At 60.1% G+C, this 56,742-nt stretch carries 48 protein-coding genes, 4 tRNA genes and 1 riboswitch (2 of these 53 running past the window's edge); of the genes, 22 read left to right on the top strand and 30 right to left on the bottom strand.

The window, feature by feature from the left end; translation table 11 throughout:
• Window positions 1–882: the 3' portion of a hypothetical protein gene (locus E5E96_RS07205; RefSeq protein WP_216368108.1), read on the top strand. The gene continues 363 nt to the left of window position 1, outside the view; the window shows 882 of its 1,245 coding nt (coding positions 364–1,245); its start codon lies beyond the left edge, outside the window; the stop codon is at window positions 880–882.
• Window positions 883–930: 48 nt separating this feature from the next.
• On the opposite strand, the gene E5E96_RS07200 is transcribed toward E5E96_RS07205, so the two are convergent.
• From E5E96_RS07200 to E5E96_RS07175, 6 genes are all read right to left on the bottom strand, one after another.
• Window positions 931–1,920: a DUF4917 family protein gene (locus E5E96_RS07200; RefSeq protein ID WP_171281831.1), complete on the bottom strand. Its 990-nt coding sequence runs from the start codon at window positions 1,918–1,920 to the stop codon at window positions 931–933.
• 297 nt (window positions 1,921–2,217) lie between these two features.
• A complete protein-coding gene (gene gorA / locus E5E96_RS07195) occupies window positions 2,218–3,570 on the bottom strand; it encodes a glutathione-disulfide reductase (protein ID WP_171281830.1) in 1,353 nt (450 codons plus the stop codon).
• 76 nt (window positions 3,571–3,646) lie between these two features.
• Complete coding sequence (locus tag E5E96_RS07190) at window positions 3,647–5,614, bottom strand: ATP-binding protein (protein WP_171279904.1); 1,968 nt, start codon at window positions 5,612–5,614, stop codon at window positions 3,647–3,649.
• Between the two features lie 122 nt (window positions 5,615–5,736).
• On the bottom strand, window positions 5,737–8,817 hold the full coding sequence (locus E5E96_RS07185; protein WP_016348885.1) for a multidrug efflux RND transporter permease subunit: 3,081 nt from the start codon (window positions 8,815–8,817) through the stop codon (window positions 5,737–5,739).
• 15 nt (window positions 8,818–8,832) lie between these two features.
• Window positions 8,833–9,939, bottom strand: a complete 1,107-nt coding sequence (locus tag E5E96_RS07180) for an efflux RND transporter periplasmic adaptor subunit (RefSeq protein WP_011704066.1) — start codon at window positions 9,937–9,939, stop codon at window positions 8,833–8,835.
• A gap of 32 nt (window positions 9,940–9,971) precedes the next feature.
• Window positions 9,972–10,535: a TetR/AcrR family transcriptional regulator gene (locus E5E96_RS07175; RefSeq protein WP_016348886.1), complete on the bottom strand. Its 564-nt coding sequence runs from the start codon at window positions 10,533–10,535 to the stop codon at window positions 9,972–9,974.
• A 260-nt stretch (window positions 10,536–10,795) separates the two neighbouring features.
• On the opposite strand from E5E96_RS07175, the gene E5E96_RS07170 reads away from it, so the two are divergent.
• From E5E96_RS07170 to E5E96_RS07150, 5 genes are all read left to right on the top strand, one after another.
• Window positions 10,796–10,872 (top strand) — tRNA-Arg (locus tag E5E96_RS07170).
• Window positions 10,873–10,922: 50 nt separating this feature from the next.
• Window positions 10,923–10,998 (top strand) — tRNA-His (locus E5E96_RS07165).
• A gap of 20 nt (window positions 10,999–11,018) precedes the next feature.
• Window positions 11,019–11,104: transfer RNA gene (locus tag E5E96_RS07160), tRNA-Leu, on the top strand.
• Window positions 11,105–11,177: 73 nt separating this feature from the next.
• Window positions 11,178–11,254 (top strand) — tRNA-Pro (locus E5E96_RS07155).
• 185 nt (window positions 11,255–11,439) lie between these two features.
• Window positions 11,440–11,949, top strand: coding sequence for an RICIN domain-containing protein (locus E5E96_RS07150; RefSeq protein WP_101150428.1), 510 nt, complete (start codon window positions 11,440–11,442; stop codon window positions 11,947–11,949).
• Window positions 11,950–12,032: 83 nt separating this feature from the next.
• On the opposite strand, the gene E5E96_RS07145 is transcribed toward E5E96_RS07150, so the two are convergent.
• The 7 genes from E5E96_RS07145 to E5E96_RS07115 form a co-directional block, all read right to left on the bottom strand.
• Window positions 12,033–12,845, bottom strand: coding sequence for a Cof-type HAD-IIB family hydrolase (locus E5E96_RS07145; protein WP_029305093.1), 813 nt, complete (start codon window positions 12,843–12,845; stop codon window positions 12,033–12,035).
• A gap of 93 nt (window positions 12,846–12,938) precedes the next feature.
• Window positions 12,939–13,979 carry an alpha/beta fold hydrolase gene (locus E5E96_RS07140; protein ID WP_171281829.1) on the bottom strand — a complete coding sequence of 347 codons (1,041 nt, stop codon included), beginning with the start codon at window positions 13,977–13,979 and terminating at the stop codon, window positions 12,939–12,941.
• Entirely contained in the window at window positions 13,969–14,712 is a 744-nt protein-coding gene (gene trmH / locus E5E96_RS07135; protein WP_171281828.1) for a tRNA (guanosine(18)-2'-O)-methyltransferase TrmH, read from the bottom strand. Before trmH ends, E5E96_RS07140 begins: the two co-directional genes overlap by 11 nt.
• 224 nt (window positions 14,713–14,936) lie before the next feature.
• Window positions 14,937–17,054, bottom strand: coding sequence for a bifunctional GTP diphosphokinase/guanosine-3',5'-bis pyrophosphate 3'-pyrophosphohydrolase (spoT, locus tag E5E96_RS07130; RefSeq protein ID WP_011704079.1), 2,118 nt, complete (start codon window positions 17,052–17,054; stop codon window positions 14,937–14,939).
• A 137-nt stretch (window positions 17,055–17,191) separates the two neighbouring features.
• The gene (gene rpoZ, locus E5E96_RS07125; protein ID WP_005307060.1) at window positions 17,192–17,467 is read right to left on the bottom strand and encodes a DNA-directed RNA polymerase subunit omega; all 276 of its coding nucleotides are present in this window, start codon (window positions 17,465–17,467) and stop codon (window positions 17,192–17,194) included.
• Between the two features lie 79 nt (window positions 17,468–17,546).
• Window positions 17,547–18,173 carry a guanylate kinase gene (gmk, locus tag E5E96_RS07120; protein WP_016348898.1) on the bottom strand — a complete coding sequence of 209 codons (627 nt, stop codon included), beginning with the start codon at window positions 18,171–18,173 and terminating at the stop codon, window positions 17,547–17,549.
• 271 nt (window positions 18,174–18,444) lie between these two features.
• Window positions 18,445–19,527 carry a glycosyltransferase family 9 protein gene (locus E5E96_RS07115; protein WP_171281827.1) on the bottom strand — a complete coding sequence of 361 codons (1,083 nt, stop codon included), beginning with the start codon at window positions 19,525–19,527 and terminating at the stop codon, window positions 18,445–18,447.
• A gap of 164 nt (window positions 19,528–19,691) precedes the next feature.
• On the opposite strand from E5E96_RS07115, the gene E5E96_RS07110 reads away from it, so the two are divergent.
• Both E5E96_RS07110 and E5E96_RS07105 read left to right on the top strand, forming a co-directional pair.
• Window positions 19,692–20,405 (top strand): 3-deoxy-D-manno-octulosonic acid kinase, encoded by a 714-nt coding sequence (locus E5E96_RS07110; protein WP_171281826.1) that lies wholly within the window; start codon window positions 19,692–19,694, stop codon window positions 20,403–20,405.
• Window positions 20,406–20,475: 70 nt separating this feature from the next.
• On the top strand, window positions 20,476–21,339 hold the full coding sequence (locus E5E96_RS07105) for a sensor domain-containing diguanylate cyclase (RefSeq protein WP_043126152.1): 864 nt from the start codon (window positions 20,476–20,478) through the stop codon (window positions 21,337–21,339).
• A gap of 7 nt (window positions 21,340–21,346) precedes the next feature.
• Here E5E96_RS07105 and E5E96_RS07100 read toward each other — a convergent pair whose 3' ends face one another.
• On the bottom strand, window positions 21,347–22,201 hold the full coding sequence (locus E5E96_RS07100) for a carboxylate/amino acid/amine transporter (RefSeq protein WP_011704084.1): 855 nt from the start codon (window positions 22,199–22,201) through the stop codon (window positions 21,347–21,349).
• Between the two features lie 43 nt (window positions 22,202–22,244).
• On the opposite strand from E5E96_RS07100, the gene E5E96_RS07095 reads away from it, so the two are divergent.
• Window positions 22,245–22,703, top strand: coding sequence for a DUF6314 family protein (locus E5E96_RS07095; protein ID WP_171281825.1), 459 nt, complete (start codon window positions 22,245–22,247; stop codon window positions 22,701–22,703).
• Between the two features lie 154 nt (window positions 22,704–22,857).
• Here the strand turns inward: E5E96_RS07095 and E5E96_RS07090 are convergent, their stop codons facing one another.
• Both E5E96_RS07090 and E5E96_RS07085 read right to left on the bottom strand, forming a co-directional pair.
• Window positions 22,858–23,019: a hypothetical protein gene (locus tag E5E96_RS07090; protein WP_016348904.1), complete on the bottom strand. Its 162-nt coding sequence runs from the start codon at window positions 23,017–23,019 to the stop codon at window positions 22,858–22,860.
• The gene (locus E5E96_RS07085; protein WP_171281824.1) at window positions 23,004–23,903 is read right to left on the bottom strand and encodes a DMT family transporter; all 900 of its coding nucleotides are present in this window, start codon (window positions 23,901–23,903) and stop codon (window positions 23,004–23,006) included. Before E5E96_RS07085 ends, E5E96_RS07090 begins: the two co-directional genes overlap by 16 nt.
• 91 nt (window positions 23,904–23,994) lie before the next feature.
• On the opposite strand from E5E96_RS07085, the gene E5E96_RS07080 reads away from it, so the two are divergent.
• A complete protein-coding gene (locus E5E96_RS07080; RefSeq protein WP_171281823.1) occupies window positions 23,995–24,969 on the top strand; it encodes a LysR family transcriptional regulator in 975 nt (324 codons plus the stop codon).
• Here E5E96_RS07080 and trpS read toward each other — a convergent pair.
• Both trpS and E5E96_RS07070 read right to left on the bottom strand, forming a co-directional pair.
• Entirely contained in the window at window positions 24,948–25,961 is a 1,014-nt protein-coding gene (gene trpS / locus E5E96_RS07075; protein ID WP_171281822.1) for a tryptophan--tRNA ligase, read from the bottom strand. The two genes, E5E96_RS07080 and trpS, sit on opposite strands and share 22 nt — an antisense overlap.
• A 191-nt stretch (window positions 25,962–26,152) precedes the next feature.
• On the bottom strand, window positions 26,153–26,587 hold the full coding sequence (locus tag E5E96_RS07070; protein ID WP_010635648.1) for a universal stress protein: 435 nt from the start codon (window positions 26,585–26,587) through the stop codon (window positions 26,153–26,155).
• Window positions 26,588–27,052: 465 nt separating this feature from the next.
• On the opposite strand from E5E96_RS07070, the gene fabV reads away from it, so the two are divergent.
• Window positions 27,053–28,240, top strand: coding sequence for an enoyl-ACP reductase FabV (fabV, locus tag E5E96_RS07065; protein ID WP_171281821.1), 1,188 nt, complete (start codon window positions 27,053–27,055; stop codon window positions 28,238–28,240).
• Window positions 28,241–28,255: 15 nt separating this feature from the next.
• Here the strand turns inward: fabV and E5E96_RS07060 are convergent, their stop codons facing one another.
• Window positions 28,256–30,046, bottom strand: a complete 1,791-nt coding sequence (locus tag E5E96_RS07060) for a GGDEF domain-containing protein (RefSeq protein WP_171283212.1) — start codon at window positions 30,044–30,046, stop codon at window positions 28,256–28,258.
• A 209-nt stretch (window positions 30,047–30,255) separates the two neighbouring features.
• Here E5E96_RS07060 and ftnA point away from each other — a divergent pair, with 209 nt between their 5' ends.
• Both ftnA and E5E96_RS07050 read left to right on the top strand, forming a co-directional pair.
• Entirely contained in the window at window positions 30,256–30,780 is a 525-nt protein-coding gene (gene ftnA / locus E5E96_RS07055; protein WP_016348910.1) for a non-heme ferritin, read from the top strand.
• A 160-nt stretch (window positions 30,781–30,940) separates the two neighbouring features.
• On the top strand, window positions 30,941–32,125 hold the full coding sequence (locus E5E96_RS07050) for an NAD(P)/FAD-dependent oxidoreductase (RefSeq protein WP_171283211.1): 1,185 nt from the start codon (window positions 30,941–30,943) through the stop codon (window positions 32,123–32,125).
• A gap of 187 nt (window positions 32,126–32,312) precedes the next feature.
• On the opposite strand, the gene E5E96_RS07045 is transcribed toward E5E96_RS07050, so the two are convergent.
• Window positions 32,313–33,533, bottom strand: a complete 1,221-nt coding sequence (locus E5E96_RS07045; protein WP_011704094.1) for an MFS transporter — start codon at window positions 33,531–33,533, stop codon at window positions 32,313–32,315.
• Between the two features lie 187 nt (window positions 33,534–33,720).
• Between E5E96_RS07045 and leuE the strand changes: the two genes are divergently transcribed.
• A complete protein-coding gene (gene leuE, locus E5E96_RS07040; protein ID WP_011704095.1) occupies window positions 33,721–34,359 on the top strand; it encodes a leucine efflux protein LeuE in 639 nt (212 codons plus the stop codon).
• A gap of 43 nt (window positions 34,360–34,402) precedes the next feature.
• Here leuE and E5E96_RS07035 read toward each other — a convergent pair whose 3' ends face one another.
• The 5 genes from E5E96_RS07035 to E5E96_RS07015 all read right to left on the bottom strand — a co-directional run bounded on the left by E5E96_RS07035 (window position 34,403) and on the right by E5E96_RS07015 (window position 40,537).
• Window positions 34,403–35,089 (bottom strand): molecular chaperone, encoded by a 687-nt coding sequence (locus E5E96_RS07035; RefSeq protein WP_164927500.1) that lies wholly within the window; start codon window positions 35,087–35,089, stop codon window positions 34,403–34,405.
• Window positions 35,090–35,091: 2 nt separating this feature from the next.
• Window positions 35,092–36,708 (bottom strand): hypothetical protein, encoded by a 1,617-nt coding sequence (locus E5E96_RS07030; RefSeq protein WP_168756304.1) that lies wholly within the window; start codon window positions 36,706–36,708, stop codon window positions 35,092–35,094.
• A gap of 2 nt (window positions 36,709–36,710) precedes the next feature.
• Window positions 36,711–39,158, bottom strand: a complete 2,448-nt coding sequence (locus E5E96_RS07025; RefSeq protein WP_253264707.1) for a fimbrial biogenesis outer membrane usher protein — start codon at window positions 39,156–39,158, stop codon at window positions 36,711–36,713.
• An 81-nt stretch (window positions 39,159–39,239) separates the two neighbouring features.
• Window positions 39,240–39,905, bottom strand: a complete 666-nt coding sequence (locus E5E96_RS07020; protein ID WP_171281819.1) for a hypothetical protein — start codon at window positions 39,903–39,905, stop codon at window positions 39,240–39,242.
• 59 nt (window positions 39,906–39,964) lie between these two features.
• Window positions 39,965–40,537, bottom strand: coding sequence for a common pilus major fimbrillin subunit EcpA (locus E5E96_RS07015; protein ID WP_017410527.1), 573 nt, complete (start codon window positions 40,535–40,537; stop codon window positions 39,965–39,967).
• A 599-nt stretch (window positions 40,538–41,136) separates the two neighbouring features.
• Between E5E96_RS07015 and E5E96_RS07010 the strand changes: the two genes are divergently transcribed.
• Both E5E96_RS07010 and E5E96_RS07005 read left to right on the top strand, forming a co-directional pair.
• Window positions 41,137–41,760 carry a response regulator transcription factor gene (locus E5E96_RS07010; RefSeq protein WP_024945884.1) on the top strand — a complete coding sequence of 208 codons (624 nt, stop codon included), beginning with the start codon at window positions 41,137–41,139 and terminating at the stop codon, window positions 41,758–41,760.
• A 2-nt stretch (window positions 41,761–41,762) separates the two neighbouring features.
• On the top strand, window positions 41,763–45,350 hold the full coding sequence (locus E5E96_RS07005) for a transporter substrate-binding domain-containing protein (RefSeq protein ID WP_171281818.1): 3,588 nt from the start codon (window positions 41,763–41,765) through the stop codon (window positions 45,348–45,350).
• Between the two features lie 35 nt (window positions 45,351–45,385).
• Here E5E96_RS07005 and E5E96_RS07000 read toward each other — a convergent pair whose 3' ends face one another.
• Window positions 45,386–45,826 (bottom strand): hypothetical protein, encoded by a 441-nt coding sequence (locus tag E5E96_RS07000; protein WP_024945882.1) that lies wholly within the window; start codon window positions 45,824–45,826, stop codon window positions 45,386–45,388.
• A gap of 172 nt (window positions 45,827–45,998) precedes the next feature.
• Here E5E96_RS07000 and E5E96_RS06995 point away from each other — a divergent pair, with 172 nt between their 5' ends.
• From E5E96_RS06995 to E5E96_RS06985, 3 genes are all read left to right on the top strand, one after another.
• On the top strand, window positions 45,999–47,672 hold the full coding sequence (locus E5E96_RS06995) for a sensor histidine kinase (RefSeq protein ID WP_171281817.1): 1,674 nt from the start codon (window positions 45,999–46,001) through the stop codon (window positions 47,670–47,672).
• Window positions 47,673–47,718: 46 nt separating this feature from the next.
• The gene (locus tag E5E96_RS06990) at window positions 47,719–48,450 is read left to right on the top strand and encodes a LytTR family DNA-binding domain-containing protein (RefSeq protein WP_171281816.1); all 732 of its coding nucleotides are present in this window, start codon (window positions 47,719–47,721) and stop codon (window positions 48,448–48,450) included.
• A 109-nt stretch (window positions 48,451–48,559) separates the two neighbouring features.
• Window positions 48,560–49,750: an MFS transporter gene (locus E5E96_RS06985; protein WP_171281815.1), complete on the top strand. Its 1,191-nt coding sequence runs from the start codon at window positions 48,560–48,562 to the stop codon at window positions 49,748–49,750.
• Between the two features lie 73 nt (window positions 49,751–49,823).
• On the opposite strand, the gene E5E96_RS06980 is transcribed toward E5E96_RS06985, so the two are convergent.
• From E5E96_RS06980 to E5E96_RS06965, 4 genes are all read right to left on the bottom strand, one after another.
• A complete protein-coding gene (locus E5E96_RS06980; RefSeq protein WP_171281814.1) occupies window positions 49,824–50,948 on the bottom strand; it encodes a 5-(carboxyamino)imidazole ribonucleotide synthase in 1,125 nt (374 codons plus the stop codon).
• Window positions 50,945–51,454, bottom strand: a complete 510-nt coding sequence (gene purE, locus E5E96_RS06975; RefSeq protein ID WP_011704108.1) for a 5-(carboxyamino)imidazole ribonucleotide mutase — start codon at window positions 51,452–51,454, stop codon at window positions 50,945–50,947. The genes E5E96_RS06980 and purE overlap by 4 nt, the downstream gene beginning before the upstream one ends.
• Window positions 51,455–51,517: 63 nt before the next feature.
• A complete protein-coding gene (locus E5E96_RS06970; RefSeq protein ID WP_005306985.1) occupies window positions 51,518–51,820 on the bottom strand; it encodes a hypothetical protein in 303 nt (100 codons plus the stop codon).
• A 4-nt stretch (window positions 51,821–51,824) separates the two neighbouring features.
• Complete coding sequence (locus tag E5E96_RS06965) at window positions 51,825–52,751, bottom strand: sodium-dependent bicarbonate transport family permease (protein WP_005306982.1); 927 nt, start codon at window positions 52,749–52,751, stop codon at window positions 51,825–51,827.
• Between the two features lie 111 nt (window positions 52,752–52,862).
• Between E5E96_RS06965 and E5E96_RS06960 the strand changes: the two genes are divergently transcribed.
• The 3 genes from E5E96_RS06960 to murI form a co-directional block, all read left to right on the top strand.
• Complete coding sequence (locus E5E96_RS06960) at window positions 52,863–53,765, top strand: LysR family transcriptional regulator (protein WP_171281813.1); 903 nt, start codon at window positions 52,863–52,865, stop codon at window positions 53,763–53,765.
• A 35-nt stretch (window positions 53,766–53,800) separates the two neighbouring features.
• Window positions 53,801–53,978: riboswitch (cobalamin riboswitch) on the top strand.
• Between the two features lie 51 nt (window positions 53,979–54,029).
• Window positions 54,030–55,895, top strand: coding sequence for a TonB-dependent receptor (locus tag E5E96_RS06955; protein ID WP_171281812.1), 1,866 nt, complete (start codon window positions 54,030–54,032; stop codon window positions 55,893–55,895).
• A 105-nt stretch (window positions 55,896–56,000) separates the two neighbouring features.
• Window positions 56,001–56,742, top strand: the 5' portion of a protein-coding gene (gene murI, locus E5E96_RS06950) for a glutamate racemase (RefSeq protein WP_060390985.1). Its footprint extends 53 nt past the window's final position; the window shows 742 of its 795 coding nt (coding positions 1–742); it begins with the start codon at window positions 56,001–56,003; its stop codon lies off the right edge, out of view.

Here is a 56,742-nt window from a genome sequence, read left to right as displayed (position 1 = left end):
GGTCTCATTCCAGTCTTAATAATGCCCTTGGATGTTGGAAAGGACAGCTCTTTCCGTATGAGCTTCGATTATGTAGTTCAGCGAATACAGTACCTTGATATTGTTGAAGGAAATAGCTTTCTGATTCTGGGCTGTTCTTATGATTACTCTGATATTGAGGTTATCGATTCAGATAAGGTAATCCGTAGAACTATCACATTTGAACCTCACCAGATACAGGCTGGCGTTGGGCTACTTTCTTACTTTAGTGAAGTGCTTAAACAGAGGTGCTCGGAAGCGAATAGCAAAGTTTCCATTGAGCAAGATGGTGAGAAAGTTAGGCTTAGGATTAAGTCTGCTGCAGGTACTGAGCACAAGGTTGAAGCTTTACTTAATGAGTATGGTGAAGTCCTCAATGGTACTCGCCAGCCAGAGCAACTTATGACAGACCAGGTTCAGTTACTGTCACTTCAAAATAAGCTAGATATGGCAGCTATGGAAGTGAAGCACCAACAGAGTATTCTGGCACTAACCAAGTCTAATTATGACCAACGAATCTTTAGCCTAGAAGAACAGGTTGCAGACCTTAAACACATGATATCTGAGAGCATAACTTCACACCGTATTGCTCAAGATCAGGTGTCTAAGCTGATAGATAAATATGGTAGCAATAGTGATGTTGAATTGGAGTTGTTAGGTTTAGCAAAAAAGCTCGATGAGCGTGCGGCGGATGTTCAAAAAGAAGAACTAGAGCGAATAGTTAAGCGGCTCCATATGGGTAATCCCAAACTGGCAACTGAGTTCCTATCGCTGCTAAAGGGACCACTTGAAGGGGTTGCAGGCAATATCATCTATTCTTGGTTGCCACAGTTGGGCAGTATCATTGGAATGGTTATTCGCTAACAAGAAACAATTTACCTCTCTGTTCAGCGTTCAGAGGCACTAGTTTATTTACTGCTGCCAAATAGGTGCTGTTGCTGCATCATAGAATTCTATGTCTATATCACGGACAAGAAATCTATCTGCATTCACCATTGCCTCTCGGTTCCACTCTTGATTTTCATCACCAAAGATACTGATGAGAACCTTGTTAACTCTACTTCTATTAATTTGATCGAATATATGTCGGTCATTCTCTGCAATTGAATGACCATGAATGTAAAGTGTACCTCGCAGCTCACCTAATGCTTGATAGCAAGCATTTAGATATGGGCTATGTTTAATTTTCTCGAGCTTCCTTTGATAAGTGGGCTCAGATACAAAAAGGGGAAATTCGCCTGCATCTAGCCATCGTCTTACTTGGTCAACGATCGCATCCCAATCCTCTTGGTCGTAGACTCGTTTATAAATACCTTTCTCGTTATTATAGAGATGTAGACCACCATGCAGAAAATGTAAGTTTTGCGTGCGCTGTTGCCATTCATTTCCATTAAAACCATCTTTCATACCACACCATCTATGTGGCCTAAATGGAGGTAGATTCGACTTATTTATAGCCCAATACAAAAGCAGGTCGTAATTGAGAGAGAAGATATTAGAAAAGCAGGTAAGGAATCTTCTGGTAGATGTGAATCTATCATCAGTAATCAAGCCAGGCCGATGAGGGTGAGTATTAGCTATCACCTCTATTAGCGAGTCTTTTAACTGTTCTTGATCATCTTGAATCTGTTGGATGATGTTCCTGTTTACGCCATAAGTTTCGCAGACTTGCTCTGCTGATTGCAGCGCATGCATCACCTTTTCAAAATCAAAAGTCTCGAAACGGTCAAACACTTCTCTCAGCTCATGGTTGCTATCTCTAAAGTTGGCTTCATCGAACAAATTTTCATAGTTAAACGTTCTATTGTTCCATGCCCTAGAAAAACCATTTGCGAGTAGTATTGATGGCTGTTCCCCTGCTTCTAGCTGTTCTAGGGTGTCTTCAAAAGTTTGTAGTGGCACTGACGTATCTCTTTGTGTGTTTTATACAACTCTATTCTTTTAAAACAATCCGGTCTACACAATCAACCACACACAAAACGATCTGTAACGTTTTCTGACAGAGTTAAGCATTAACTAATGCTACAACGACTCATCTAACAATCGATGTAGATGTGTGTAATTCAGATAACTTTTTGTAGGGCAAATACGTGTTAGAAGAGGCAGTGTATCGATGAGTTGATAAATGAAGGCCAGAGAACGATGCTCTGGCCTCTCAGTTTTTCTACAGTACAAATGTATGTAGATGGGGTTTCGGCATTAACCCCTCATAGTAACAAACTCTTCCGCGCTGGTCGGATGGATGGCGACGCAGTTGTCGAAGTCTGCCTTGGTAGCGCCCATCTTCATGGCGACGCCGAAGCCTTGCAGGATCTCGTCCATGGCGAAGCCGATGCCGTGCAGGCCGACCACCTTCTCTTCCGGCCCGACGCAGACCAGCTTCATCCGGGTGGGCTGGCGATGCTGGGTCAGCGCCGAGTACATGGCGGTGAACTGGCTGCGGTAGACCTTGACCTGATCTTCACCGTATTCGGCGATGGCTTCCGGCTCGGTCAGGCCGATGGTGCCGATGGGCGGGTGGCTGAACACCACGGTTGGCACCAGATCGTAGTTGAGGTGCTCGTTTGGCTTGTTGTTGAACAGCCGCTCGGAGAGACGACGGCCCGCCGCAACAGCCACCGGGGTGAGCTGGATGCGGCCGGTGTTGTCACCGACGGCATAGACGTTGGCGACGGCAGTGTTCTGGAACTTGTCGGTCGGGATAAAGCCCTGCTCGTCAAGCGTGATACCGGCGGCGGCCAGATTGAGGTTGTCGGTGGCCGGAACGCGGCCGATGGCCCAGATCAGGCAGTCGACGGTGAGGTGGCGACCATCTTCCAGCTGCAGGGTCAGGCTCTCATCGGCGTTCTTGACCACGGCTTTCGGAATGGCGTGGGTGTGCAGCTTGGGCCCTTCCTGCGCCATGATCTCCACCAGAGTCTCGTGGATCATGGGGTCGAAGTTGCGCAGCGGCGCGTGTTTGCGCACCACCAGATGGGTCTCTGAGCCGAGCGCCTGCATCACGCCGGCGATCTCCACCGCGATATAGCCGGCACCAACCACGGCAACCCGCTTGGGCTGGCTCTGCAGCTCGAAGAAGCCGTCGGAATCGATACCCAGCTCGGCACCCGGGATGGCCGGCACTTCAGGGCGGCCACCGGTGGCGATCAGGATGTGATCGGCGCTGTACTGCTCGCCATTCACTTCGATGGTGTTGCTGCTGACGAAGCGGGCGAAGCCCTTGATGACAGTGATCTGGTTCTTGCCCAGCACGTTCTGGTAGGACTGATGAATGCGGCCGATGTAGGCCTGGCGGGACTCGACCAGCTTGGCCCAGTTGAAGTGGTTGAGGGTGGTGTCGAAGCCGTAGTCGGCGCCATATTTCAGGGCATCGGCGATCTGGCCGGCATACCACATGGCCTTCTTCGGCACGCAGCCGACGTTGACGCAGGTTCCACCCAACTCTTTGGCTTCAATCAGGGCAACTTTCTTACCGTACATGGCAGCCCGGTTGGCCGAGGCGATGCCGCCGCTGCCGCCGCCGATGGCGATATAGTCAAAATGCTGTGCCATTGCGAGGTTCTCCGCTCATTAAGAATGCAATCACAGCATGATGGGGATAAAGCGGCTGGCTCACAAGAGCCAGCGCTCAGTTATGTTGGATCGGCAGGCGAATATGGAACTGGGCGCCGTTGTCCGGCTCGCTGACGCAGTTGATGCGACCGCGCAGCAGCTGCACCACCAGGTTGTAGATGATGTGGGTACCGAGCCCGCTGCCGCCCTGGCCCCGCTTGGAGGTGACGAAGGGGTCGAAGATGCGCGGCAAGATCTCGGGCGGGATGCCGCGGCCATTGTCGCTGTAGTCGATCAGCAGCTCTTCGCCCTGCTGTTCCACCTTGATGGTGATCTTCTTGGGTTTGTCCCAGTTGTCGAAGCCGTGGTTGATGGAGTTGAGGATCAGGTTCGAATAGATCTGGGTGAAGCTGCCAGGGAAGGAGAAGATCGACAGCTTGGGATCGCACTGGATATCCACCTCGCACTGGGCCTTCTTCAGCTTGTGGCCGAGGGAGACCACCACCTGGTGCAGGTTGTCGGCGAGGCTGAAGTTGTAGCGTGCCTCGGACGACTGATCCACCGCCACCTGCTTGAAGCTGGCAATGAGCTCCGAGGCGCGGCGCAGGTTGCCCTGCAGCAGCTGCATGGATTCGTCGAGGTTGACGGTAAATTCGGTGAGATAGGAGCGCGACAGCTGCTTGGAGTCGATGTGCTGCTTGAAGTCGGCCACCCGCTCCTGCAGGTAGGAAGAGGCAGTCACGCTGATGCCGATGGGGGTGTTGATCTCGTGGGCTACACCGGCCACCAGCGAACCGAGGGAGGCCATCTTCTCCGATTCCACCAGGGTCTGCTGGGCCTGTTTCAGGTCGTCGTAGGCCTTGCCCAGCTGGTCGTTGGCATCGCTCAGGCTGCGGGTGCGCTCCACCACCTTGCCCTCCAGCTGTTCGTTGAGCTGGATGATCTCCCGCTCCACCTTCTTGAGGCGGGTGATGTCGTAGCCAAAGCCGATCAGATACTTGAGGTTGGGCCCTTCGTAGAAGGGGGCGAAGGTCCACTGCAGCACCAGCTCGTGGCCCTGCTGGTCATGCATGATGACCTCTTTGTCCTCGATGGAGCCGTGATCGGCCAGGGTGGCCGCCAGCTCATCGCGCTGGGCCTTGCTGACGAACAGATCCAGCCAGTTGTGCTGCAGTATCTCCTGCTGGTGGTAGCCGGTCAGCAGAATGGCTGCCGGGTTGATGCTGGCGATGTTGAGGTCCGGCTCCATGCAGCAGATGACCATGTTGGCAGAGTTGATCAGGGTGGCGGAGAAGTCCCGCTCCTGTTGCAGCTGCTCGGCGGCCTGATGGCGCGCCGCAAATTCGTCGTTCAGCCGGGTACGCATCTGGTTGAGGGTGGCGACCAGGGTGTCGAGCTCGTCGGGTTTCTTGCGGGGCAGGGGGCGCCCCTCCAGGGTCAGCTCGATGGCCAGCCGGTCCAGATTGAACTTCTGGGCATAGTTGGCGATGCGGTTGAGGTGCCGCACCACCAGGTAGTAGATGATGATCAGGATACAGAACGAGACCACCAGGGTCTTGATGGTCTGGCTGACCATGATCAGCACCGATTTCTCGATGAGGCGCTGGTAGATCTGCTCAAGGGAGGCGGCGACAAACAGCTTGCCTACCACCTCGCCCTGATAGGTGAGGTTGAACTCGCGGGAGATGTCGTAGCTTTCCCGCTCCACCCCCTGGGTCAGCAGCGGCACTTCCGAGTTGCCGAGCATCTCCTTCACCATCACGAACTGCATGTTGGGCAGGTTCATGATGCCTTCGATCTGTACCTTGACCTGCTCTTCGTCCAGGTTCCACAGGCTGGCGGCGATGGGCTGCAGGAAGGAAGCCTCGATCTGGCCGATGCTGTCCTCGATCACGGCCACGTCCTTGCGGTAATCCCAGGCAAGCTGCAACACCGTAATGATCATCGCCAATACGGTACTGCACACCAGAATGTAGGAGAGCAGGCGGTATGAGAGTCCGTTACGGCCGACGGCCTTAGCGGTCTTGGAGAAGAGTCCTGACATGGCGTCCTTGCGGTCTGGATATATTGCCATTTAGTTTAACTGCTTCATGCACTTATGTCGTGTTTCGTTAGCGTGATAAAAACAAGGCCCCGAAACGGGGCCTTGTTGATTAAGAACGGTTTTTAATGACTCCCTTTCGCCTTGGGCGGAATGGATTCGTCAAACACCGGCAGCGGTTTGTGTTCGGAGGCCAGGTAGGTGTAGATCACCGGCAGCACGAACAGGGTGAACAGGGTACCGATGGCCAGACCGGCCACGATCACGATGCCGATGCTGAAGCGCTGGGCTGCCCCGGCCCCTGTTGCATAGAGCAGCGGGATGAGACCGGCGATCATGGCGGCCGTGGTCATCAGGATGGGGCGCAGACGCACCTTGGCGGCGGCCATCACGGCTTCCATCCGGTTGCGACCGTGCAGCAGTTGCTCCTCCTTGGCCACCTCGCAGATCAGGATACCGTGCTTGGTAATCAGGCCGACCAGGGTGATCAGACCCACCTGGGAGTAGATGTTCATGGTGGCGGCACCCCAGGCCAGCGCGATCAGGGCGCCACTGATGGCCAGCGGCACGGAGACCATGATCACCAGCGGGTCGCGGGCCGACTCGAACTGGATCGCCAGTACCAGGAAGATGATGGCCAGCGCCAGGGCGAAGGTGGCGTACAGGGCGCTGCCTTCGGTCACGAACTGGCGGGCTTCACCCATGTAGTCGTAACGGTAACCCTGCGGCAGCTTCTCGCTGGCGGTGGCATCCAGCCAGGCGATGGCGTTGCCCATGGTGGTGCCCGGCATCAGCACGGCACCTATGGTGGCCGAGTTGAGCTGGTTGAAGTGGGGCAGGGCGCGCGGCTCACCGACCACCTCGATGCTGATCAGGCTGCCGAGCGGGATGGACTGGCCATCGGCCGCCCGCACGTAGTAGCCCTTGATCGATTCGGGGTTGAGGCGGTATTTGCGCTCGACCTGCGGGATCACCTCGTAGGAGCGGCCATCCAGGTCGATCCGGTTGACGTAACCGTCCGACATCATGGTGCCCAGGGTGATGCCGATGTCCTGCATGGTGATGCCGTAGGCACCCGCCTTGTCCTTGTCGATCTTGATCTTCATGGTGGCGGAGTCGTACTGCAGGTCCAGCTCGGAGTAGACGAAGCGTCCGCTCCCCTGGGCTGCGGTCAGGATTTCGCTCGCCACCTGATAGAGGCTCTCGAAGTTGTTCGGCGTGGTGATGACGAACTGGATCGGCAGGCCGCTCGAGGCACCCGGCAATTCCGGGAACTGGAAGGTGGTGATGGACATGCCGGGCACGTTCTCGACCAGCTTGCCAACCCGTTCCAGCACCTCTTTCTGGCTCGCTTCACGCTGGCTCCATGGCACCATGGAGGCGATACCGAACGCCTGGTTGGCGTTGAACACCCCGGAGAAGACCTGGGAGAAGGCCACTTCCGGCTGTTCGTCCAGCACCTTGTTCACCTGCTCCATGGTGCCCTGGATGTAGTCCAGGTTGACGTTGGAGGGGGCGGTACCCAGCACGGCCATGACGCCCTTGTCTTCGTTCGGTGCCAGTTCGCTCGGAATGAACTTGAACAGCATCGGCAGGCTGGCGAAGACGATGACGGCGAACAGCACCACCACGATGCGCTTCTGCATCACGGCGTGCAGCATGGCATCGTAGCGGACCGTCATGCGGTCGAGCAGGTGATGCACCTTGCTCTCGAACTTGCCAGGCTCCTCGTTGGCCTTGAGCATCTTGGCGCACATCATGGGCGACAGGGTCAGCGCTATGATGCCCGACACGAACACGGCACCGGCCAGGGTGAGGGCAAACTCCTTGAACAGGGAGCCGGTGATGCCCCCCATCAGGGCGATCGGCGCATACACGGCGGCCAGGGTAACCGTCATGGCGATGACCGGTACGGCGATTTCGCGGGTGCCTATGATGGCGGCCCGGAACGGTTCTTCCCCCTCCTTGACGTGGCGATCCACGTTCTCCAGCACCACGATGGCGTCATCCACCACCAGACCGATGGCCAGCACCATGGCCAGCAGGGTCATCAGGTTGATGGAGAAGCCGAACATCTGCATCACCATCACCACCCCGATCAGGCTGAGGGGAATGGTGATAATCGGGATGATGACCGCCCGGAACGAACCAAGGAACAGGGTGATCACCACCAGCACGATGGCGGCTGCCTCGGCGATGGTCTTGATCACCTCGCTGATCGACTCGTTGATGGCAACGGTCGAGTCATAGAGGACGTTGGCCTCCATGGTGCTCGGCATGTTGCTCTTCAGGCTCGGCAGCATCTCCAGCACGTCGTGGGCGATGTTGATCGGGTTGGCGGTCGGTGCCGCGTTGATGGCCAGTACCACGGCCTCGCGGCCGTTGGCGGTGGCGCGATAGGTATCGTGGCTCTTCTCCAGGCTGACCTTGGCGATGTCTGCCAGACGGATCACCTTGCTGTCACGGGTGGCCACCACCAGGCGCTCGAGCTCCTCGGTGGTGTTGACCTGGGTCTCGGCATTGCCGTTATAGAGGGTGAAGTAGCCGGTGGCCTGACCGGTGGCGGACTGATAGTTGTTGCTGTTGAGCACGCTCATCACGTCCGCGGCGGTCAGGTTGAACGCCGCCATCTTGGCCGGATCCAGCCACACCCGCAGGGCGTACTTGGTACCACCGTACATGTCGACCTTGGAGACGCCGCCGACGGTGAAGAGCTGGGGCTTGATGACCCGCTCCAGGTAGTCGGTGATCTGGCTGGCGTTGAGCTCTGGGCTGGTAAAGCCGATGTAGAGCACCGCCGTGGTCGAGCCGGTCGACATGGTCACCGAGGGATCTTCCGACTCCTTCGGCAACTGGGAACGTACCGAGTTGACCTTGGCCAGAATGTCGGACAGGGCCGCATTCGGGTTGGTGTTGAGCTTCATGTAGGCAGTGATGGTCGAGCTGCCGAGCTGGGTGGACGACGTCATGAAGTCGATGTTGTCCGCCTGGGCGATGGCCTGTTCCAGTGGCTGGGTGATGAAGCCCTGGATCAGGTCGGCACTCGCGCCATAGTAGCTGGTGCTGACCGTGACGACCGTGTTGGTCATCTCGGGGTATTCCCGCACCTGCATCTTGAACACGGCCTGGACACCCAGCAACGCGATCAGAAAGCTGATCGAGATGGCCAGGATGGGCCGCTTGATGAATATATCGGTAAAGCGCATCTGTCTCTCCGCGTTTTACAGCATGGGAACCTGGTCCGGAACCTTCAGGCCCTGGTCCTGCACAATTTTCACTTTGGCGCCGTTGCTCAGGCGTACCTGGCCGGACATGACCACTTCGTCACCCGCCTTGATGCCGGAGACCACGTGCGCATCGTTGCCCTTGCGCTCGCTGACCTTGACCACCACCTGCTCGACGCGCTTCACGCCATCCTTTTCCTTGACCAGGTAGACGTTCTCGCCATACAGGGTGAAGGTGATGGCGGTCTGCGGCAGCACGATCTGGTCCTTCTGGGCCGGCAGCAGAATGCTGGCGCGGGCAAACATGCCGGAGCGCAGCTGGCCGTCGTTGTTGGGGATGTCCGCCTGCACCTGGATCAGGCCGCTCTGGTAGTTGACGGCCGGCTCGATGGCGCTGATGTGGCCCTTGAACTGGCGATGCGGGTAGGAATCCACGTTGATCAGGATGTCCTGATTCAGGCGAATGCGGGAGATATCGGTCTGCGGCACGGTGAAGCGCAGGCGCATCACGCTGGTGTCTTCCAGCCGGACGATGTCGGTACCCGGTTGCAGGTACTGACCGAGGAAGACGTTGCGCAGGCCGACTACGCCGGCAAACGGTGCACGCACTTCGCGGCGGGCGATGGTTGATTTCAGACTCTCGATATCGGCCTCGAGGGAGCGGTAGGTCGCCTCGGTGTCGTCCAGCTGGTCGCGGGAGATGGATCCCTTGGTGAACAGGTTCTGATAGCGATCGAACTTGGCCTTGGCCGCCGGCAGCTTGGCCATGGAGGCACGCAGGTTGGCCTTCTCGACGCTGGCATCCAGGCTCAGCAGCAGCTGATCCGGCTTGACGGTATCACCCGACTCGAAGGAGATGCTGTCGATGGTGCCGGATTGCTCGGTTGACAGGGTTACCCCCTGGTTGGGTTCGATGAAACCGATGGCCTCGATGGTCGGCACCCAGTCGCGGGTCTCCACCTTGTGGGTGGTGACCGGAAACTCGGGCTCCGGCATGTTGGCCATGTAGTTGGCTATCATCTTTTGCTTGAACAGGTTGAAGCCAATCACGCTGCCGAACAGGGCCAGCGCGATGAGCAACATGATGCTCATCCACTTTTTCATGAACTCTCGCTCCTGAGATATGAGTGCAATGTTTAAGGGGTCAAAATAGCTCGCCAGCAGGCCCGGATCACGGCTTCCAGCTGGTCTTGCGTCAGTTCGAATTGGTGCACCTGGCTTTGCAGCGCCATATTTGCCACGCAATCCAGGCTCAGCACCTGCAGTACCCGGACGGGCAGGTCGATAAACAGACCCTGTTCCAGGCCCCGTTCGAAGAAGCGATCCAGCGGGGCCCAGGCAGCCTTGATGACCGGGTCCTGCTCCAGCTCTGCTCCCAGCGGGGACGTTTCATACTGCAATTTGCATTTGAGCGCGTTCGGTTCGTCGACAAAGATGGCGTGGATGTTGAGCCACAAACGCCGAAATTGTTCGAACGATACCTCCTCTGTCTGCACGCCTTCCATGACCAGGGGATGACACTGGAGGATGGTGTGCCGATAGAGTTGGCGGATCAGGTCATCCTTGTCGCTGAAATAGCGATAGATGGTGCCTGCCGCCACCCTGGCTTTCTTGGCCACCACGGCAATGGAGAGACCGTGGAAACCCTGTTCGCCGAGTACTTCATGAGCCGCATCGAAAATGCGTTCTTTCTTGTTCATGACGGGATGATCACAACGACTGAATGAACGTTCATTCATTCTAGGGGGGCTTTGAGGCAAGTCAAGTTTTGCCCATCATCGGATTGCTATGTGGGGGGAGCCAAAAGTAGCGGAGCGGGGCTGGATCCAGCCTGAATGAAACAAAAACGCTTAAAAAAAGCCAGAAACGATGGAAAAACAAGCGGTTGATTCTGTGGGATAAAAAAATAGTAGACAAGGTGGGTCCCCATCATTAATATTGCGCCCCGTTCGACAGCGTAGCGCCCGTAGCTCAGCTGGATAGAGCGCTGCCCTCCGGAGGCAGAGGTCACAGGTTCGAATCCTGTCGGGCGCACCATCAAAAGTGCGCCGGTTAAGCGGGCGAGTTGAAGAACGAAAACAGCTGTGGTGGCTGTAGCTCAGTTGGTAGAGTCCCGGATTGTGATTCCGGTTGTCGTGGGTTCGAGCCCCATCAGCCACCCCATTTTACAGCTTGTCAGGTATGCGAAGGTGGCGGAATTGGTAGACGCGCTAGCTTCAGGTGTTAGTGCCCCCCGGGTGTGAGGGTTCGAGTCCCTCTCTTCGCACCATACTTGCTGTATGACGAGGATGACCGTTCATGGTCGTCTTTGTGTTTTGAAAAGAAAGCTTTTTTTAAAGCCTCGGTGATTAGCGCAGCCCGGTAGCGCATCTGGTTTGGGACCAGAGGGTCAAAGGTTCGAATCCTTTATCACCGACCACATTCTGAAAAACCCCGCTCAGGCGGGGTTTTTTGCTTTCTGTCGTCTGCCAGCCTGTAGCCGCAGGTTTCTGTCACCTCTGTTTACATTTCTGTTGGCACTTTCTCGCTGTCGCTTCGGGTATGCTGGGACGCAGACCCACGGCAAGTGGGCGTTATTGAACACAATTCAGGCCAACATGTCATATGCACCCAAATTCTTTTCGCGTCAGTACACTGGCGCTGGTTGTCGTGGCCCTCAGCGGCTGCTCATACAAACCCAAACCCGACGAGATCCTGATGGGGGCTGCCCCCATGCAGAGTATTGCCACCTCTGCGCTGGTAACCGATGCCGGATTCTGCGTGGCCCTCAATGACCACAATCAGCTGATCACCCAGCCTTGCGACCAGACTGTTCGCCAGCAGTTCAGCTGGGATGCCGGTGCCTTGCAGCTTGACCAGCGTTGCCTGGTGGCCAAAGGGGTGAGCGAGCTGACCATGGCCGAGTGCCAGGATGAGAGCCGGCAATGGCAGTGGCAGGAAGATCGGCTGTTCAACAGCAAGGCTGACCGCTGTCTGGATGTGGCCGGCCGTCGTCACAAGCCGGGCACCCCGCTGCGGCTGGCCGACTGTTTCGGTGGGGCCAACCAGAGCTTCGCATGGCAAAACAAGGGCAGCATGTTCGACAAGCTGAACCTGAAAAGCCTCATCTGGTAGGGCGTCAGGCAACAAGAAGGGAATTTAGCGGATGCGAACCTCATGGATACGCCCGAGGCGTGTATCCATGAGGTTCAGAAGCATCAGGCGACGTTGACGCCCTGCAGGGCGAACAACTGCTCCAGATAGACGGCGACACCATCCTCGTCGGAGCTCAGGGTCTGTTCGTGATTGGCCAGCGCCAGCTTGAGCCGGTCGTGGGCATTGCCCATCACCACGCCGCGGCCGACCATGCTCAGCATCTCGAAGTCGTTCATGCCGTCGCCAAAGGCCACCGCCTGGGACATCTCCAGCCCGTGCTGCTCCAGCACGGCGCGCACGGCATTGCCCTTGTGCACCCCGGCGTGCATCACCTCGAGACAGTCCGGCAGGGAGAAGGTGACGTTGAGCCGATCACCATAACGCTGGTTCAGCTCTGCCTCGATCTGCAGCAGCTTCTCGTGCTCGCCGATGTAAAACACCTTGTTGACCTTGTCCAGCGGGTGGCTGGCGAGATCGGTCAGGCGATAGCTGAAGCCGGATTCATGATGGAATTGCAGCAGCCAGGGCATCTCCTCTTCCACCAGCCACTCGTCGCCGTAGTAGAGGTTGATATGGATGGAGGGGTCGCGCTCCAGCGCGATCAGCTCGGCCGCCACGCTGTCCGGCAGGGCCTGGTTGAAGATCAGCTGATCCTGCTTGTCGTGCACCACGGCGCCATTGGAGGTGATGAGATAGATGTCGAGCCCGAGCGTGTCGCGGATGCTGCGCACATCCACATGGTGACGGCCGGTGGCCACCACGAACTTGATCCCCTGATCCACCAGACGGTGCAGGGTATCGCGGGTGCGGGGGGAGATCTGGTGCTGCCCGTTGAGCAGGGTGCCATCGAGATCGGATACAACGACCTTATACATCATCACCTCGGGGTTACGAATGAAAGCGGGAGCAGTGTACAGCAACCGCTCCCGCGACCCCATTTATTTAGGGATACAAAAAATAACCAGCCGCTAGTAGCGTGCGAAGAAGGCTAGAGTCGCGTTGAGCGCGGCCTGGCGCTGGGGATCGGCCTCCATGAACAGCTCGTGCCAGGCCCCTTCTATGCGCAGCGGCTTGCCTCCCTCGCAGCGAGCGAGCGCACAGAAGGCGTCCTGCGCGGCGTTGTCCACCACGCCGTCGTCACCGGCCTGCAGCAGCAGCAGCGGCGTCTTGATGGCACCGGCCTCGGCCACTGCGGCGTCAGCCCCCGTCAGCCCCTGATAGATCCAGTGGGCAGTGGCGCCTCCCAGCTTGATCTGCGGGCGCTGCTCATAGAGCTCGCGAAAGGCCTGATAGCGGGCTTCGCTGTGGCTCAGACCGTTGTCGGCAAAGTCGTGGCTCTCGTACGGGCCCTGGCCCGGGCCATAGGGAGGCTCACCCAGCCAGCCGCCGACCGTGCCGATGGTGGCCGCCAGCCCCTTGGCCAGCCACTTGGGCAGGCCGCCGAGATTGATGCCCATCATGGGGGAGGAGAGCACGGCCGCCTCGATATCATCGGGCCAGCGCTCCAGATAGCGGGCCGAGATGGCGCCGCCCATGGAGTGGGCCAGCAGAAACAGCTTGGCGGGCTGGTCCTGGGCGATCACCTCGTCATGAAACTGCTTGAGATCGAGCACATAATCGTCGAACTGGTCGACATATCCCTTCTCCTGGTCGGCCAGCAGCCGATCGGACAAGCCCTGGCCGCGGTGATCGATGAGGTAGAGGCTGTAGCCCTGACGCCACAGATCCCAGGCCAGCTCCTGATACTTGAGGTAGCTTTCGACCCGGCCGTTGACGATGAGGATGGCGCGATCGACCTTGGCCTGGCGCAGGGCGGCATAGCGGATGGTGACCCCGTCCTTGCCCTTGAAGGCGCTCTCGACGGCGTGCCGGCGCCAGAAGTCGGGCAGGGTCTGCTGATGAAGGGTGGCGACGTCGGCTTCCGGCGTCAGCTGATAGGGATTGTTCACGGCGAGGGCTCCGGCAGAAAACAGGGTCAGGGCCAGCAGGGGCAGGTGGTTAAGCTTCATCAGCGTACTCTTCCGAAGGATCATCCGATTGCTGGGCGGCCCATCCTTTGCGCGTCAGCTGCATCTGCTGCCACCACTGCTCGTCCGCCTGGATTTCGCCGGCCGGGCCGAGCTGGGGGTAGGGCATCTCTTTCTCTTTGCAGAGCTGGGCATAGATGGGGTAGCCCCCCTCGAACAGTATGCTGTTCTGCTCCTCCAGGTCGAGCGGGCAGCCGCGCTGGTAGCAGCCGGCCAGTTCGCGCTGGCGCTGGGCCTCATAGAGGATGGCGGCGGCGGCCACCGAGACGTTGAGGGACTGCACCATGCCCACCATGGGGATGACGATATGGTGATCGGCCAGGGCCAGCGCCTCTTCGCCGATGCCGTGCTTCTCCTGACCCACCAGGATGGCGGTGGGCTTGGTGTAGTCGATGGCGCGAAAATCCACCGAGCTGTCGGAGAGGTGGGTCGCCAGGATCTGCATGCCGGAGGCTTTCAGCTCGGCCACTGCGCTGCCGATGTCCGGGTGCAGCTTCACGTCCACCCAGTTCTGGCTGCCGCGAGCGGTACCCTTGCGCTTGTGGATCCAGGTTTTGGGCCAGACCGCGTGCACCCGATGGATGCCGATGGCATCGGCGGTGCGCACGATGGCGGCTAGGTTGTGCGGCTTGTGGACCTCTTCCATGCAGACGGTCAGATCGAGCTGGCGCTGGGCCAGCATGTCGGTGATGCGCTTGAAGCGTTCAGGAGTCATATCGGTTTCTATGTCGTGAGGTGTGTGCACGCATCGCTTGCATGCACAGGATCAAGTCGGGCTGGCGCCGGGCCAGCCTGTCGTAAATTCGTTTGACGCGTTCCGCGGTCATGCCGGTTCTGCCGAAGCCGGGCTTGTCCACTCGCCAAGGCGAACGGGTGTGCCTGCGGCGGTGGGCCAAGCTTGTCTCTTGAAAAGCAGCAGGCGGCTTGCGCCGCCTGTGGTCAGTTTTTCTGTCGGCTCACCTTGAGCACGTTCGGCATCACCCGGATCTTGCGCATGATGTTGGCAAGGTGGATCCGGCTCTTGGTGGTGATGAGCAGGGTGACCAGATAGACCCGGCCATCCTTCTCCTCGGTGCTGATGGCGTGAATGTTGGCGCCGGTGGCGGCAATCACGTTGGCCAGCTCCGCCAGGGCACCCTGGTGGTTGACGATCTCGATGCTGATGCCGGTGCGGAACTCCTGTTCCTGCTCCTTGTCCACTTCCCACTGTACCGGCAGGTACTTGTCCGGCTCCTTGCTGTAGCCCTTGATGTTGCGGCAGGCTTCCTGGTGGATAACCAGGCCCTTGCCCGGGCTGATGTGGGCGATGATGGCGTCCCCCGGGATCGGGCGGCAGCAGTTGGCAAAGGTGACCAGCATGCCGTCAGCCCCCTTGATCGGCATCTTCTTGCTGCTGGACTTGGGTTGCTCTTCCGGCGGCAGCTCATCTCCCAGCATACGGCGCGCCACCATCACGCTCATGGCATTGCCAAGGCCCACGTCGGCCAACAGGCCCTGCAGGTTCTCGTGTTTGGTGTCGGCCAGCACCTGCTTGATGCGCGGTTCCGGGATGTCTTCGATGTTTTTGGCGCCGAGCGCATGGTTGAGCAGGCGGCGACCCAGCACCACCGACTCTTCGGTACGCAGGTTCTTGAGGAACTGGCGGATCTTGGAGCGGGCCTTGGTGGTCACCACAAAGTTGAGCCAGGCCGCGTTGGGGCGAGCCCCCGGTGCCGTGATGATCTCCACCGTCTGGCCGGAGTGCAGCGGGCTGCTCAGCGGATAGGGGTGGCGATCGACCCGCGAACCGACGCAGGCGTGGCCGATGTCGGTGTGCACCGTGTAGGCGAAGTCCACAGGGGTGGCCCCGGCGGGCAACTCCATGATGCGCCCTTCCGGCGTGAACACGTAGATCTCATCGGGGAAGAGGTCGGTCTTGACCCCTTCGATAAATTCAAAGGAGCTGCCGGCACTCTGCTGCAGCTCGAGCAGGCTCTGCATCCAGCGCTGGGCGCGGATCTGGGCGGTGGTACCCGAGCTGTCGCCATCCTGCTTGTAGGCCCAGTGGGCGGCGACGCCCTTATCGGCCATCTGATCCATGAATTCGGTGCGGATCTGCACCTCCACCGGTACCCCGTGCGGCCCCACCAGGGAGGTGTGTAGCGACTGGTAGCCGTTGGTCTTGGGAATGGCGATGTAATCCTTGAAGCGGCCGGGGCGGGGCTTGTAGAGACTATGCATCTGGCCCAGCACCCGGTAACAGGTATCTATGTCCTTCACCCTCACACGAAAGGCGTAGATATCCATTACCTCATGAAATTGCAGCTCTTTTTTCTCCATCTTGTTGTAGATGGAGAACAGGTTCTTCTCACGGCCGCTGACCTGGGATTCGATGCCTGCCTCGCGCAGCCGGCCTTCAATCTCGCTCTGGATGGAGTCGATGATTTCGCGGCGATTGCCGCGGGCGCGGCGCACCGATTCGCGCAACACACGCGAGCGCATGGGGTAGAGCGCCTCGAAGCCCAGCTCTTCCAGCTCGTTCTTCATGGTGTGAATACCGAGGCGGTTGGCGATGGGGGCGAAGATTTCGAGGGTTTCCCGGGCGATGCGGCGGCGTTTGTCCGGTCGCAGGGAGCCCAGGGTGCGCATGTTGTGGGTGCGGTCGGCCAGCTTGATCAGAATGACCCGGATATCCTGGGTCATGGCCATCACCATCTTGCGGAAGTTCTCGGCCTGGGCCTCCTTGCGATCGCGAAACTTCAGCTTGTCGAGCTTGGAGACGCCCGCTACCAGCTCGGCGACGGCATCGCCAAACAGTTCGGCCAGATCGGCCTTGGTGACAGGGGTATCTTCGATGACGTCGTGCAGCACGGCGGCCATCAGGGTTTCATGATCGAGGCGCATGTCGCCGAGAATGCGGGCAACGGCAACCGGGTGGGTGATATAGGGCTCGCCGCTGGAACGCATCTGTCCCTGGTGAGCATCACGGGCCACCACATAGGCTTGCCTGAGCTTCTCCACCTGCTCGGGTGGCAGGTAGGAACTGGCTATTTCTTTAAGATTTTCAAATAAATACAAGACAGTCCCCGCAGCGGTGAAACGGCAATCCGTGGATATAGAGGGTATAGTCCTGAGTTTGCGAGGTTTTCGAGCGGTTGTAAATGGGGGAGAACAGTCGGCACCCGGGCGGGCGCCGACTATAAGAAATAACTGACTTAACCGCGGCCTTCGGCGATGGCAGCAACGGCAGCCAGCTCGGCGGCTTCCTGCTCTTGCTGCTCGTAACGGTCCTGGGTGTCCATCACCTGGTTGTTCACCAGACCCAGTTCGATCTCGCGCAGGGCGATCACGGTCGGCTTGTCGTTCTCTTCGTCAACCAGGGGATCTTTGCCTTGAACCGCGATTTGGCGGGCGCGGCGGGCGGCGACCAGCACCAGGTCAAAACGGTTACCTACCTGTTTTACAGCATCTTCTACAGTAACGCGTGCCATGCAGGACTCCAGTGTTTGGGCTTTCTCGGTTTAAAAAAGCGGTGTTTAAAAATGACGCAAAAGTTTACTTGTTTTTGGCCTATTCTGCCAGTAGCTGTTGCAGCAAGTTTTGTTGGGCCTGCTGCTGCTGGCGCAATTCCAGCCGTTGGCACTCGATGACGGCCCTCAGCTGGAACAGTGCCTGCTCAAAGTCTTCGTTGATGATGACATAGTCATACTCGTCATAGTGCACCATTTCGGCAATGGCTTTCTCCATCCGGCCCTTGATCACCTCGGCACTGTCCTGGCCGCGGCCGATCAGGCGACGCTCCAGCTCTTCGCGGCTGGGCGGCAGGATGAAGATGGACTTGGTCGGCATCTGTTCACGGATCTGGCGGGCGCCCTGCCAGTCGATATCGAGGAACACGTCGATCCCCTGCGCCAGGCAGGCTTCGATGGCGGCGCGGGAGGTGCCGTAGTAGTTGCCGAACACCTCGGCCCACTCCAGAAAGTCGCCGCGCTCGATCAGCGCCTTGAACTCTTCCACCTTGACGAAGTGGTAGTGCACCCCGTGCTCTTCACCGGGACGGGTGGCGCGGGTGGTGTGGGAAACCGACAGCTGCATCTTGCCTGCGCTGTTGTGCTGGGTCAGCAAGGCATTGAGCAGGCTGGATTTACCCGCTCCGCTCGGGGAGGAGATGATATAGAGAGTGCCTTGTTGCGCCATGTCTGTACCTTTAAGCGAGACCGTGTTTTGGTTGTAGCAGAGGCCGCCGTCTTGTGCCCGAAAGGGAGACAGCCAAATCCGAAACGCGGAAAATTCTTGAATTGAGAGGGATGTAAAGGCGGCGAATTTTAACAGAAGGTGGCGGATAAAAAAACGGCCGGAATCATATTCCAGCCGATCAAAGTATTCGTAGCTTGCTGCGGGAGCGTCACCCACATCAGCCGCCATTCTGCCTGTCACTGTGCGGGTGGGCCAGCAGATTATCCCTGCTTCACTGCTCGGAAATTCCGAGTTGCTGTCCGGCGGGCAGCTGACGATCGGCGCAGAGGCGGTCGAAGGCGGCGATGACCCGCTCGCGGGTTATCTTGCTCATGGCGTCCGGATCCTTGAGGCGGGTGCGCCAGCCGAGCTCGGCCAGCGGTTTGCCGGTCTCCTGCTCGACCAGCTCCTGATAGACGCTGACCGCGTAGTCACGGCACAGATAGGGGCCGGTCCGGTCCGGGTTGTGGTGGGCATAGAGGCCGAGCACCGGCGTACCCACCAGGGTCGCCATGTGGGTGGGGCCGGTATCGGGGGCCAGCACCAGGCTGGCTTCCTTGATCAGCGCCAGCAACTGCTTGAGGTTGGTCTGCCCCACCAGATCCACCGGCTTGCTGTGGCTCAGTTGCTGAATGTCGGCGGCCAGATCCCGCTCCAGTTTGGCCGGCCCGCCACACAGATAGACCTGAAAACCCTTGTCTGTGGCGTGATCCGCCAGCGCGGCATAGCCGGCGGCAGTCCAGTTCTTGAATGCCTTGCTGGCGGCGGCGCAGATGAGCAGGGTCGGCTTGCCGTCAATCTTCTCTTTCGCCCAGGCCTGGTGTTCGGTGCTGATGGGCAGTTGCCAGTCCGGGGTCAGATCCTTTATCCCGAGCTCTTTGGCAAAGGCGAGAAAGCCGTCCAGCACGTGGGGCGAGGCGGGGGATGGCACCCTGTGGTTGGTGAACAGCCACTGGCCGTCGCTGGCCCGCTCCCGATCAAACCCCAGTTTGACCTTGGTCTTGATGCCGAGGGTGGCGATGCTGGCCCGCATGGCCGCCTGCAGGTGCAGCAGGGCATCGAATTGGCGTCCCTTGAGGGTCTGCCAGAGCTCGCGGTAGCCGCGCCAGCCCTTGCTTTTGTCGAAGGCGATCACTTCGACCCCGGGCAGATCGGCAAAAAGCGTCGCTTCAATCTTGCCGGTGATCCAGGTGATACGGGTCGTCGGCCAGGCCCGCTGGATGACGCGCACCAGCGCCAGCGCGTGGCAGCAGTCGCCGATGGCGGAGAGCCGCAGGATGCAGATGGAGGAGGGCGGCGTTTGGAACAGCGGCATGATGTGGCGCAATGGTGGCAAAATGGATGGATGGCATTATGCAAACTCCCCCGTGGATTGTAAAATTGCGCACGACCGGCAGCCGGTGCCCCTGACAAAGCCCGTGTTGCCGTTGCCTGCCCTTGCCTTGTGTAGCCATGACTGACCGACCGGAATCGCCAAAAATGCAAATTCAGACCGAACACAACCAGATCTGCTGGTACGCCGAAGGGGCGTTTCGCGACCCTTCTCCCGAGCTGTTTGATCCGGCCTGGTGGCAGACACATCGCCAGGTGGTAGGGTCTTCCATCGGCCGCGGAGTGACCTGGTTCGTCAAGGATGAATCCCGCCATCTGGTGCTGCGTCACTACTATCGCGGTGGCATGGTGGGCAAGATGGTGCGGGATCGCTTCTGGTTCGAAGGGGTTGAATCGAGCCGTGCCATGGCCGAATACACGCTGCTGGCCAAGTTGAGCGCCCAGGGATTGCCGGTGCCGCGCCCGTTTGCCGCCCGGATGGCCAAGCAGGGCCCCTTCTATCGGGCCGACATCCTGATCGAGCGCATCCGTGGCGCCAAGGATCTGGTGGCCCTGCTCAAGCAGGGGCCGATCGCCGGCGAGGTGTGGCACAAGGTGGGTCAGACGGTGCGCCGGTTGCACGACGCAGGTGTCTATCACGCCGATCTCAACAGCCACAACCTGCTGCTCGACAAGGAGGGCAAGGTGTGGGTGATCGACTTCGACAAGGGGGCCATCCGCTCTCCCGGCAACTGGCAGCAGGCTAACCTGGAACGGTTGCTGCGCTCCTTCAACAAGGAGTCCCAGTTGCATACCAGTTTCCATTTCGTACCGGAGAACTGGCAGGCCCTGATGAACGGCTATCAAGGAAAAGCGAGCTGACCCTGTTGCTCGGCGCGAGAGCCAATGTTACTTATTGAGAAGGTCTTCAGATTCGGTGTCGAGGCGCTCGATGGACATGCTCAAGGCTCCCCACAGGGAGGCAATTACCCGGTTTGATCTGGCGCTGATGGCGGATGCCATCGCCTTGCTGGAGGCAGGGCTCTGGAGCTGGAGCCCGCAGCAGGGCGTGCAGCGGGATCTCTCCTGTCTGCGGCTGCTGGGATTGAACGAAGCCGGTCTGGACGATCTCGGCTGGCTGGAGCGGGTGCACCCCGATGACGTGGGAAGCCTGCAGGAGGCGCTGACCGCCTGCCAGAGCGGGCGGGTGGCCCAGATCCGGCTCGAATACCGCATCCTGCATCACGACGGCCACTATGTTCGGTTGGAGGAGCGGGCCCGGCGCGATGTTCACGGCCAGGTGCTGGGGGTGGTGCGTCTGCTCGACTCACAGACACTGCTGGTGGAGGAGCGGCACGGTACCGATCCCCTCACCGGGCTGGAGAGCCGTAGCCACTTCGAGCTGTTGCTCGATGAGCGGCTGGCCAGCGAGAGCGGCAGCTTCAGCCTGCTGCAATTCAGCGTCGACCACAGGGCCAAGATCCAGCAGCTGTTCGGCGAGGTGGCCTGCGATGCCATGCTGGCCAAGCTGGCCCGTATCGTGCGTCACGAACTGCGGCGGGAAGACCCCTTCGCCCGCTGGGACGAAGACGGCTTCATCCTGATGCTCTCCCAGACCGATCGGTTGAGCGGCCTCGAGATTGCCGAGCGGCTGCGCCTCGAGATCGCCGATGCCAGCCTGCTGCCGCAGCGACCGGTGACCGTCAGCATCGGCCTGGTGCAGAGCCAGGCCGGCGAGCAGATCGATCACCTGCTGGCCCGGCTGGCTACCTGCCACGGTCAGGCCAGACGGGAGCACAACACCGTCGTTGGCTGATTTTTAGTCAGCGCTCACTTACCCCATGACGCTGGCATACCCAGAGGGAGGCCAGCATCAGCAGGCCGCCCAGGGTGAGCCTGAGCAGGTCGGTATCCTTGCCCCACAGCAGCAGATTGACCAGCAGACCTGCCGGGATCAGGGCGTTGTTCATGATGGCCAGCACACCGCTGCTGACCTGGGTCGCCCCCTTGTTCCACAGGAAGTAGCCAAGCCCGGAAGCGCCTATCCCCAGCCACAACAGAATGCCCCACTGCAGGGTACTGGTGGGGTATTGCGGCGTGCCCAGCAGCAGCCAGGCGGGCAGGGCCACGACCAGGGCGCCCAGATAGAAGCAACCGAACACGGCGAGCTGGGGGGGCTGTTCCTTCTCCCGCGCCAGCAATACCTTGTAGCCGACCTGGCCGATGGCGAAGCAAATGTTGGCACCCTGCACCACCAGGAAACCCAGTACGTAGCTCTCGGTCAGCCCGTCGAAGCGGATGACGGCCGCCCCCAGCACTGCCAGCAAAGCTCCCCACAGATAGGTGGGCTTGAAGCGCCGCTCCAGCAGGTCATGGATCAGGGTGACGTAGATGGGGGTGAAGATGGTGAACACCAGCACTTCCGGCACCGTCAGCAGCAGGAAGGAGTGGTAATAGAACAGATACATGATGCCGAGCTGGGTAGCGCCGAGGGCCATCAGCTTGGCCACCAGGTCGGGCCGCAACCAGCGCCGTCTGAGAAAAGGCAGAAATACCAGGCTGGCGAGCACGATGCGGGTCAGTACCGAGAAGTAGGCATCCACCTGACCGGCGAGGTAGACCCCGATCAGGCTGAAGGAGAATGACCAGAGCAGGGTAACCCCTATCAAGTAGTTCATGTGGTTGATTTGTCGTCAGTTGTCAATTTTGAAGGGGGCTATGATGGCCGAGATGGAAGCCTTGATCCAGCGTTTATGGCGCCAGTTGCCACAGATCGGAGCATTTGCCTTTACCGCGAGCAACGGGGAAGGCTCCGCCACCGACTGGTGTGGCAGTGGTGAGGGGGAAGTGACGGTGACCGATCATCAGGGTGGCTGGCTGTTTGCCGAGCAGGGCCGTTACACCACGCCCCATGGCCGGGTGCTGACCATGCACAACCGCTTCTGGTGGCAGCGTGGCGAGCAGGGGATCCGGCTCTCCCACCTGCGCTACGAGCAGCCGGTGGTGCTGTTCGAGTTGCTGCCGCAGGCGGATGGTCGCTGGCTCACCGCTGAGCCCCACCTGTGCGGCCAGGATCACTACAGCGCCGAGCTGACGCCGATCGGGGACGGCTTTCTGCTTGGCTGGCAGATCACCGGCCCGCGCAAGAACGAGCGGTTGAGTTATCGCTATCGGGTGTGATGTGCAAGGAGCTTGGCGTCTGCGCTGGCAGGGAAAGACAGGCATAAAAAAACCGGCGCAAAGCGCCGGTAGAAGGGACAAATCGGAGGTTTTTTTGAAAAACGGTCCCAAAAACAGGAGAGATACACTCTCGTCACACATTCAGAGACGGATGTCAGGCACTCAGCGCATAGCTCAGCATGGCTTGCAGCTTGCTGTCGAAGAACCAGGGCAGCAATACCATCAGCAGTCCGAGCAGACCCATCAGCCGCTGGCGATACTGCCAGCCGGCGATCACCACCAGGCCGCCGCAGAGCGTGGTCAGGATGCCTGACATAGGGCAGCCTCCCGCTGGACGCGGCGCTGCTGAGCCCACTGGTTGAGGGCGACCGAGCCCAGGATCAGGGCCAGTGCCACGCCGGTGGTGGACTGGATCTGTTCGCCGAGGAACAGGGCACCCAGCATGACGCCGAACAGCGGCACCAGGTAGTTGCTGAAGGAGGCGAAGGTCGGGCCCGCCTTCTGGATCAGCGCCATGTAGAGGAAGTAGACCAGACCGGTACAGAACACCCCGAGCACCGTGACGGCGCCGATGGCATACTGGCTCGGCATGGTGAGCGCGCTCAGATCGGTGACGAACGGCGCGGCCAGCAGCAGCTGGATGGCCGAAGAGATCAGGATGTTGCGGGCCACGACCACCGGGTGGTCCTTGGCGAAGCGCTTGATCATCAGCAGGCCGATGGCGAAGCAGCTGGCACCGAACAGGATGGCCATGGCGCCGAGCAGGCCGGCATTCATGCCGCTGGCCAGTTTCGGCCAGAACAGCACCAGCACGCCGACGAAGCCGATGACCACGGAGACGAGACCGCCCTTGGTGATTTTTTCACCGGAAACCAACAAGGGTGCCATCAGGATGGTGACAAACGGGATACAACCCATTACCACGGCGGCGATGGCGCTATCCACATACTGTTGACCCCAGGCCACCATGATGAAAGGCAGGGTGGCATCGAGCAGGGCGATCAGCATATAGGTACGCCACGGGGTGTGCTCGCTCTTGAGACGCATGAACAGGCAGAGCAGACCCAGGGTCAGGCTGCCACACAAGGCGCGACCCGCTGCCACCATGATGGGGGGCAATTCGGTCACGGCCTGATGCATGAAAATGAACTGGGAGCCCCACAACAGGCCAATCGCCAGCAACAACAGATAGCTACGCATTTTAATCTCCGATGTAATTCGCCTGCGCATTCTATGCAATCTGCTACTATGCCAAAAATGAATTGTCGTCATCCAACCATGGCCAATATCGATGGAACTGCCCCTTTCCCGCCTCGACCTCAACCTGCTCACCGTGTTCGACATGCTGATGCAGGAGCGCAACGTCACCCGTGCCGCCGAGCGGCTGCACCTCTCCCAGTCCACCGTCAGTCATGCGCTGGGGAGGCTGCGAATGGCGCTGGACGACCCCCTGTTCGTGATGAGCCGGCGCGAGATGATGCCGACCGAGCGCGCCAAGGCGCTGGCCAGCCCGGTGCGCCAGGCGCTGGCCATGCTGGAGCAGGGGTTGCGGCAGGCCAAGGGGTTTGACCCTGCCAGTGCGCGGCGGATCTTTCGCATCGCCACTCCGGGCTCGGTGGAACATGGCCTGGTGCCGGCGCTGGTGGAGCGGCTGCACCGGCATGCCCCGCACTGCCGGCTGGAGGTGTGCGAGCTGGCCGACAGCGACTACGAGCGGGAGCTGGAGAAGGGGGAGCTGGATCTGGTGATCGGCTTCGCCGATGCCAATCACCTCTCGCCCCGGCTGTGGCGCGAGCCCTGGTTCAACAACCCGCTGGTCTGTCTGTCGCCCCTTGGCAGCGAACTGCCGGACGTGTTGGGGCCGGACGATCTGGTCAGCCGGCCCCACATCCACACCTCCAGCTGGGGCCACAGTCAAGCCATGGTGGATCTCTGGCTGGCCCGTTTCGGGGTGGAGCGTGAACTGGGTGTCCGATTACCGAGCTTTATGGCGGTGCCGCCGCTGATGGCCACCGGCCGCTATCTGGTGGTGGTGCCCGAGATGATCGGGCGCCACTTCTGCCGCTACTATCCGCTGCGGCTGCACCAGCTGGACCCCGACATCCCCATTGTCTATTTGATGGCGGGCCACCCGCTCACCGCCCATGACGAGGCGATCGGCTGGTTCAAGGGGTTGTTGCATCGGCTGGCGTTCGAGCGCTACGGCGCGGATGCGCTCGGCAGCCCGGCACAGCGCGGGGCGGATCAGTTCAATCCGGCGAAGTAGTCGAGCCCCATCGCCCCCTTCACCTCGGCCAGCACCTCGTCGGTCAGGGCGCGCGCCTGCTCGGTGCCCTGCTGCAACAGGCGCAGCAGCTGACGCTTGTCGGCGATGGCTGCCTCGCGCCGTTCCCGCATCGGGGCGAGCAGGGTCTGCAGGCAGTCGTGCAGCACCTGCTTGCAGCGCATGTCCCCCAGTCCGCCGCGCTGGTAGTGGGCCTTCATCTCGGCTACCAGTGCCTTGTCGGGGTGGAAGGCATCCAGATAGGCGAACACCGTATTGCCCTCCACCTGACCCGGATCGCTCACCTTGAGGTGGCTGGGGTCGGTATACATGGCGAACACTGCCTGCTTGCTCTCCTCCGCCGACATGCCGAGCTCTATGGTGTTGCCGAGGGACTTGGACATCTTGGCCTTGCCGTCGATGCCGGGCAGGCGGCCGGTGTCGCTCAGAATGGGCTGGCACTCGGTCAGCACCTCTTTGCCAACCAGGGTATTGAAGCGGCGCACTATCTCGTTGGTCTGCTCCAGCATCGGCAGCTGATCTTCACCCACCGGCACATGGGTGGCACGAAAGGCGGTGATGTCGGCGGCCTGGCTGACCGGGTAGATCAGGAAGCCGGCCGGCAGGCTGCGCTCGAACCCTTTCTGCTGGATCTCCGCCTTGACGGTGGGGTTGCGCTCCAGCCGGGCGACGCTGACCAGGTTGAGGTAATAGGTGGTGAGCTCGGCGAGGGCGGGCAGGGCGCTCTGCAGGCAGAAGGTGGTCTTGGCCGGGTCGAGGCCGGCGGCCAGGTAGTCGGCCATCACCTCCAGCACGTGGTCGGTCACCTTGGCCGGGTTGTGGCCGTTGTCGGTCAGCGCCTGCAGATCGGCGATCATCACGAACTGGCGGTAATGGTGCTGGGCGGCCACGCGCTGGCGCAGGGAGCCGACGTAGTGGCCGATGTGCAGTTTGCCGGTGGGGCGATCGCCGGTCAGGATAACGGGGTTGTGCATGTCACTCTCTCCAGTTGGGTGAGCCGGGAGGCGACAAAGGGATGAAAACAATGACCGCCTCTCGGCGGTCACGGTGTTTTCTTTGGGAAATTTTACATAGAAAAGCAGTGCCGCCTGTTTAAGAGCAGTACCACCAGTAGTTGTGATTGAATGAGGTCATATTCATGGAAAATCAAACTACGCCTGTTTGATCACTTCTGCAAGGGGACGACCAGCAGATCGCAGGGCACGGTATTCATCAGCTGGCGCGCGCTCGAAGTGAGCAGGCTCCAGAAGCTCTGGCGATGGCCGCACACCAGCAGATCGATCTGGTAATCCCTGACTGCCTGGTTGACCCGCTCGCTCAAATCACCGCAGATCACCAGCTTCTTCTCGATGGGGTAGTCCACCGAGGCCAGGAAGGCTTCCAGCTTCTCTTTCGCTTCGGCGATCACCTGATCCTGCACGTTGTCGATGTCGATATCGATCATCTCGGTGTAGAGATCCTTGAGGTCCACATCGACATGGATCACCGACAGCTTGGCGCCGTTGGAGCGGGCCCGGTCGACCGCCTTCTCGATCACCTTGCGGTTGTCTTCCGACAGGTCGATCGCGGCCAGTATGTGTTTGTAATAGGTTCCATTCATGGGAGTTCTCCTCACTGATCCTGAGTCCACTATACCAATGTCTGCTGAAACTAAAATGGTGTCCCCGGCACAGTTTTGGGATTTAAACGAGTTTCTTATGGAGCTTGTCACCGACGACAGCCAATAAACTGGCTATAAATCGAACAGGAGTTTGAAGCAGGTCACACCCGCCGGCTTGCCCGCAGCCGGCGACAGGCATAGGATGTGCCCGTGCTTCGCAATGAACACAAAACAACAAAAAGCATCTGAATACCGCTTTGGGGAGCCTCGCGCTCCCTTTTGTTTTTCTGCCGCCTTCCCGCCGATATTCCGCCCGACATCAAGGTAATCCCGCCTCGCTTGGTTATGCTGTAGCCAGTTCCATTGGCAGACCGTCGCCGGCCATTGAACACCGGATCCCGGTTGGATACGGGCCGGTCTGCACTGTCATTTCGCGTATCGTATTGATTCCTTGGAGACTCCTTGATGATCATTCACCCACAGATCCAGGGCTGCGTCGCCCGCAATTGTCATCCCATCGGCTGCCGTGCCGCCGTGCTGCAGCAGATCGAGCGGATCCGGGCGGCAGGCCCGTTCAACGGGCCGAAACGGGTGCTGGTGCTGGGCGCTTCGTCCGGCTTCGGGCTGGCGTCGCGCATTGCCCTGACCTTCGGAGCCGGGGCCGACACCGTCGGCGTGTCGTTCGAGCGGGGCCCCTCCGACAAGGGGCCGGGCAGCGCCGGTTGGTACAACAACATCTGGTTTCGCAAGGAGGCGGAGCAGGCCGGCCGCATCGCCATCAATCTGATCGGGGATGCCTTCTCCACTGGGATGCGCCAGCAGGCCATCGACACCATCCGCCAGCAGCTGGGGCAGGTGGATCTGGTGATCTACTCGCTGGCGAGCGGCATCCGGGTGTTGTCTGACGGCACGCAGGTGCGCTCCGTGCTCAAGACCACCGGCCAGCCATTCAGCGGCTGGGGGCTGGATCTGGAACAGGACACCCTGGTGCAGCAGTCGCTGGATCCGGCCACCCCGGAGGAGATCCGCGACACCGTCAGCGTGATGGGCGGCGAGGATTGGCAGCTCTGGCTGCAGGCACTGCAGCAGGCGGATTGCCTCGCGCCCGGCGCGCAGACCGTGGCCTACTCCTATATCGGCCCCGAATCGACCTATCCCCTTTATCGGGACGGCACCATCGGGTATGCCAAGGAGCATCTGCACGCCACCGCCGAGACCATCAACCTGCAGCTGGCGGAGATTGGCGGCCACGCCTGGGTGTCGGTCTGCAAGGCGCTGGTGACCAAGGCGAGCGCCTATATTCCGGTGTTGCCGGTCTATCTGGGCCTGCTGATGGGGGTGATGAAGGAGCGCGGCGTGCACGAGGGCTGCATCGAGCAGATGCAGCGGCTGTTCGCCACCAAGATGTACGGCCCGCAAGGGGTGGTGGCCGACGGCAACCGGCTGATCCGGATGGATGACCACGAACTCGACCCGGCCATTCAGGCCGCCGTCTCGGCGCTCTGGTCCAAGGTGACGCCGGACAACTTCCACGCGCTGGGAGATTTTGCCGGGCTGCGCCAGGACTTCATGCAGCTCAACGGCTTCGAGCTGCCGGGCGTCGACTACGGCGCGCCGGTGGATCTGGCCTCGCTGACCGAGCTGCTGCCCTGAGCCAGGGGGCTGAAGTCAGGCCACGCTGCTGGCCAGGGCCTCCGGCTGCTCCGGGTTGTTTGGCTCCGCGGCCAGGATGGTCTGGTTGCGGCCCTGGCGCTTGGCCTGATACATGGCCATGTCGGCCCGATGGATGAGCTGGCCCAACCCGTCATCGGCGGCCGAGCGGCCGGCTACCCCGATGCTGATGGTCATGCGGGGTTTGTCGATCTGGCCGATGCGCTGGCGTAGCTGCTCTGCCAGATACCAGCAATCCGCCGCCGGCAGCGGCACCGCTACCAGAAACTCCTCGCCGCCCCAGCGCCCGACCAGTTGCAGGTCGGGCGCCCAGGATCTCAGCTCCCGCGCCAGCCGCTGAATGGCCCTGTCTCCCGCCTGATGACCGTGACGGTCGTTGATCTGCTTGAAGTGATCTATGTCGATGATCAGCAGGGTGAGCGGGCCCTCTTGCTGCCACTGGGTGGCCAGCCGTTCCAGCAGGGCGCGGCGATTGGGCAGCTCGGTGAGCTGATCGAAGGTGGCCAGCTTGTAGAGGTGGCGCGAGCTGCGGTGCAGCCGGTGGGTGGTGACGCCCAGCAGCAGCAGGGCACTGGCCAGCAGGCCAACCAGCGCCAGCTGGTAGTGGCGGGCACTCTGCTGATGCAGCAACTGCTGACGCTTGTTCTCGTTCTCCTGCTGCAGCACCCGGTTGCTGGCCTCGCTGCGGGCCAGATCCATCTCGGCCTGGAAGGCGGCGGCATGCTGGCTCAGGGTCTGGTTGAAGTGCTGCTTGTAGTCGTTCACGTATTCATTGAGCGCCTGATAGGCCTCGGGGTAGCGCCCCTGATCCGCCAGCAGGCTGGCCTGCAAGGCCTTGCTGCCGGCACCGGCAGGCCCCTGGCTGGTCAGCAGTTGCAGCGCCAGCTGCTTCTCGCCGCTGTCCTGCAGTGCCCTGGCCCGGGTCTCCAGCAGGCGCACCCCGGCTTCCGGGTAGCCCAGTTGTTGATAGAGCGCCTGCGCCTCGTCCAGGGTGCGCAGGGCGCCGGCCCAGTCGTGCTGGGCGTTGAGCGCCATGGCCTGATAGCCGAGGATGATGGCGCGGTAATCTGGCGCCAGCGCCGGGTTGGCCAGCAGATTGTCCAGCAGCCGTCTGGCCTGGGCGGGGCGATCGGTATCGATATAGAGCCGCGCCATGTTGGCCCGGATGATGGTCTGGCTGTTGGGTTCGTCCAGCTGCACCATGCGCTGCAGCGCCTCCAGGTAATAGCTTTCGGCCTCCCGCGCCAGATTGAGGTCGGCATAGAGGTTGCCGAGGGTCATCAGCAGGCGGGCGCACTGCAGGCTGGCGATGGTGGAGTTTGGTATCGTCTGCTTGAGGCGAAAGGCGGTCTTGAGCTCGGCGATCGCTGCACTGAGCTGCTGGGTGCGATAGAGTGCGAGCCCGTTCAGGGCGTGCCACTCGGAGGTCTGCTGCGGATGACCGGCGACGGCGGGTTTGAGCTGCTCCAGCAGGGTGAGCGCCTGATCCGGCGCTTCGGTATCCAGGGTGAGGGCGATCTGCTGCAAGCGGAAGTCGAGCAGGCGCAGGGTCTCCTGCTGGGCACTGGCCAGCCCGCGGGCACGGGCGTTGTCGAGCAGGGCTTGCGGATAGCGCCCCAGCGCGGCCTGGGCCAGGGCTCTGGCGTAAAACTGCTCCATGTCCTGCTGCGGGTTGGCGTCGAGGCGTTGCAGATAGCCGACGGGATCGCGCGCCGCCTGCAGTTCAGCCTCTTTCAGCAAGGAGGGAGTGGCCTGCAGCTGGGTCATCCAGAGCAGCGCCAGTGCCATTATGAATCTCATTGAATCCTTTCCCCGACCACTGGCGCCATCATAATGGCTGAATCCACCTACACCATGTTTCTTTGCTTCTCTATAACCGTATGGGGGATAGGATGAGGCGAAAAGCTGTCACAACTGAGAGCTCGGGCAGCGGTATCTGGTTGCTTCATAACGAAACTGTGGCGACAATCGTGACCAAATCACAGTGGAGAATCATCATGTTGGCCAAAGCCATGATCGAGAAGTTGAACGAGCAGATTAATCTTGAATTCTATTCCTCCAACCTCTACCTGCAGATGAGCGCCTGGTGCGAGGACAAGGGCTTCGAGGGGGCGGCCAACTTCCTGCGCCAGCACGCCGTCGAGGAGCGTCAGCACATGGAGCGCCTGTTCACCTACGTGAGCGAGACCGGTGCCATGCCGCTGCTGGGTGCCATCGATGCCCCTCCCCACGAGTTCAAGTCGCTGGGTGACATCTTCCGCACCACCCTCGAGCACGAATACCACATCACCAAGTGCATCAACGGCCTGGCCCACGTGGCGTTCACCACCCAGGACTACTCCACCTTCAACTTCCTGCAGTGGTACGTGGCCGAGCAGCACGAAGAGGAGAAGCTGTTCAAGAGCATCGTCGACCGCCTGTCGCTGGTGGGTGAAGACGGCAAGGGCCTCTACTTCATCGACAAGGAGCTGGCCGAGCTGGCCAAGGGCGCCCCTGCCAGCATCATGGATGGCAACGCCTGATAGTCGTGGACACTTAGTGTTCAGCCAGTACAATGACGGCCCCTCTTAACAGGGGCCGTTTTCTATTGCGGCAGCCATGAAACCGCGGTGCTGGTTTTTGCCGGATACAATGACGGTCTTCGTATAAAGGGGCCGTTTTTCTTTTGATGAGTGAGTGATGATGAAGCAGTTTGATGTGGTGGTGATCGGCGCCGGGGCGGCCGGATTGATGTGTGCGGCCCAGGCCGGTTATCGGGGCCGCTCCGTGCTGGTGCTCGACAACGCCAAGAAGCCGGGCCGCAAGATCCTCATCAGCGGCGGCGGCCGCTGCAACTTCACCAACCATCAGGCCGGTCCCCACGCCTTCCTGTCGGCCAACCCCCACTTCTGCAAGTCGGCGCTGGCGCGCTACACCCAGCAGGATTTCATCGATCTGGTGGACCGGCACGGCCTGAGCTATCACGAGAAGACCCTGGGCCAGCTGTTCTGTGACGAGAGCGCCAAGGAGATCGTCGATATCCTGCTGACCGAGTGTGACTGGGCCGGCGTGACCCTGCAGTTCCAGACCGAGATCCTCACCGTCAGCAAGAGTGACGAGGGTTTCGTGCTGACCACCAGTCAGGGTGAGATCAGCTGCCACTCGCTGGTGGTGGCCACCGGCGGCCTCTCCATGCCGAAACTAGGTGCCACCCCCTACGGTTTCAAGCTGGCGGAGCAGTTCGGCCTCAAGGTGCTGCCGACCCGCGCCGGACTGGTGCCCTTCACCCTGCATCAGGCCGAGAAAGAGGCCTTCGCCGATCTGGCCGGGGTCAGCCTGCCGGTGGCGGTGACCGCCGAGGATGGCACCTGTTTCAAGGAGGCCATGCTGTTCACCCATCGCGGCCTCTCGGGCCCTGCCATCCTGCAGATCTCCTCCTTCTGGCTGGCGGGGGAGAAGATCCACATCAACCTGCTGCCGGAGCTCGAGATCGCCGCCACCCTCAGGGAGTGGGCCCAGGCTCATCCGGCTCAGGAGCTGAAGACCGTGCTGGGGCGTGAGCTGCCCAAGCGCTTCGTCGACAAGTTGGTGGAGCTGGGCCAGCTGGTCAGCAAGCCGATGCGCCAGTACAACGAGCGGGAGCTGGAGGCGGTAGCCACCCTGCTGGGGGATTGGCAGATCCTGCCCAACGGCACCGAGGGTTATCGCACCGCCGAAGTGACCTTAGGGGGGGTGGATACCAACGAGCTCTCCTCCAAGACCATGGAGGCGCGCAAGGTGGCCGGTCTCTACTTCATCGGCGAGGTGGTGGACGTGACCGGCTGGCTCGGTGGCTACAACTTCCAGTGGGCCTGGTCTTCCGGTTGGGTAGCCGGCCAGTACTGCTGATGGAAGCTGCTTCTATATCGTCGATGAGCGCGATAGCGGCCTTTGGGGGGCAACTTCCCGTGGGGCTGTAGCCCCGGCGGCTGGGGGGGCTGGCCAGTACTGCTGACCTACCCTTGCCCTCATCAACTTCAGACGCGGCCGCTTCGGCCGCGTTTTTTATGGGTTGCATCCCTCGCGGGGTGGCCCGTTATCCCTTTCTAAGAGTCGGCAAGAAAGCGGTCAACAAGCCGATGAGCGGCAGATAGGCACAGACCTGATATACGGTCTCTATGCTGGTGGCATCCGCCAGCTGCCCCAGCAGGGCGGCCCCTATGCCCCCCATGCCGAAGGCGAAGCCGAAGAACAGGCCGGAGATGGTGCCGACCTTGCCGGGGACCAGCTCCTGGGCGTAGACCAGGATGGCGGAGAAGGCCGAGGCCAGGATCAGACCGATGATGACCGAGAGCACCGAGGTCCAGAACAGGTCGACATGGGGCAACAGCAGGGTGAAGGGGGCGACGCCGAGGATGGAGATCCAGATCACCCGCTTGCGGCCGATGCGATCGCCAATTGGCCCGCCGAGCACGGTACCCGCCGCGACGGCAAACAGGAAGGCGAACAGATAGAGCTGGGCGCTGTCGAGCGACAGGCTGAACTTGTCCATCAGGTAGAAGGTGTAATAGCTGCTCAGGCTGGCCATGTAGAAGAATTTGGAGAACATCAGCAGGCCGAGGGTGGCCAGCGACCAGCCGATCTGGCGACGGCTCAGGCCGTGGCCGAGGTGTGCCTTCATCCGTTTATGGAAGTTGGCGGCGTGGTGGCTGGACCAGCGTCCGACCAGGCTGAGCACGATGACGCCGACCAGGGCGAACAGCGAGAACCAGGCCGCGCTACCCTGGCCCTGCGGCACTATGATCAGCGCGGCGAGCAGCGGGCCTATGGCCGACCCCAGGTTGCCGCCGATCTGGAACAGCGATTGGGCCAGCCCAGGCTGACTGCCGGCCGCCATGCGGGCGACCCGGGAAGATTCCGGGTGGAACACCGACGAGCCGATGCCGATCAGCATGGCCGACAGCAGCACGGCGCCAAAGCTGGCCGCCTGCGACAACGACAGCAAGCCGATCATCGTAAAGCCCATGCCGAACGGCAATGAATAGGGCATGGGCCGGCGGTCGGTGTAGAGGCCGATCAGCGGCTGCAACAAGGAACCCGTGAACTGGTAGGTGAGGGTGATGAGGCCGATCTGGGCGAACGACAGGTTGAGGCCGAGCTTGAGCAGCGGATAGATGGCCAGCAGCACCGACTGCATCATGTCGTTCAACAGGTGCGAGAAGCTGATGGCGGCGATCACCGGATAGGTGGTGCGATTCAAGGCGTCGTGCGCGGTAGCGGCGGCGAGTGGCTGATCGGTACTGAGGCTCTTTTCCATGAGGACGGGTTCTGTGAGTCTGGGTATGGCTTAACATGCCTGATCCCGACGCGTCTGGACACCACAAAGTGGGGCGGGAAGAGTGCCGTGAGAGAATGGGGCGAGCGATCACGGATCGGCACTTGTGCTCGGCGGGCGGCGGATTAGTATAGAAACCTCGTCGTCGCATACCCGCCATGGAGGGAACATGTTCGAAAGCCTGGGAGTCATCAATGTCTGGACTTATCTGGTCGGGCTCTTCTTCATCATCATAGCGCCGGGGCCCAACTCGATTTATGTGCTGCGCACCGGGGCGAGCCGCGGCGTCGGCCCGGGCTACCAGGCAGCCCTCGGGGTCTTCGTCGGCGACGCCATTCTGATCTTCTGCGCCTATCTGGGCATCGCCTCCCTCATTCGCACCACCCCCCTGCTGTTTACCCTGGTGCGCTACCTGGGGGCCCTCTATCTGCTCTACCTCGGGGTGAAGATCCTGCATGCCAACTTCATCGCCAGGCGGGAAGGGCAGGCGTCCGTGGTCGAGCACGGCGAGCGCTACTTCTCCAAGGCGCTCACCTTGAGCCTCACCAACCCCAAGGCGATCCTGTTCTACGTCTCCTTCTTCGTGCAGTTTGTCGACTTCAACTACGCCCACACCTGGGTCTCCTACCTGGTGCTGGCGAGCATGCTGGAGGCCATGAGCTTCGTCTATCTGACCCTGTTGATCTTCGGCGGTACCCTGATGGCCCGCTTCTTTGCGCGCAAGGTACGTCTCGCCAGACTCGGCAACGGCCTCATCGGCCTGTTTTTCATGGGCTTCGCCGCCCGACTGGCCACATTGTCATCCTGATGGCCAGGGCTCTGCCCAATCCCGGTCGCCCATTTGCGAGCGGCTAGTCAGGCCAGCAATCCTTGCCGACCCGGATGAACCGGGATTGGTAGACGATCAGTTTCTGGTTGCCTGCCTGGCCGATCGTTGGGTTCTGGTAGGTTTCGCCGGGCAGCAGGTATTTGCTGTCGGCCTCGCTGTCCGCCTGCAGACATCCCCGTTTCACCATGAATTCGAAGTAGGTGTTGCCGGTATTGGTGATGCTGCTCCTTGCCGGATCCAGCTGGTATTGAAAACGCACCTGGCGCGGGCGTACCACCAGGGTCGATTGCAGCGCGAGTTTCATCTCCAACGCACCACGGCGCCTGGCCTGGCCACTTTCATCAAGCTGGGCTGCCGGTGATTCGGTGAAGGTGATGCGATAGTAACGCTCCTGACCATCCGCCGGCCCCTTGTAGTAGAGTTTGACGTTCTGCATGCGCTTGGCGTGCAGCGTGAAGCGCTTGGGGGCGAACAGCAGCTCGCCAGGCACCGTCGGAACGCTTGTCCCCGTTGCCGTGGGATTGCTGATTTTTTCCATCTGCACTTCGTAGACCTTGGGCGAGCCACTGTTGTTGGTGACGGTCCGGGCGATGAACTCTTCGTTCGGTGCCATGGCAATCGTCATGGCGCCGATGTCGATGGCCATGGCCTGTGAGCTCAGCGTGCCGGCCAGCAAGAACCAGAGAATGCGATGCATGTCGTTCTTCATGGTCAGCGCCAGGTTCCTTTGATGGTAATGGTACCGCTTTGCTGTACTTCCCCTTCCCACAGGTCGTTGCCAATGGTGCGTTGCACCATGGGATCGGTCAGATCGAATTCCAGTGCCAGCTTGTAGAATCGGGTAATGCCTTTGCCGCTGACGGGGTCATTCCATTCCTGTGGAGGTTGGCTGTCCTGAATCCCCAAGGTACGAATATCCAGCGGCGTCTGATCACAGCGGACCGCATGTCGGGAGGCTGTCCCATGGTTGGTCGAATCAAATACCAATCTCGTCGGTATAGGTACTGCCTGTTCGGGAACAGCCTGCCCTGCGGGGTAAAAAGTGCAGAGACCTTGATACGGAGCCCCGATATCTTGTGAAACGGTAATCTCAAGCATGTCTGCACTGATGGGCCCACTATCCGAGATATTGTAAGAGAAACTCAATATATCCTTGCCCACATTGCCTTCTCGGTAGGGATTGCTCACCCCCTCCGAGGATAGAATGGAAACACTGAAGTCCCGTGGTTTTATAATGATCTCGGTGGTGCCGCTGAATTCATAGAATCCACTTTCCGGCGCTTTGATATTTCGCATATTAAAGTTAATCAAATTTCTGGTGAGCTGTTCTTGTAATCCCAACCTGACCACTTGTTTGAAAAAGTTGCTTGATAGAAAAAGATAAATGGACGATTGCCCTCTAAGATAGCTGACATTGTAATCCGCACCTTTAAGAGCCCAGTTGGTCAGATTCGCACTCATTTGTACATCACCGCCAACAATGGCGCTGTTGAGTGCCGCATTTTTGATGTTGGTATAAATATACGGGTCTGAAAATGACTGGCTGCCATCCTGATTGAAGTCGTAGTCGAGAAAGCGGCACAGCACTCCATCTCGTGTACCCAGCCGATAATTCTCACAACCTTGTGAACCGGGCAGCACATAGGGAGCTCCATTGCTGTCGACGATCACTTCACTGATCGCATTGGTTTGTATGAAACGTAGGTGTCCCGCTTTTTTATGCTGGGTCCGCTTGACGTACCAGGTCCCACTATCCTGATTGATACAGCGTTCCCCGGCCGCGGCATCATAGATTCTGGTGGTCATGCAAAGATTCATCTCTCGGTTCAAAATGCCCCCGGCAGGCATGGTGCGAAGATAGTCAAAGAAAGCGGAGCTCAATTTTGCATGTGCATATCCGGTGGCGGCCTTCATCAATCCGAAAAATCCGGTTTCATTTACTGAGGCGGGTTTATTCATCGCTTCTGCTGTCTGTGGGTCACACCCAGCCCAGCTTTTTATGCAACGCTGATTGATATACGGATATTTAACCGGGCCGTTTTCCCACATATCGATGTTGTAGTTGGTGACTGTGTAGTTATGACCATTGTCTGCATATGCCAAACTGACCTGCCTGGAGTCAGTTGTCCATGCATTGCCACCCGTCAGGCGTGGGTCCAGATAATCGGTTGGTGTAATAAATAGATTGTGGTCTTCCTGGTTTTCAATAAACAGAAAATGGCGCAGATCAGCATCGACCAAATTATATTTTATTACTGCGGCACTGGCCTGCGAGGCCCAGCTGGTGGCAATTACCATCGCCAACAGCCATTTATATGCGGGATTCATCATCAGTACTCTCTCACCATGGCATAGGTGGGCAGCCCCTGGCAGGTAATGATGCCTACCCAGGCGGCGCCGCTGTATTTTTCAAGATCTAGCTCGGCTTCACAGAAGTCATTCCCTTGGCGGAAAGTCAGCATGGGATTGGCTTTATCCACATCCAGCGAGAATTCACCCTCCTCGTTGGTCACCGTGGTGCCGATATGGTTGTCGATGCGGGCATTGGCCAGCAAGGAGCCGTCTTCCGCCCTGAGTATGCCGAAGACAGTCACCATCTCCTTGATGGTGCTGCTCGCATCCAGGGTGGCCACGTTGCCGGGAAACAGGGTGTAGCGCTGCTTGCCGGTATTGATGTCGTAGCTGTCCTTGCCCCGCTTGCTGTTGAGCAGCTCTATCTCGTATTCCCCGTAAGGGGGGAGGGCGAGGAAGGTCTGCTCGCCCTGCAGGGGGTAATCCTGTCCGTTGACCTTGGCGAGCATCTGTCCTTCGCGATCGATCCCGGTATTGATGATCAAGCCGGACCCCGAGGAGTTGCGGCTAGAGGCGACCAGAGCGTCCTCCGTCGTGACCAGGGCTCCGCGCGCAATCAGGTTGCCATTCATGTCGCCACCATGGCCGCGGCCCAGCGTCATGGTGCCGCCGATGACCCTGTTCTCGAACCCCAGTGTGCCGGAGAGCGCCATATTGTGTTCATCACTGCCGTGCATCATGCGCGAGGCATTGAACGAGGCCAGATTGATGACGCCGTCCATGCGTTTCTGGTAATTGAGGTTGGCCGTGGTCTGGCCCTGCTCGTTGCTGCTCATGCCAAAGCTGAACAGGTTGTCGAACGGGATCGAGTAATCCAGCGTGATGCTCTTGTTGTTGAATCCGTTGAGCGTGCCGCTGTCGCTTTGCAGGCTGGCGCGCAGTGACAGGTTGCCGTATTTGCCGGCATAAAGGTGCTGGTAGTAATCGGCATAGCTGCGATCGCTGTTCATCTGGCGGTCGTGCAGGGTGTTGAAAGTGAGCTGGCCGAGACCGCTGACCCAGCCACCCAGATTGAGCGTGATGCCGGCGGAGTAGAGTTCGGCGTTGCTCACCGTCAGGGCGCTGCCGGTCTCGAGTTTCTCCTGGCTGAGCCACAGGGAGGCATTGTCATGGGCCTGCAGGGCGAGGCTGGATGCGAATCGCCAAGATTGGTCGGAGGCCAGCATGGTTTGCAACTGGGCACTGACACGATCGGTTGCCTGCCAGTTTGCACGGGCTTCACCTACCGCTGCATCCTTGAAGGCATAAGTTGTGGTGGCCAGCTCCAGAGTATCCAGCGAACGTGCCAGCGATACTCCCAGCAGCGGTGAATCACCGTTATGCTGGGCGCCTTCCATCATGCCTCCCCACCATTGCCATCCCCACTCCTGAGTAAAGCCCAGACTGCCGCCCAGCTTGGTGACGCGCTGGGTCGTGGTGCTGGTGAGCCGTCCATCGACATAGACTTCGACCGTGACGTTGTAGACGCCACTGGGGAGCGCCGAAGTGTCGATATTCTGGTTGCCGATGGCCAGGTTCTGCAGGCTGATCAGGCGATCCTCACGGTATACCCTGACCTCGCCATTGGCAGGCATGAAGACTTGTACCGGGGTGGTGGACGCGTCGGCTTTCTGTTTACGTGACTGGGCCTGGTTGCCGTACGATGCCCCATAAATTCGGCCAGTACTCAGGCCGGTCACCACCCCCAGGGTCTGCAGATCCCAGGTCGAGACCATGCCGGCCGCGATGCGGCGATCGTCAAGATCCCGTTCGTACATGGCACGATAGATGTCACCGCTCTGTTCTGGCTCCCCAAGGTTGTATAGGGAGGCGTCCAGCGCCATGTGATGGGCGCCCATCCCGATGGTACTGTCCAGTTGCAGGAAGTTGGAGTCGCTGTGACCGTTTTGCGGATTGCTGTTGAAGGAGTAGCCCAGATTGTAGCGATGTACACCGGTCAGGGAGTCGACGGTCGGGGTCAAGGTCACCCGGTTGTCCGGCTGCCTGGCCTGGCCGAATGCATCGCGTGAAACCCGAATCGTCAGCAACATGGCCACCAGGTCAAGCTGCATGCTGGCGTTGGCATCTATCTGCAAACTGCCCTCGGCAGAAAACGTGCGTTTCTCTTCGCTGGCGAGCATGGTGGTCAGCTGGTCGTTGAGCAGACCTTGCTGCTGGCCAGCACCAAAATCGATGTGCAGCAGATGCAGCTTGCCGTCCTGCAGCAGCAGGGTGGCATTGCCGATCGAGTTATCGGTCAGGGTGTCGAGCCGGTTTTTTTCATCCGTGTACTGCAGACGTACGGGAACAGTCAGCCCTTCTGCCAGAGCCTGGGCAAAACTGGCTGGAATGATGACGTTGGCGATCTTGAGTGGCGCCGCGCTGTTGGCCGAGGTGGAGATCACCATCAGCAATGAGAGCGGCAACAAGCAGGTTTTCTTCAACATATCACGCACCATGGTTTCAGATTTCGGCAAAACAACACCGCCACTCGACCGGGTGGTGAAGGCAGTACCAGCACAAACGGGTTATTTGACGACGACGAATTCCTGACCCAGCCAGAGGCCAAGATGACTTTGCGGATCCTGCATATCGACTTTCTTGAAGCGGCGCTGCTTGCCGGGCAGGTCGTAGTAGGTCTCTTTGCACTGCGCCTGTGCCTTGCGGTCCAGACAGGGGCCGTAGGCCACGGTGCGGTAAGAGGCATTCCCCTGATTGCTCAACATTCCGTTTTGCAGGTTGTAGGCGAAGTGCTGCTGGCGTGGCGTGACCACCAGAATGGTGCCTATCTGGGCAGAGGTGGTGGCAACCGCCTGGCGGCGATTGTTGCTCTGGTCGTCCATCGACAGGGCGGTGTCCAGCCAGCGGATGCGGTAGTAGCGCTCCTTGCCATCCAGCGGTCCCTTGTAAAAGAAACGCACGTTGTTCTTGGCATGGGCGGGCAGCATCAGTCGGCTGGGCGAGAGCATCAGCTCGCCGGCCACTTCCATCGGGATCTCCTGGCCACCCTCTTCGGGCGAAGAGATGCGGCTGATGGAGATGGTGACCAGTCTGGCTTGAGCACTGCCATTCTCGATCTCCTTGGCAACATCCTGGCTGCCTGCATCGATGAAGGTGGTGACGGAACCAACGTTGATGGCCTGGCTGACTCCGGGAATAAACAGCATCCATGCCATCAGCATTTTCAGGTTCATGGGAACTCCTGTGATTGCAAAGGGCCCCGCAGGGCCCCGAATACTATGCGTCGCGGCAATTAGGACCAGTTGGCAACGAACTCGACGTTGACTTCCCCACTCCACAGGCCATCCGGCAGGGTCTCGAAAGCGGCTTCTGTGCCGTTGACGGTCGCGCTCTCGATGTTGAAGGTGAACGAGCCCTGGGCGGTGCTGCGCTGGGTGTCATCCTTGAAGGCGCTGGCCAGCGGAGAGAGGTTGCCGCCCGTGATGCCGGCAGCGGTATCGATCAGCGTGGTATAGGCGGTGGTGCTGACGGGAGCACCTTGCCACAGCACGCCGACGTCGACGGTGGAGCCGCCGCTCAGGTGGTTCAGGGTGCCGCTCAGCTTCTTGGCCTTCAGCGTGAAGTCGGTGGCGCTGGCATCACCCTTGATGGCAACGTCGAACAGGCCGTTTACGGTGTTGAAACCCTTGATCCCTTCCGCGTATTGGAAAGAGAGGCTGTCGAGCGGCGTGACAACCAGCGCCGACTCGGTGTCCTTTTTGGCGGTTGCCTTCCAGGTGGCAACGGATTTTGCTTCTACAGCGGCCTGAGCGGCGGCAGCGAAGCCCAGTCCTGCAACAGTCAGCGCAATCAGAGTCTTTTTCATCTTGATATTTCCTACACATTTCCTGATGGGGGCATTTGCCACCCGTTTGATTTCACGCACCCAGGGTGCATTCCCTTTCCACCTTGCCGGACGGGTTTGTCCAGGCAACCTTGCCGATCGCCGAAGGATAATCTTTCGTCAATCAGCTCATCTTTTCGCCGGCAAAGATACTGGACGGACCTGCCCGGATCGATTGAATGCTGTGTAGGAAAAGTCCTAAAAGATGGTTGTTGTCTGCAACTTAAAATAAGCCTTGTCCATTCTCTTATCAGGTTTTTTTGTTTTTCTTATGATTTTGATTTTTAAGAGTTTTGGTGCTTTTCTTATCTAGATGGCGTGTCCCTCTGATGGGGGAGGATGGGAGGGGTTGCCGTGCGGGAATGAGTACAAGAAAAAATTGAGATTCAAAAGAATATATAGCTCTGTAAGTATTTGATGAGCATAAATAAAAATATCAGATAAAAATGAATGAGGTACGAAGAGAGGAGTCGTTACTTGAACTACGTAACATATCATTAATATTCAAGCGCCATATGGTACACGTGCTGACTTTGTAGTTAATATACGTTGAATCAAATGGAGTAATGACAGGAAAGTATATGGCAAAAATATTGGTAGTAGATGATCACCCCGCCATCAGAATGGCTGTAAATATCCTGCTGCAGCAGGATGATCATCATATTGTTGCCGAAGTTGATAATGGTGTTGATGCAGTTTCGATGGCGCGGAAATATCAGCCTGATATGGTCGTTCTGGATATCGGGATTCCCAGACTGGACGGCATTGAGGTGATCAAAAGACTGAAAGAGATGGATGCTGATATCAAGGTGGTCATATTGTCGGCACAAGCCACGCATCATATTATGGTGCGTTGCCTGCAAGCCGGTGCCAACGGTTTCATATCCAAGCTGGATGATCTTTCCTTGCTGAAAACTGTGCTGGTAAAGATAGGGAAAGGTCAGCTTTATTTCCCTCGCGATGTGATTGCTGGCGCCAAGAATGCCCATGAAGTCGATCGGAAAGATCTCTTGTCGGCACTCTCGGATAGAGAGATGAGCGTCTTGTTGCAGATATGCCAGGGGCACACCAACAAGCAGATTGCAGAGAGCATGCTGCTCAGCGAGAAGACGGTCAGCACCTACAAGAGTCGGCTGATGCAAAAGCTCAATGTCACCACCATGGTTGATCTGATCAGCCTGGCCAAGCGTCAAGAGTTGCTGTGACCATGAGGCATTGGTTTGCAGCTCTGCTGGTCTGTTGCTGCGCTTCATGGGCTTCGGCTCATGAGCTGGCGGCGCCCTATCTGCATGTCTATGCGCGCAATGACAGCGAGTACCTTGAGAAGCAGACCCTGCCGCTGCATGCGGAAGATTGGCTGTGGTTGAGAAATCGTGGCCGGTTGGTGCTCGGGGTACCCATGCCCGACAATCCTCCGATGGACATCACCCTGCGTGCCAATGCTTACGAAGGCGTCACCGCCGACATTGTCGGCATGCTGAGTCATCTGTTGCGTGTCGAGATCGTCGTAAAGAATCTGCCGTCTCGCGCCGCGGCCATTGCTGCGCTCAAGCGGGGAGAGGTCGATCTGCTGAGCACCTCCAATGCCTATGAAGAAGAGCAGCAATTATTGTTGACCGATAAATATATGCCGGATGATCCGGCCATATATAAGAATATACACGTAAAGGAGCGTGATATAAGAACGGTGGCCGTCCCGGAGTATTATCTGCCGGCGCTGGATGTGATGCGCTACCTGCCCAAGGTTCAGATAAAAATGTATTCCTCTCGTTATAGCGCACTTTCTGCAGTTGCATATGGCCAGGTCGATGCCGTCATGCTGGACATGATTTCCGGGAACTTCATCGTCAATAAATTTTATCAAGACAGCATTCAATTACTGAAACCGCTTTATATAGATACCCATGGTTTTTCATTTTCGCTGGAAAGAAAAAATCAGCGGCTGAAAAAAATCATCAATATTGCGCTGGATGAAATTCTGGAAGGCAAACGGGAGGAAATTGCCAAACGCTGGAATGGCGGCGGCCTCTCAATCGGGGCCAGCAAGGTCGAGCTGACCAGCGAGCAGTGGGCCTGGCTGGGTCAACAGAAAAAAATCCGGATGGCCGTCAACAGCGGGGTACCGCCGCTGAGTTTTCTCGACATCAATGACACCTTGCACGGGGTGGTGGCCGATTTGCTGCAGGTGTTGCGAGCGAAGCTGGGGGTGGAAATAGAGGTGGTGCCGGTCAAGACGCCAAAACAGATGTTGCAGTTGCTGGATGGTGGGCAGGTGGACATCGCGGTGTTGAGCCCATCGGAAGAGCGTCGCAGTCGTTACCTGTTCAGCCGTGCCTTTGTGCTCGACCCGCTGGCCTATGTGGTGGGGGTCCGCCATGAGGCGACGGCACCGGAGACGCTGCTCAAGACCGGCACGGTCGCCATGATCAAGGACTTCATCTCCGAGCAGGCAATAGAGGAGGAGTATGGCAAGCTGACCACCAGAAAGTTCGAACGGATCGAAGATGCGCTGCGCTGCGTGGCGAGCGAGACCTGCGACGTGACCGTGTTGCCGTTGCGGGTCGCCAAGTACTACATCAACAGCAAGTTTCCGGACAGTCTGCTCATCACGGGCGAGTTGTTCGACTCCATCCCGATCGGGGCGGCGTTTGCCGTTTCGCCCAAGCAGCATATGTTGCGCGACATTCTGGATCGGGTGATTGCCATCATTCCGCCGGATGAGCTGGAGGGACTCTCCAATCGCTGGCGCGTCAGTACCCAGCAGGAGGCCATCACCTGGCAGGAGCTGGTACGGGAATTTGGCGGCATCATTGCCTTGATCATGCTGCTGACCATCTGGATCGGCCTATGGGGCCTCTCTTTGCACAAACAGGTGCGCCAGCGCCGGGCAGCCGAGGTGGCTTTGAGTGCCCAGCTCAAGTTCATCGAAGATCTGGTGGATGGCACACCCCATCCCATCTACGCCAGAGATCGGGAAGATCGATTGGTGCTCTGCAACAGCACTTATGCCAGTTTCTTTGGTGAGGAGAAGAGCCGTCTGCTGGGCTCCACCATGGCGGACGATGTGCAACGCTGGCCTTTTCTGGCTCCCTTGTTCGAGGATTTGAGCACCGCGCGTACGGTACGCTGTGCTAGGCAGGGGGATCATCGCCTCTCCATGGCGACGGGGTCCGTGGCCGTTTATCACTGGGTACAGCCTTACTATGACCTGGAGGGAAATGTTCAGGGCGGAATCGGTGGTTGGATCGACGTGAGCGAGCGGCTGCGGCTGCTCGAAGAGCTGGCTCTGGCCAGCCAGGATGCCCAGGAGGCCAATCGTGCCAAGTCGACCTTTCTGGCCACCATGAGCCACGAGATCCGCACGCCCATGAATGCCATCATTGGTTTGCTGGAACTGACCCTGCGCCGCGATCGATTGCATGAGGAGGACAAGACCTCACTCTCCATCGCCCATGGTTCGGCCAGGGATCTGCTGAGCCTGATTGGCGATATTCTGGATATATCCAAGATCGAGTCCGGCCGGCTTGAACTGAGGCCGGAGCCCCATGAAATCACGGCGCTGACGGCCTCGGTGGTCACCGTATTCACTGCGCTGGCCAGACAAAAGAACCTGCAACTGGAACTCGCCGCCGGCGAGCCCCGCTGGGTACAGATAGATGGCATCTGCTACAAGCAGATCCTCTCCAATCTCATCAGCAATGCCATCAAGTACACCGAGCAGGGATCGGTGCGGGTCGAGTTGCAATCAAAAACCAGCGACGGCTGGTGTACCTTGCAACTGGAGATCCGGGATACGGGCATAGGGATTGCGCCTGCGGAGCAAGCCAGGCTGTTTCAGCCTTTCGGTCAGGCCAGGCAGCCCGAGCACATCCAGCGCTCCGGTACCGGTCTCGGACTGATGATCTCCCGCTCGCTGTGCGAGTCGATGGGAGGCTCGCTGCTGCTGGAGAGCGAGCTCGGCCACGGCACGTGCATCAGCATCGAGATGAAATTGCCGCTGGCGAGTGCGGTCGAATCAGTCACGCCCGCGGCATTGGGCACGATGACAGGGCATCACAGGCGACTGCGGGTCATGATAGTGGACGATCACCCCACCAACCGGCTGCTGGTCAGCCAGCAACTGGCATACCTGGGGCATGATGCCACGGCGGCCGAGTCGGGGCGCGAGGCGCTGGCACTGTTTGCCAACACACCCTTTGACGTGATGATCACCGACTTCAACATGCCTGGCATGAGCGGCTTTGAACTGACCCGCCAATATCGTGCTCTGGAGCTGAGCCGGGGTACGCATCGTTGCCTCATCCTGGGGTTGACGGCGGATGCCCGCCAGGAGCAGGTGAGCGAGGGGTTGACTGCCGGCATGGACGACTGCCTGTTCAAGCCGGTAGGGCTGGAAGAGCTGGAGCGCTGCCTGTGTCGCCACATGCAGCATGAGGAACAGCGGGAAATCGAGCGCTGTGTGCAGGAGATCAAGCAGTGTCTCGGACCATTGACCGGTAATCAGCCTGCGCTGATGCTGCCCTTGTTGCATGAGTTTGTGCGGGCCAGCGACGATGATCTGCTGGGCCTGCAGCAAGCCGCAGAGGGTGGTGAACTGGCCCGTTTTCTCGACTATGTGCACCGTCTGAAGGGCGGGGCCAGGATCATGGGAGCGATGACGCTGGTTGCGGTGTGCGGTGAGATAGAATCAGGCGGGATCGCGCCGCAGGGATTGCCGATGGCATTGCAGCCGTTGCAGCATGCCTACGGGATCGTCAGACAGGCCATCATGCAAATGCAGTCCGAACCGGAATGAAAATGAAGGCATGCCGGGCATGCCTTCATGGATGGTCAACCGTGCCAGTAGACCAGCAGTTCATAGGCTGCTTCACCGGTCTGATCTGGTTTGGCGGCCGGAGCCAGATAGCTGAGGAAGTAGCGGGTGGCCTGGGTCAGAGGCAGGGCATGGTGTTGTGGCAGTGGCTGGCCGTTGAGAGCCAGCTTGAAGTCGGTGCCAGCTTGTTCGGGCAAACTGGCATACAGGGTGCGAGCCTGCAATTGGTAGGTGGTGTTGAAGTCCGGATTGCTGAGGTTGATGGCCTCGGTCTGGACCGGGCTGGATGTGGAAACGGAATTGACCGGTTGCTGCCCCGGGTGGGTGAGCGAAATTTCCATCCCGGTACTCTTGCTGGCGGTGGCAGGCCAGGTGAGCTGATTGGTTTGTGTGTCGGCCTGAGCCGCCATCGCGCAGCAACCAGCCAGTAGTGCCACCAGAACTCCTTTCTGAGACATATGATTATCTCCTGGATATCGAGGTTACCCCGCTGCCGGGGGTCACTCATCTATCGACCCGCCCGCGGCGAAGCTTAATCTGTACCCCACTATTCGGAATGAGCTGACACGGGATACGGGGTATGATCCCGCGCCTTGTCCTCCCTTTAGTCATAGATATGGAATCCCTGCTTTGCTCGAAAATCAGATGATGTTGTTGGCGGTGTTCGAACGGGCGGCGCTGATGTTGATGACCCTGTTCTTCCTGACCCGTACCCGGCCGTTCCAGCGGCTGTTCCAGAAGCGGGACCACACCCCGGCCGAGCTGGTGCTGGTGGCGGCCATCTTCTGTCTGTTTGCGGTGTTTAGCACCTATACCGGCATTCCGGTGGAGGGAGCCCTCATCAACGTGCGGATCATCGCCATCATCTCCGGCGGCATCCTGTTCGGCCCCTGGGTCGGCATTCCGGCCGGGGTCATCTCGGGTCTGCACCGCTATCTCATCGACATGGATGGGCACACCTCGATCCCGTGCCTCATCGCCAGCATCATCGCCGGCCTGCTCGCCACCTGGCTGCATCTGCGCTGTCGCAAGTCGCGGCTCTGGCTGTACGGCATTCTGGCGGGGATGCTCTGTGAAGGGCTCACCATGCTGCTCATCTGGCTGCTGACCGAGCCCCATGCGGTGGGGGTGGAAATCGTCAGCCACATTGCCTACCCGATGATCGCCGGGGCGCTCTGCATCGGCCTCATCATCAAGCTGGTGCAGGATCTGGATGACGAGAAGGAGCTGATTGCCGCCAAGCAGGCCAAGCTGGCGCTGGATATAGCCAACAAGACGCTGCCCTTCTTCCAGAATATCGACCGCCACTCCCTGAGCCAGGTGTGCGGCATCATTCGCAGCGAGATCAGCGCCGATGCAGTGGCCATCACCGACACCCGCGACGTGCTGGCCTATGTGGGGGTGGGCAAGGATTACTACGAGCTGGACGAGCACCATGCCATCAGCGACATGACCCAGCGGGCGGTGTTGCTGGACCAGATCATCATCAACAACGATCTGCGTCAGTATCACCTCTCCGATTTCCACTCGGTCATCATTATTCCGCTGCGGGAAAACGGCTCAGTGAGCGGTACCCTCAAGATCTACTACCGCCGCACCCACAGCATCACCAGCTCCCTCAAGGAGATGGCGGTGGGTCTCTCCCAGCTCATCTCCACCCAGATGGAGGTGTCGCGCATCGAGCAGTTGAAAGAGATGACCCGCAAGGCGGAATTCACCGCCCTGCAGAGCAAGATCAACCCGCACTTCCTGTTCAATGCCCTCAACGCCATCTCGTCGCTGATCCGCATCCGGCCCCAGCAGGCGCGCCAGCTCATTGCCAATCTGGCGGATTACCTGCGCTACAACCTCAACAAGGGTGACACCCTCATCGACATCAAGGAGGAGTTGCAGCAGGTGCGCGACTACGTGGCCATCGAGCAGGCCCGCTTTGGCGACAAGCTGGAGGTGGTGTTCGATGTGGATGACGTGCATATCGAGGTGCCGAGCCTGCTGTTGCAGCCGCTGGTGGAAAACGCCATCCTGCACGGCATCCAGCCCCGCAGTGCGCCGGGTCGGGTCACCATCGAGGTGAAGCAGCTGGCTGGCGGCATCCGTGTGGCGGTGCGGGACACCGGTTACGGCATCAGTCAGGAGGTGATCGACGGGGTCGCCGCCGGGCGGGTGGAGAGTCGCAGCATCGGCCTGATGAACGTGCATCAGCGGGTCAGGCTGCTCTATGGCGACGGCCTGCACCTCAAGCGGCTGGAGCCGGGTACCGAAGTGAGTTTCTATCTGCCGGATCAGGAGTCGATGCCATGCTGAGTGCCATCATGGCTGAGGATAAGTGTGTGCCGCGAGAGGTGTTGTCATGCTGAAAGCGATCATTGTGGAAGACGAGTATCTGGCTCGCGAGGAGCTGGCCTATCTGGTGAATCAGCACAGCCAGATCGAGATAGTTGCGAGCTTTGAGGATGGGCTGGAGGCGTTCAAATATCTGCAGGATCACGAGGTGGACGTGGTGTTTCTGGATATCCAGATCCCCTCCATCGACGGCTTGCTGCTGGCCAAGAACCTGCACAAGTCGAGCCATCCGCCCCACATCGTGTTCGTCACCGCCTACAAGGAGTTTGCGGTGGAGGCGTTCGAGCTGGAGGCGTTCGACTACATTCTCAAACCCTACAACGAACCGCGTCTCATCAGCCTGCTGCAAAAGCTCGAGCTGGCGGGCAAGTCGCAGGCGGGGCAGGGGAGCGAGCCGGGCACGCCGCACAATCGCACCGTCAATCTGGTGAAGGGGGAGCGCATCATCGTCACCCCCTGCGAGCAGATCTACTACGCGGAAGCTGACGAGAAGCTCACCTATGTCTACACCCGCGATGATCGCTACGTGATGACCATGACCCTCAGCGAGTTCGTCAGCCGGTTGCCCGCCGAGGGGTTCTTCCGCTGCCACCGCTCCTACTGCGTCAACATCAACAAGATCCGCGAGATAGTGCCCTGGTTCAACAGCACCTATCTCATCCGGCTCCATGACCTGCCGTTCGAGGTGCCGGTCAGCCGCAGCAACATCAAGGCGTTCCGTCAGCTGATGCGGCTCTGATTGTCATTCATTCCCGCCGATCTGCATTTCATGCCTTAATCGGTCGGCGGGAGTGGCGTCTTGCCTATAGTGGCCCCAGTTTCCTTAAGGCCATTGACCGAGACGCATCATGACCAAAGAGATGAATTGCACCCGCTACCTCACCCTGTTGGGGACCATCATCACCCAGTTCGCGCTGGGATCCGTTTACACCTGGAGCCTGTTCAACGCCCAGCTCTCCGACAAGCTGGACGAGCCGGTGAGCCAGGTTGCCTTCGCCTTCGGCCTGCTCAGCCTCTCCTTGGCGGTGGCCTCCTCCCTGGCGGGCAAGCTGCAGGAGCGATTCGGGGTGCGCAACGTCACCCTGGGTGCCGGCGTGCTGCTCGGCATCGGCTTCTTCCTCACCGCCCACGCCAGCAACCTGGCGATGCTCTACCTCTGCGCCGGCATCCTGGTCGGTTTTGCCGACGGTACCGGCTACCTGATGACCCTCTCCAACTGCGTGAAGTGGTTCCCGGAGCGCAAGGGGCTTATCTCCGCCTGTTCCATCGGTGCCTACGGCCTCGGCAGCCTGGGCTTCAAGTACATCAACCTGCTGCTGCTCTCCAGCAACGGCCTTGAGACCACCTTCCAGCTGTGGGGGCTGATCGCCATGTCCATGGTGCTGGTGGGCGGCATGCTGATGAAGGATGCACCCAAGCAGGCGGCCGCCGTGCAGCAGAGCGAGAGCCGCGACTTCACCCTGGCCGAGGCGATGCGCAAGCCGCAGTACTGGATGCTGGCGCTGATGTTCCTCACCGCCTGCATGAGCGGCCTCTACGTCATCGGCGTGGCCAAGGACATCGGCGAGAACATGGTGGGCCTGCCGGCCGTGGTCGCCGCTAACGCCGTCGCCATCATCGCCATGGCCAACCTGGGTGGCCGGCTGGTGCTGGGCATCCTCTCCGACAAGATGTCCCGCATCCGGGTCATTACCATCGCCCAGCTGATTACCCTGGCCGGCATGGCGCTGCTGCTGTTCGTGCCGCTCAACGCCAACCTGTTCTTCGTGGCGGTGGCCTGTGTAGCGTTCAGTTTCGGTGGCACCATCACCGTCTACCCCTCGTTGGTGAGCGACTTCTTCGGTCTCAACAACCTGACCAAGAACTACGGCGTCATCTATCTGGGCTTTGGTCTGGGCAGCATCATCGGCTCCATCGTGGCCTCCCTGTTCGGCGGCTTCATGGCGACCTTCAACCTGATCCTGGTGTTGCTGGTGGTGGCGCTGGTGCTCTCCCTCACCATCCGCCTGCCGGCGCCGGTATCGGTGGAGCGGGCCTGATCACCCGCCTGTCGCAGCAAGCAATGAAAAGACCCGGGCCTGGCCCGGGTCTTTTTTATGCGCGGCTCATTACTCAGCGTGGCGGCAGCCCCAACAGCTGGCGCACCCGCTGGCAGGTCTCTTCCACCGTCGGCCAGTCGGCGGCGGTGATGGTGACATGGCCCATCTTGCGGCCGGGGCGGGGTTCCCCCTTGCCGTAGAGGTGCAAATGCACGCCGGGCAGTGCCAGCAGGGCGGCCCAGTCTGGCGTGCCGGCCTGCCAGAGATCCCCCAGCAGGTTGAGCAACATGGCGGGGCGTACGGCGATTCGGGATGGCAGCGGCAGATCGCACAGGGCGCGCACCTGCAGCTCGAACTGGCTGCACTCGGCGTTGTCGAGGCTGGGGTGACCCGAGTTGTGGGGGCGTGGCGCCAGCTCGTTGACCAGCAGCTTCCCTGCCACCAGGAAGAACTCCACCGTCAGCACGCCGACGTAGTCGAGGGCGTCGATCAGCTGCTCGGCGATGTGTCTGGCGTCGGCCTCCAGCGCTGGCACCTTGGCCGGGGAGCGGGTCTGGTCCAGAATGCCGTCGCTGTGCCAGTTCTGCACCAGCGGCAGGGCACCGATGGCACCGCTCGGGCTGCGGGCCAGGGTCAGGGAAAACTCGCCCTCCAGCGCCAGCCGCTGTTCCAGCACGCAGGGTACGCCGCTGGCGGCCAGCGCTGCCGGCAGCTGGTCGGCGGCCTGAATGGTCCACTGGCCTTTGCCGTCGTACCCCTCGCGGGCGGTCTTGAGGATGGCGGGGAAGAGGGCGGCGGGCAGCGCCGGCAGCGGCTCGCCCGGCTGCAGGGTCTGGTTCGGCGCGACCGGGATGCCGGCTCTGCTCAAGAAGGCCTTCTCTTCGCGGCGATCCTGACAGATGCGCACGGCGCCGGCGGCCGGGCGTACCGGCTGGTACTGCTCCAGCAGGGCCAGGGCGGTGGCCGGCACGTTCTCGAACTCGCAGGTGACGGCGGCGCAGCGGCTGGCCAGATCGTGCAGGGCAGTCGGGTCGTCATAGGCGGCAACAATATGGTGATCGGCAGCGGCGCCGGCGATGCTGGCGGGATCGGGGTCCAGCACCACCACCTTGTAACCGAGCCGGTGGGCGGCCATCACGAAGTAGCGGCCGAGCTGGCCGCCCCCCAGCATGCCGAGGGTGGCGGGTGGCAGTATCATGCCGGGTCCTCCAGGGTGAGGGCCAGCACCCGGTCGCGTTCGTTGGCGCGAAAGCCGTCGAGCTGCTGCTGATAGCGGGGGGCATCGCCGTCTTGCGCGACCGAGAGCAGGGAGACCGCAAACAGGCCGGCGTTGGCGGCGCCCGCCTCGCCGATGGCGAAGGTGGCGACCGGCACCCCCTTGGGCATCTGCACGATGGAGAGCAGGGAGTCCATCCCCTTGAGCTGGCGGGTCGGGATGGGCACACCCAGCACCGGAATGGTGGTCTTGGCGGCCACCATGCCTGGCAGATGGGCGGCGCCGCCAGCCCCGGCGATGATGGCGCGCAGGCCACGCTCACGGGCGCTGGCGGCATATTCGAACAGCAGATCCGGGGTGCGGTGGGCCGAGACCACGCGCGCCTCGTAGGGGACGCCATGCTCCTTGAGGATGCGGGCGGCGGCCTGCATCACGGGCCAGTCGGAGTCGGATCCCATTACCAGGCCGATCAGGGGAGGGGTATTCATGGCTGATGACTCCTTGCAGTCAAACGTTTGTCTCTGGTTGGCAAAAAGAGCCGGCAAGCCGGCTCAGAATTTTTCGGGTCGCACGATTTCGACCGGTTGCAAAAAGGCGACCATGGCATAGTCGGGGTAGTAGCGACTCTGCAGGTGGGCGAGCAGCCGTTCCGCCTGTTCGCGGCTGCAGATCGCCTCCAGCCGGATGTTGCCGCTCTCGCTCCAGCTGGCATTGCGCTCACCGTGGTCGCCGCGCCCTCTGGCATCGGTGATGGTGTAGCCGCGCAGCCCCTCGCGGGTGAGGGTGCGCAGCAGGGTGGGTTCCAGGTTCGCTTCCGTGATGACGGTGAGCAGGGTGCGGATCTCGGTCTGCATGTGGCTACTCCGTGAAGTGGCGGGCCCAGCTGTGGTAGAGCGGGATCCCCAGCATGATGTTGAACGGGAAGGTGACCCCCAGAACGGCGCTGAGCGACAGGCCAGGATTGGCCTGGGGCACGGCGATGCGCATGGTGGCCGGCACGGCGATATAGGAGGCGCTGGCCGCCAGGGTGGCCAGCAGGGTCAGGCCACCAAGGGAGAGCCCCATCAGCTGGCCGATCACCAGGCCCAGGCCGGCCGAGGCGAGCGGCATCAGCAGGGCGAAGCCGAGCAGGAACAGGCCGTGGCGGCGCAGGTCCTGGCACTGGCGGGCGACGATGAGGCCCATCTCCAGCAGGAACAGCGCCAGCGCCCCCTTGAACAGGTCGACAAACAGGGGTTTGAGCGGAGCAATCCCGTCGGGCCCGGCCAGATAGCCGATGGCCATGCCGCCGAGCAGCAGGGTGACCCCTTTGCCGAGGAAGGTTTCATGGGCCAGCCGGCGCCAGCGGGTCTGCCGGCTCACCCCCTGGGCCAGCACGATGCCGACCAGGATGGCGGGGATCTCCATCACCGCCAGGAAGATGGAGAGCTGGGATTCGAAGCTGATGCCGCGCTCGGTGAGCCAGTTCACCCCGACCGCAAAGGTCGCCACGCTGACCGAGCCATAGTGGGCGGCGGTGGCGGCGGCATCGACCCGGTTCATCTTGAGGCGCAGCACGGCAAACCCGGCCAGGGTCTGTAGCATGCCGAGCAGGATCACCAGTGCCAGTTGGGGTAATAACGGTTGCAGTGATTGCTGCGCCAGGCCGACGCCGCCCTTGAGGCCGATGGCCAGCAACAGAAAGAGGGAGAGAGTATCGTAGAGCGCGGGCGGCAGCTTGAGCTCGGAGCGCACCAGACCGGCCAGCAGGCCAAACAGGAAAAAGAGTACAACAACATCCAGCATGGGAGTTCGCAGGAGGCAATTCACAGGGTGGTTGCATGCTAGAGTGCAAGATGTTTCGATAAAATCAGATTTTGATTGATGATTGTTCGGTAGAAACTGATAAGGGGCCCGATGCTCAACTACAAACAGCTCTATTACTTCTGGCACGTGGCGCGCAGCGGGAGTGTGACGCGGGCCGCCGAGCAGTTGCACCTCACGCCGCAGACCGTCAGCGGTCAGGTGGCCGAGTTGGAGCTCTCGCTCGGGGTGGCGCTGTTCAACCGGGTGGGGCGGCGGCTTGCCCTGACCGCCGCTGGTCGCCAGGCGCTCGAACAGGCTGGCGCCATCTTCTCGCTCGGCGCCGATCTCGAGCATACCCTGCGCCATGCCAGCCAGGAGCTGACCATGCAGGTGGGGATCGCCGACTCAGTCCCCCGCACTCTGGCGTTCGAGCTGCTGGCGCCCGCCATGGCGCTGGCCACCCCGCTGCGGCTGGTGTGCCATGAAGAGCGGGTGGAACAGCTGTTCAGCGAGCTGGCCAGCCACAAGCTGGACATGGTGCTGATCGATCGCCCGCTTCCCCCCGACAGCGGGGTGCGCGGCTACAACCACGAGCTGGGACGCAGCCCGCTGGCGCTGTTTGCCAGCCCCGAGCTGGCCGCCAGAGCGCGGCAGGGCTTTCCTACCGCCCTCGAAGGGCTGCCGCTGCTGATCCCGGGGGAGAAGTCGGCGACCCATGACAGCCTGCTGGCCTGGTATCGGCAGCAGGGCATCCATCCCCATCTGGTCGGCCAGTTCGACGATTCGACCCTGATGAAGTCGTTCGGCAAGGCGGGGATGGGGATCTTTCCGGCGCCGCTGGCTATGGCCGACGAGATCGCGCGACTCTACGGTGTCGAACGGGTTGCAACCCTGGCCGAGGTGACGCTCTCCTACTATCTGGTGTCGGCCGGTCGTCACCTATCCCATCCCGGTGTGCAGGCGGTGATGGAGGGTGCGAAGCAGCGGCTGGCTGCGCTGGGTGGCAAGAAATAGAAATCTGGATGGCTATACATCCACCTCTGCTCTGCCTATAATCCCTGCGCTTTGGCGCATCATGCTTAATAGGGAATCCGGTGAAAATCCGGAGCTGGCGCGCAGCGGTAAGGGGGAACGAAGCGACATCAGGGCACTGCCACAGGTGGGAAGCCGTCGCCGTAGGCCATCAGCCCCCCAGCCCGAAGACCTGCCAAAGTTCGTATTTCGGGCCGAGAGAAACCGGCCACGAAGTAGATGCTTACGCGAACTTAAGGATCTCTCATGTCCAAGAAATTATTGGCGGCTGCCCTGTTGCCAACGGCGGCCTTTGCCCAACAACTGACCATCCCCGTCAACCCTACCATGGTGGTGACTGCCACCCGTGTCGCCCAACCTGCCTCCAGTGTGCTGGCTCCCGTCAACGTGGTGACCCGTGACGAGATCGATCGTCTGCAAGCCCAGACAGTGACCGATGTGGTCAAGACCCTGCCCGGTGTGGAAGTGGTGAGCAATGGCGGCCGTGGCCAGCTGAGCTCGCTGCGGGTGCGCGGCGGCACCTCTTCCCAGACCCTGGTGCTGGTGGACGGGGTGCGTAGCGCTTCTCTGACCGCCGGGATGACGGAGCTCAACAACCTGCCGCTCAACCAGGTGGAGCGCATCGAATATATCCGCGGTGCGCGTGCCACTATCTATGGTTCGGATGTTATCGGCGGGGTGATCAACATCATCACTCGTCCCGATCCCGCGACCAACAAGCACAAGTTCAATGTCGGTGCCGGCTCCCACAAACAGCGTCAGGCCGCTTTCAGCAGCGCCAGCCAGATCGGTGAGGCTGGCCAGCTTAAGGTAGCCGGGGGCTTCGATGATGAAACCGGCTACAACGTCCACCCCATCGCAGAGGTGAACGATGGCGATAAACATGGCCATCGGGGCTATAACGCCATGCTGGACTACCAGCATGCACTGACCGACAGCTGGGATCTGTTTGGTACGTCCCGCTGGTTTCGCAACATTGCCCAGTACGACCGATCGTCTGCCGCTTCTGCCTGGGGCCCGGCGTACCATCAGCGCAACGAAACCTGGACCGAGAACCAGAGCTATCAGCTGGGGTCTCGTTATCACGACGACCGCTATCTGAGCGAACTGCGCGGCGCCTTCTCCAAACAGGATGCTTACGACTACCCGGACAGTAGCGGCCGCGATCAGGCCACTGACCGGCTCTATAGCCGTCAGTACACTCTGAACTGGATCAACAGCGTCAAGCTGGACGAAAGCTGGACCCTGGGCGGCGGTGCTGACTGGCAGCGCGACATGTTGGACGATAGTTCCCGCTCCTCCGGCACCGCCTTCCCGAGCGATGCCGATAAGCGCGACAACACCGGGCTCTATGCCCTGGCCCAGTTTGACAACCAGACTTGGCAGGCTGAGCTGAGCGGTCGCAGTGATGACAACAAGCAGTTCGGTCGTCACAACACTTGGCAGACCGGGGCTGGTTGGCGCTTCGTGGAGGATTATCGCCTCAGTGCCCGTTACGGAACCGGCTTCCGTGCTCCCTCCTTTAATGACCTCTACTACCCGGGTCTCGGCAACCCCGACTTGAAGCCGGAAGAGTCGAAGAGCCGCGAGCTGATGCTCGATGGCCAGACTGCCGGCGTCGAGTGGCGAGTGACCGGTTATCGCAACGACTTCGAGCAGATGATCCAGTGGGCACCTGACAGCTTGGGTATGTGGACGCCGCAGAACGTCGGCAAGGCACGGATCGAAGGTGTCGAGCTGGAAGGGGAGTTCGATACCGGCTGGTTGAGCCACCGGGTCTCTGCCGAGTACAAGGATCCCAAGGACAAGGTGACCGACAAGCAGTTGCAGTTGATCTCTCGAAAGGGCGCCAAGTGGGTGACCCAGGCACAGTGGCAGCAGTTTGACGGCTCCCTGAGCTGGATCTATCAGGGCGAGCGCTATGGCGACGCAGCCAACACGACTCAGCTGGGTGGCTATAGCGTCTGGAACTTGGCTGTAGGTTATCAGGTCGCACCTTCCTGGAAGGTCTCCGGCAAGATCAACAACCTGCTGGACAAGGAGTATCAGACTGCGGTGGGCTACCCGGCCGACGAGCGTGCCTATTACGTGACGGTCGACTACTCACTCTGATCCAGACCGTGATTGGACAAATGAGGGGCCCTGCTATTGGCGGGGCCTTTTCTATTGGCGGTCGGCGGGAGTATGATCGCCGACTTGCACCAAAGGGGAGCTCAAGTGGCCAATATTCTCGTGTTCGACTCCGGTATGGGTGGGTTGACCATCTACCGCGAGATCCGCCGCGCATTGCCGGCACACAACTATATCTATTGCTTCGACAACGCCAACTTCCCCTATGGTGAGCTGAGCGAGGCCGCCCTCACCGAAGTCTGCACCAGGTTGGTCAGCCACATGGTGGTCGAGCATGCTATCGATCTGGTGGTGATTGCCTGCAACACGGCCAGCACCATCGCTCTGCCGTCCCTGCGTGCTGCCATGACAGTACCGGTCGTCGGCGTGGTCCCCGCCATCAAGCCCGCAGCCGCGCTTACCCGCAACGGTTGCATCGGCTTGCTGGCAACCCCGGGGACCGTCAGCCGTGAATATACCCACGAGCTCATCGCCCAGTTTGCGCCGGGCAAGCGGGTGCTGCTCAAGGGAGCGACCGAGCTGGTTGTCGAGGCCGAGCACAAGCTGGCGGGTCTGCCGGTCAATATGGCGCTGTTGCGGGAAGTATTGGCAGACTGGCTGGAAGGGGAAGAGCATCCGGATACCCTGGTACTGGGCTGTACCCATTTCCCGTTACTGGATGAAGAAATACGGCAGTTGATGCCTGCGTGCCAGCTGGTGGATTCCGGCAGTGCGGTCGCCAAGCGGGTGGCTCACCTGCTGGCCGGTTTGGTAACGACACCGACACGGCTGGAAGATGTCGGGGGTAAGGCCTATTGCACCCGGCTGGATGCCCAGACCCAGAAGCTGA

This window comes from Aeromonas sp. 1805 (genome assembly GCF_013085525.1).
GTDB lineage: Bacteria > Pseudomonadota > Gammaproteobacteria > Enterobacterales > Aeromonadaceae > Aeromonas > Aeromonas hydrophila.
The sequence above is the reverse complement of the archived record's forward strand: the minus strand, read 5'-3'. Positions and strand labels throughout refer to the sequence as shown.

Excerpts from the sequence above, each read along its gene's own strand:
- gorA (WP_171281830.1), bottom strand. The coding sequence starts at position 3,570 with ATGGCACAGCATTTTGACTATATCGCCATCGGCGGCGGCAGCGGCGGC.
- E5E96_RS07190 (WP_171279904.1), bottom strand. The coding sequence starts at position 5,614 with ATGTCAGGACTCTTCTCCAAGACCGCTAAGGCCGTCGGCCGTAACGGA.
- E5E96_RS07185 (WP_016348885.1), bottom strand. The coding sequence starts at position 8,817 with ATGCGCTTTACCGATATATTCATCAAGCGGCCCATCCTGGCCATCTCG.
- E5E96_RS07180 (WP_011704066.1), bottom strand. The coding sequence starts at position 9,939 with ATGAAAAAGTGGATGAGCATCATGTTGCTCATCGCGCTGGCCCTGTTC.
- E5E96_RS07175 (WP_016348886.1), bottom strand. The coding sequence starts at position 10,535 with ATGAACAAGAAAGAACGCATTTTCGATGCGGCTCATGAAGTACTCGGC.
- E5E96_RS07150 (WP_101150428.1), top strand. The coding sequence starts at position 11,440 with ATGCACCCAAATTCTTTTCGCGTCAGTACACTGGCGCTGGTTGTCGTG.
- E5E96_RS07145 (WP_029305093.1), bottom strand. The coding sequence starts at position 12,845 with ATGTATAAGGTCGTTGTATCCGATCTCGATGGCACCCTGCTCAACGGG.
- E5E96_RS07140 (WP_171281829.1), bottom strand. The coding sequence starts at position 13,979 with ATGAAGCTTAACCACCTGCCCCTGCTGGCCCTGACCCTGTTTTCTGCC.
- trmH (WP_171281828.1), bottom strand. The coding sequence starts at position 14,712 with ATGACTCCTGAACGCTTCAAGCGCATCACCGACATGCTGGCCCAGCGC.
- rpoZ (WP_005307060.1), bottom strand. The coding sequence starts at position 17,467 with ATGGCACGCGTTACTGTAGAAGATGCTGTAAAACAGGTAGGTAACCGT.
- gmk (WP_016348898.1), bottom strand. The coding sequence starts at position 18,173 with ATGGCGCAACAAGGCACTCTCTATATCATCTCCTCCCCGAGCGGAGCG.
- E5E96_RS07115 (WP_171281827.1), bottom strand. The coding sequence starts at position 19,527 with ATGCCGCTGTTCCAAACGCCGCCCTCCTCCATCTGCATCCTGCGGCTC.
- E5E96_RS07110 (WP_171281826.1), top strand. The coding sequence starts at position 19,692 with ATGCAAATTCAGACCGAACACAACCAGATCTGCTGGTACGCCGAAGGG.
- E5E96_RS07105 (WP_043126152.1), top strand. The coding sequence starts at position 20,476 with ATGGACATGCTCAAGGCTCCCCACAGGGAGGCAATTACCCGGTTTGAT.
- E5E96_RS07100 (WP_011704084.1), bottom strand. The coding sequence starts at position 22,201 with ATGAACTACTTGATAGGGGTTACCCTGCTCTGGTCATTCTCCTTCAGC.
- E5E96_RS07095 (WP_171281825.1), top strand. The coding sequence starts at position 22,245 with ATGGCCGAGATGGAAGCCTTGATCCAGCGTTTATGGCGCCAGTTGCCA.
- E5E96_RS07090 (WP_016348904.1), bottom strand. The coding sequence starts at position 23,019 with ATGTCAGGCATCCTGACCACGCTCTGCGGCGGCCTGGTGGTGATCGCC.
- E5E96_RS07085 (WP_171281824.1), bottom strand. The coding sequence starts at position 23,903 with ATGCGTAGCTATCTGTTGTTGCTGGCGATTGGCCTGTTGTGGGGCTCC.
- E5E96_RS07080 (WP_171281823.1), top strand. The coding sequence starts at position 23,995 with ATGGAACTGCCCCTTTCCCGCCTCGACCTCAACCTGCTCACCGTGTTC.
- trpS (WP_171281822.1), bottom strand. The coding sequence starts at position 25,961 with ATGCACAACCCCGTTATCCTGACCGGCGATCGCCCCACCGGCAAACTG.
- E5E96_RS07070 (WP_010635648.1), bottom strand. The coding sequence starts at position 26,587 with ATGAATGGAACCTATTACAAACACATACTGGCCGCGATCGACCTGTCG.
- fabV (WP_171281821.1), top strand. The coding sequence starts at position 27,053 with ATGATCATTCACCCACAGATCCAGGGCTGCGTCGCCCGCAATTGTCAT.
- E5E96_RS07060 (WP_171283212.1), bottom strand. The coding sequence starts at position 30,046 with ATGGCACTGGCGCTGCTCTGGATGACCCAGCTGCAGGCCACTCCCTCC.
- ftnA (WP_016348910.1), top strand. The coding sequence starts at position 30,256 with ATGTTGGCCAAAGCCATGATCGAGAAGTTGAACGAGCAGATTAATCTT.
- E5E96_RS07050 (WP_171283211.1), top strand. The coding sequence starts at position 30,941 with ATGAAGCAGTTTGATGTGGTGGTGATCGGCGCCGGGGCGGCCGGATTG.
- E5E96_RS07045 (WP_011704094.1), bottom strand. The coding sequence starts at position 33,533 with ATGGAAAAGAGCCTCAGTACCGATCAGCCACTCGCCGCCGCTACCGCG.
- leuE (WP_011704095.1), top strand. The coding sequence starts at position 33,721 with ATGTTCGAAAGCCTGGGAGTCATCAATGTCTGGACTTATCTGGTCGGG.
- E5E96_RS07035 (WP_164927500.1), bottom strand. The coding sequence starts at position 35,089 with ATGAAGAACGACATGCATCGCATTCTCTGGTTCTTGCTGGCCGGCACG.
- E5E96_RS07030 (WP_168756304.1), bottom strand. The coding sequence starts at position 36,708 with ATGAATCCCGCATATAAATGGCTGTTGGCGATGGTAATTGCCACCAGC.
- E5E96_RS07025 (WP_253264707.1), bottom strand. The coding sequence starts at position 39,158 with ATGTTGAAGAAAACCTGCTTGTTGCCGCTCTCATTGCTGATGGTGATC.
- E5E96_RS07020 (WP_171281819.1), bottom strand. The coding sequence starts at position 39,905 with ATGAACCTGAAAATGCTGATGGCATGGATGCTGTTTATTCCCGGAGTC.
- E5E96_RS07015 (WP_017410527.1), bottom strand. The coding sequence starts at position 40,537 with ATGAAAAAGACTCTGATTGCGCTGACTGTTGCAGGACTGGGCTTCGCT.
- E5E96_RS07010 (WP_024945884.1), top strand. The coding sequence starts at position 41,137 with ATGGCAAAAATATTGGTAGTAGATGATCACCCCGCCATCAGAATGGCT.
- E5E96_RS07005 (WP_171281818.1), top strand. The coding sequence starts at position 41,763 with ATGAGGCATTGGTTTGCAGCTCTGCTGGTCTGTTGCTGCGCTTCATGG.
- E5E96_RS07000 (WP_024945882.1), bottom strand. The coding sequence starts at position 45,826 with ATGTCTCAGAAAGGAGTTCTGGTGGCACTACTGGCTGGTTGCTGCGCG.
- E5E96_RS06990 (WP_171281816.1), top strand. The coding sequence starts at position 47,719 with ATGCTGAAAGCGATCATTGTGGAAGACGAGTATCTGGCTCGCGAGGAG.
- E5E96_RS06985 (WP_171281815.1), top strand. The coding sequence starts at position 48,560 with ATGACCAAAGAGATGAATTGCACCCGCTACCTCACCCTGTTGGGGACC.
- E5E96_RS06980 (WP_171281814.1), bottom strand. The coding sequence starts at position 50,948 with ATGATACTGCCACCCGCCACCCTCGGCATGCTGGGGGGCGGCCAGCTC.
- purE (WP_011704108.1), bottom strand. The coding sequence starts at position 51,454 with ATGAATACCCCTCCCCTGATCGGCCTGGTAATGGGATCCGACTCCGAC.
- E5E96_RS06970 (WP_005306985.1), bottom strand. The coding sequence starts at position 51,820 with ATGCAGACCGAGATCCGCACCCTGCTCACCGTCATCACGGAAGCGAAC.
- E5E96_RS06965 (WP_005306982.1), bottom strand. The coding sequence starts at position 52,751 with ATGCTGGATGTTGTTGTACTCTTTTTCCTGTTTGGCCTGCTGGCCGGT.
- E5E96_RS06960 (WP_171281813.1), top strand. The coding sequence starts at position 52,863 with ATGCTCAACTACAAACAGCTCTATTACTTCTGGCACGTGGCGCGCAGC.
- E5E96_RS06955 (WP_171281812.1), top strand. The coding sequence starts at position 54,030 with ATGTCCAAGAAATTATTGGCGGCTGCCCTGTTGCCAACGGCGGCCTTT.